Origin of the sequence: Streptacidiphilus sp. MAP5-3, from assembly GCF_041262505.1 — a bacterium.
Taxonomy (GTDB): Bacteria; Actinomycetota; Actinomycetes; order Streptomycetales; family Streptomycetaceae; genus Streptacidiphilus.
The window spans coordinates 401,319-453,201 of record NZ_JBGCCL010000003.1 but is presented as its reverse complement, the minus strand read 5'-3'; the positions used below and the strand labels follow the sequence as shown (position 1 = coordinate 453,201).

General features: G+C 69.3%; 78 protein-coding genes, 2 tRNA genes and 2 pseudogenes (1 of these 82 running past the window's edge). 68 read left to right on the top strand and 14 right to left on the bottom strand.

The features are described from left to right. Window positions 1-392 precede the first annotated feature (392 nt). From ABH928_RS08520 to ABH928_RS08500, 5 genes are all read right to left on the bottom strand, one after another. On the bottom strand, window positions 393-1,715 hold the full coding sequence (locus tag ABH928_RS08520) for an acyltransferase family protein (RefSeq protein ID WP_370063770.1): 1,323 nt from the start codon (window positions 1,713-1,715) through the stop codon (window positions 393-395). A 72-nt stretch (window positions 1,716-1,787) separates the two neighbouring features. Next, window positions 1,788-2,183, bottom strand: a complete 396-nt coding sequence (locus ABH928_RS08515; RefSeq protein ID WP_370063768.1) for a hypothetical protein — start codon at window positions 2,181-2,183, stop codon at window positions 1,788-1,790. A 798-nt stretch (window positions 2,184-2,981) separates the two neighbouring features. Further along, window positions 2,982-3,061: transfer RNA gene (locus ABH928_RS08510), tRNA-Val, on the bottom strand. A gap of 33 nt (window positions 3,062-3,094) precedes the next feature. Beyond that, entirely contained in the window at window positions 3,095-4,345 is a 1,251-nt protein-coding gene (locus tag ABH928_RS08505) for a hypothetical protein (protein WP_370063766.1), read from the bottom strand. Between the two features lie 20 nt (window positions 4,346-4,365). After that, window positions 4,366-4,878: a helix-turn-helix domain-containing protein gene (locus ABH928_RS08500; RefSeq protein WP_370063764.1), complete on the bottom strand. Its 513-nt coding sequence runs from the start codon at window positions 4,876-4,878 to the stop codon at window positions 4,366-4,368. Between the two features lie 212 nt (window positions 4,879-5,090). Here ABH928_RS08500 and ABH928_RS08495 point away from each other — a divergent pair, with 212 nt between their 5' ends. The 22 genes and pseudogenes from ABH928_RS08495 (at window position 5,091) to ABH928_RS08390 (ending at window position 14,538) form a co-directional block, all read left to right on the top strand. Beyond that, window positions 5,091-5,297, top strand: a complete 207-nt coding sequence (locus tag ABH928_RS08495) for a helix-turn-helix domain-containing protein (RefSeq protein WP_370063762.1) — start codon at window positions 5,091-5,093, stop codon at window positions 5,295-5,297. Next, entirely contained in the window at window positions 5,294-5,566 is a 273-nt protein-coding gene (locus ABH928_RS08490) for a hypothetical protein (protein WP_370063760.1), read from the top strand. Before ABH928_RS08495 ends, ABH928_RS08490 begins: the two co-directional genes overlap by 4 nt. Before the next feature lie 89 nt (window positions 5,567-5,655). Next, window positions 5,656-6,021: a hypothetical protein gene (locus ABH928_RS08485; RefSeq protein WP_370063758.1), complete on the top strand. Its 366-nt coding sequence runs from the start codon at window positions 5,656-5,658 to the stop codon at window positions 6,019-6,021. Further along, entirely contained in the window at window positions 6,018-6,260 is a 243-nt protein-coding gene (locus ABH928_RS08480) for a hypothetical protein (protein ID WP_370063756.1), read from the top strand. Before ABH928_RS08485 ends, ABH928_RS08480 begins: the two co-directional genes overlap by 4 nt. After that, complete coding sequence (gene bet, locus ABH928_RS08475) at window positions 6,257-7,303, top strand: phage recombination protein Bet (RefSeq protein WP_370063754.1); 1,047 nt, start codon at window positions 6,257-6,259, stop codon at window positions 7,301-7,303. The genes ABH928_RS08480 and bet overlap by 4 nt, the downstream gene beginning before the upstream one ends. Continuing rightward, entirely contained in the window at window positions 7,300-7,842 is a 543-nt protein-coding gene (locus ABH928_RS08470) for a hypothetical protein (RefSeq protein WP_370063752.1), read from the top strand. The genes bet and ABH928_RS08470 overlap by 4 nt, the downstream gene beginning before the upstream one ends. A gap of 66 nt (window positions 7,843-7,908) precedes the next feature. Next, window positions 7,909-8,256 (top strand): hypothetical protein, encoded by a 348-nt coding sequence (locus tag ABH928_RS08465; RefSeq protein ID WP_370063750.1) that lies wholly within the window; start codon window positions 7,909-7,911, stop codon window positions 8,254-8,256. Next, window positions 8,253-8,639, top strand: coding sequence for a hypothetical protein (locus ABH928_RS08460; RefSeq protein WP_370063748.1), 387 nt, complete (start codon window positions 8,253-8,255; stop codon window positions 8,637-8,639). The genes ABH928_RS08465 and ABH928_RS08460 overlap by 4 nt, the downstream gene beginning before the upstream one ends. Further along, entirely contained in the window at window positions 8,639-9,571 is a 933-nt protein-coding gene (locus ABH928_RS08455) for a hypothetical protein (RefSeq protein WP_370063746.1), read from the top strand. Before ABH928_RS08460 ends, ABH928_RS08455 begins: the two co-directional genes overlap by 1 nt. Before the next feature lie 261 nt (window positions 9,572-9,832). Further along, a complete protein-coding gene (locus ABH928_RS08450) occupies window positions 9,833-10,807 on the top strand; it encodes a hypothetical protein (protein ID WP_370063744.1) in 975 nt (324 codons plus the stop codon). A gap of 14 nt (window positions 10,808-10,821) precedes the next feature. Further along, a complete protein-coding gene (locus tag ABH928_RS08445) occupies window positions 10,822-11,022 on the top strand; it encodes a hypothetical protein (protein WP_370063742.1) in 201 nt (66 codons plus the stop codon). Beyond that, window positions 11,019-11,336 (top strand): hypothetical protein, encoded by a 318-nt coding sequence (locus ABH928_RS08440; protein WP_370063740.1) that lies wholly within the window; start codon window positions 11,019-11,021, stop codon window positions 11,334-11,336. The genes ABH928_RS08445 and ABH928_RS08440 overlap by 4 nt, the downstream gene beginning before the upstream one ends. Beyond that, on the top strand, window positions 11,333-11,647 hold the full coding sequence (locus ABH928_RS08435; RefSeq protein ID WP_370063738.1) for a hypothetical protein: 315 nt from the start codon (window positions 11,333-11,335) through the stop codon (window positions 11,645-11,647). Before ABH928_RS08440 ends, ABH928_RS08435 begins: the two co-directional genes overlap by 4 nt. Continuing rightward, entirely contained in the window at window positions 11,644-11,769 is a 126-nt protein-coding gene (locus tag ABH928_RS08430; protein ID WP_370063736.1) for a hypothetical protein, read from the top strand. Before ABH928_RS08435 ends, ABH928_RS08430 begins: the two co-directional genes overlap by 4 nt. Before the next feature lie 129 nt (window positions 11,770-11,898). Further along, window positions 11,899-12,081, top strand: a pseudogene (locus tag ABH928_RS08425) (LuxR C-terminal-related transcriptional regulator); the annotation flags it as partial. 60 nt (window positions 12,082-12,141) lie between these two features. Beyond that, window positions 12,142-12,360 (top strand): annotated as a pseudogene (locus ABH928_RS08420) (helix-turn-helix transcriptional regulator); the annotation flags it as partial. Then, the gene (locus ABH928_RS08415; protein WP_370063734.1) at window positions 12,357-12,569 is read left to right on the top strand and encodes a hypothetical protein; all 213 of its coding nucleotides are present in this window, start codon (window positions 12,357-12,359) and stop codon (window positions 12,567-12,569) included. The pseudogene ABH928_RS08420 and the gene ABH928_RS08415, both read left to right, overlap by 4 nt. After that, window positions 12,566-12,796 carry a LuxR C-terminal-related transcriptional regulator gene (locus ABH928_RS08410; RefSeq protein ID WP_370063732.1) on the top strand — a complete coding sequence of 77 codons (231 nt, stop codon included), beginning with the start codon at window positions 12,566-12,568 and terminating at the stop codon, window positions 12,794-12,796. Before ABH928_RS08415 ends, ABH928_RS08410 begins: the two co-directional genes overlap by 4 nt. Further along, complete coding sequence (locus ABH928_RS08405; RefSeq protein ID WP_370063730.1) at window positions 12,793-12,975, top strand: hypothetical protein; 183 nt, start codon at window positions 12,793-12,795, stop codon at window positions 12,973-12,975. Before ABH928_RS08410 ends, ABH928_RS08405 begins: the two co-directional genes overlap by 4 nt. Beyond that, window positions 12,972-13,502, top strand: coding sequence for a hypothetical protein (locus tag ABH928_RS08400; protein WP_370063728.1), 531 nt, complete (start codon window positions 12,972-12,974; stop codon window positions 13,500-13,502). The genes ABH928_RS08405 and ABH928_RS08400 overlap by 4 nt, the downstream gene beginning before the upstream one ends. Continuing rightward, window positions 13,499-13,672, top strand: coding sequence for a hypothetical protein (locus tag ABH928_RS08395; protein WP_370063726.1), 174 nt, complete (start codon window positions 13,499-13,501; stop codon window positions 13,670-13,672). The genes ABH928_RS08400 and ABH928_RS08395 overlap by 4 nt, the downstream gene beginning before the upstream one ends. A 92-nt stretch (window positions 13,673-13,764) precedes the next feature. After that, a complete protein-coding gene (locus ABH928_RS08390) occupies window positions 13,765-14,538 on the top strand; it encodes a hypothetical protein (RefSeq protein WP_370063724.1) in 774 nt (257 codons plus the stop codon). A gap of 11 nt (window positions 14,539-14,549) precedes the next feature. Here the strand turns inward: ABH928_RS08390 and ABH928_RS08385 are convergent, their stop codons facing one another. The 3 genes from ABH928_RS08385 to ABH928_RS08375 are packed head-to-tail and all read right to left on the bottom strand — an operon-like array spanning window position 14,550 to window position 15,314. Further along, window positions 14,550-14,765: a hypothetical protein gene (locus ABH928_RS08385; RefSeq protein ID WP_370063722.1), complete on the bottom strand. Its 216-nt coding sequence runs from the start codon at window positions 14,763-14,765 to the stop codon at window positions 14,550-14,552. A gap of 3 nt (window positions 14,766-14,768) precedes the next feature. Then, window positions 14,769-15,029, bottom strand: a complete 261-nt coding sequence (locus tag ABH928_RS08380; protein ID WP_370063720.1) for a hypothetical protein — start codon at window positions 15,027-15,029, stop codon at window positions 14,769-14,771. Window positions 15,030-15,032: 3 nt separating this feature from the next. Beyond that, entirely contained in the window at window positions 15,033-15,314 is a 282-nt protein-coding gene (locus ABH928_RS08375; RefSeq protein ID WP_370063718.1) for a hypothetical protein, read from the bottom strand. Window positions 15,315-15,472: 158 nt separating this feature from the next. Here ABH928_RS08375 and ABH928_RS08370 point away from each other — a divergent pair, with 158 nt between their 5' ends. The 7 genes from ABH928_RS08370 to ABH928_RS08340 all read left to right on the top strand — a co-directional run bounded on the left by ABH928_RS08370 (window position 15,473) and on the right by ABH928_RS08340 (window position 17,536). Then, on the top strand, window positions 15,473-15,943 hold the full coding sequence (locus tag ABH928_RS08370; RefSeq protein ID WP_370063716.1) for a hypothetical protein: 471 nt from the start codon (window positions 15,473-15,475) through the stop codon (window positions 15,941-15,943). A 67-nt stretch (window positions 15,944-16,010) separates the two neighbouring features. After that, the gene (locus tag ABH928_RS08365) at window positions 16,011-16,181 is read left to right on the top strand and encodes a hypothetical protein (protein ID WP_370063714.1); all 171 of its coding nucleotides are present in this window, start codon (window positions 16,011-16,013) and stop codon (window positions 16,179-16,181) included. 17 nt (window positions 16,182-16,198) lie between these two features. Beyond that, window positions 16,199-16,561, top strand: coding sequence for a hypothetical protein (locus tag ABH928_RS08360; protein WP_370063712.1), 363 nt, complete (start codon window positions 16,199-16,201; stop codon window positions 16,559-16,561). A 7-nt stretch (window positions 16,562-16,568) separates the two neighbouring features. Further along, entirely contained in the window at window positions 16,569-16,829 is a 261-nt protein-coding gene (locus tag ABH928_RS08355; protein WP_370063710.1) for a hypothetical protein, read from the top strand. A gap of 59 nt (window positions 16,830-16,888) precedes the next feature. Then, window positions 16,889-17,149 (top strand): hypothetical protein, encoded by a 261-nt coding sequence (locus tag ABH928_RS08350; RefSeq protein ID WP_370063708.1) that lies wholly within the window; start codon window positions 16,889-16,891, stop codon window positions 17,147-17,149. Continuing rightward, window positions 17,146-17,364 carry a hypothetical protein gene (locus tag ABH928_RS08345; protein WP_370063706.1) on the top strand — a complete coding sequence of 73 codons (219 nt, stop codon included), beginning with the start codon at window positions 17,146-17,148 and terminating at the stop codon, window positions 17,362-17,364. Before ABH928_RS08350 ends, ABH928_RS08345 begins: the two co-directional genes overlap by 4 nt. Then, entirely contained in the window at window positions 17,357-17,536 is a 180-nt protein-coding gene (locus ABH928_RS08340; protein WP_370063704.1) for a hypothetical protein, read from the top strand. Before ABH928_RS08345 ends, ABH928_RS08340 begins: the two co-directional genes overlap by 8 nt. A gap of 60 nt (window positions 17,537-17,596) precedes the next feature. On the opposite strand, the gene ABH928_RS08335 is transcribed toward ABH928_RS08340, so the two are convergent. Continuing rightward, a complete protein-coding gene (locus ABH928_RS08335) occupies window positions 17,597-18,352 on the bottom strand; it encodes a GntR family transcriptional regulator (protein ID WP_370063702.1) in 756 nt (251 codons plus the stop codon). 122 nt (window positions 18,353-18,474) lie between these two features. Between ABH928_RS08335 and ABH928_RS08330 the strand changes: the two genes are divergently transcribed. From ABH928_RS08330 to ABH928_RS08320, 3 genes are all read left to right on the top strand, one after another. Then, window positions 18,475-18,978: a hypothetical protein gene (locus ABH928_RS08330; RefSeq protein ID WP_370063700.1), complete on the top strand. Its 504-nt coding sequence runs from the start codon at window positions 18,475-18,477 to the stop codon at window positions 18,976-18,978. Between the two features lie 70 nt (window positions 18,979-19,048). After that, window positions 19,049-19,684: a class I SAM-dependent methyltransferase gene (locus ABH928_RS08325; RefSeq protein WP_370063698.1), complete on the top strand. Its 636-nt coding sequence runs from the start codon at window positions 19,049-19,051 to the stop codon at window positions 19,682-19,684. A gap of 10 nt (window positions 19,685-19,694) precedes the next feature. Continuing rightward, window positions 19,695-19,838, top strand: a complete 144-nt coding sequence (locus ABH928_RS08320) for a hypothetical protein (protein WP_370063696.1) — start codon at window positions 19,695-19,697, stop codon at window positions 19,836-19,838. Window positions 19,839-19,898: 60 nt separating this feature from the next. On the opposite strand, the gene ABH928_RS08315 is transcribed toward ABH928_RS08320, so the two are convergent. From ABH928_RS08315 to ABH928_RS08300, 4 genes are all read right to left on the bottom strand, one after another. Next, complete coding sequence (locus tag ABH928_RS08315; protein ID WP_370063694.1) at window positions 19,899-20,285, bottom strand: hypothetical protein; 387 nt, start codon at window positions 20,283-20,285, stop codon at window positions 19,899-19,901. 60 nt (window positions 20,286-20,345) lie between these two features. Then, window positions 20,346-20,705, bottom strand: coding sequence for a hypothetical protein (locus tag ABH928_RS08310; RefSeq protein ID WP_370063692.1), 360 nt, complete (start codon window positions 20,703-20,705; stop codon window positions 20,346-20,348). Between the two features lie 186 nt (window positions 20,706-20,891). Then, the gene (locus ABH928_RS08305) at window positions 20,892-22,025 is read right to left on the bottom strand and encodes a hypothetical protein (protein ID WP_370063690.1); all 1,134 of its coding nucleotides are present in this window, start codon (window positions 22,023-22,025) and stop codon (window positions 20,892-20,894) included. Window positions 22,026-22,545: 520 nt separating this feature from the next. Then, entirely contained in the window at window positions 22,546-22,830 is a 285-nt protein-coding gene (locus ABH928_RS08300; protein WP_370063688.1) for a hypothetical protein, read from the bottom strand. A 168-nt stretch (window positions 22,831-22,998) separates the two neighbouring features. On the opposite strand from ABH928_RS08300, the gene ABH928_RS08295 reads away from it, so the two are divergent. The 10 genes from ABH928_RS08295 to ABH928_RS08250 all read left to right on the top strand — a co-directional run bounded on the left by ABH928_RS08295 (window position 22,999) and on the right by ABH928_RS08250 (window position 28,111). Then, entirely contained in the window at window positions 22,999-23,190 is a 192-nt protein-coding gene (locus tag ABH928_RS08295; protein ID WP_370063686.1) for a hypothetical protein, read from the top strand. Then, window positions 23,190-23,429: a hypothetical protein gene (locus ABH928_RS08290; protein WP_370063684.1), complete on the top strand. Its 240-nt coding sequence runs from the start codon at window positions 23,190-23,192 to the stop codon at window positions 23,427-23,429. The genes ABH928_RS08295 and ABH928_RS08290 overlap by 1 nt, the downstream gene beginning before the upstream one ends. Further along, complete coding sequence (locus ABH928_RS08285) at window positions 23,429-24,190, top strand: hypothetical protein (RefSeq protein ID WP_370063682.1); 762 nt, start codon at window positions 23,429-23,431, stop codon at window positions 24,188-24,190. The genes ABH928_RS08290 and ABH928_RS08285 overlap by 1 nt, the downstream gene beginning before the upstream one ends. Beyond that, the gene (locus ABH928_RS08280) at window positions 24,187-24,465 is read left to right on the top strand and encodes a hypothetical protein (protein ID WP_370063680.1); all 279 of its coding nucleotides are present in this window, start codon (window positions 24,187-24,189) and stop codon (window positions 24,463-24,465) included. The genes ABH928_RS08285 and ABH928_RS08280 overlap by 4 nt, the downstream gene beginning before the upstream one ends. Beyond that, window positions 24,462-25,004 carry a hypothetical protein gene (locus ABH928_RS08275; protein ID WP_370063678.1) on the top strand — a complete coding sequence of 181 codons (543 nt, stop codon included), beginning with the start codon at window positions 24,462-24,464 and terminating at the stop codon, window positions 25,002-25,004. Before ABH928_RS08280 ends, ABH928_RS08275 begins: the two co-directional genes overlap by 4 nt. Next, the gene (locus ABH928_RS08270) at window positions 25,004-25,555 is read left to right on the top strand and encodes a hypothetical protein (RefSeq protein ID WP_370063676.1); all 552 of its coding nucleotides are present in this window, start codon (window positions 25,004-25,006) and stop codon (window positions 25,553-25,555) included. Before ABH928_RS08275 ends, ABH928_RS08270 begins: the two co-directional genes overlap by 1 nt. 206 nt (window positions 25,556-25,761) lie before the next feature. Then, window positions 25,762-26,496, top strand: a complete 735-nt coding sequence (locus ABH928_RS08265; RefSeq protein WP_370063674.1) for a site-specific DNA-methyltransferase — start codon at window positions 25,762-25,764, stop codon at window positions 26,494-26,496. A 186-nt stretch (window positions 26,497-26,682) separates the two neighbouring features. Next, window positions 26,683-27,570: a hypothetical protein gene (locus ABH928_RS08260; RefSeq protein WP_370063672.1), complete on the top strand. Its 888-nt coding sequence runs from the start codon at window positions 26,683-26,685 to the stop codon at window positions 27,568-27,570. Window positions 27,571-27,674: 104 nt separating this feature from the next. Continuing rightward, a tRNA-Met gene (locus ABH928_RS08255) sits at window positions 27,675-27,749 on the top strand. A gap of 125 nt (window positions 27,750-27,874) precedes the next feature. Next, entirely contained in the window at window positions 27,875-28,111 is a 237-nt protein-coding gene (locus tag ABH928_RS08250; protein ID WP_370063670.1) for a hypothetical protein, read from the top strand. 324 nt (window positions 28,112-28,435) lie between these two features. Here ABH928_RS08250 and ABH928_RS08245 read toward each other — a convergent pair whose 3' ends face one another. Beyond that, a complete protein-coding gene (locus ABH928_RS08245) occupies window positions 28,436-28,969 on the bottom strand; it encodes a ricin-type beta-trefoil lectin domain protein (RefSeq protein ID WP_370063668.1) in 534 nt (177 codons plus the stop codon). Between the two features lie 260 nt (window positions 28,970-29,229). On the opposite strand from ABH928_RS08245, the gene ABH928_RS08240 reads away from it, so the two are divergent. From ABH928_RS08240 to ABH928_RS08115, 26 genes are all read left to right on the top strand, one after another. After that, complete coding sequence (locus ABH928_RS08240; RefSeq protein ID WP_370063666.1) at window positions 29,230-29,682, top strand: hypothetical protein; 453 nt, start codon at window positions 29,230-29,232, stop codon at window positions 29,680-29,682. Beyond that, complete coding sequence (locus ABH928_RS08235) at window positions 29,594-31,150, top strand: hypothetical protein (protein ID WP_370063664.1); 1,557 nt, start codon at window positions 29,594-29,596, stop codon at window positions 31,148-31,150. The genes ABH928_RS08240 and ABH928_RS08235 overlap by 89 nt, the downstream gene beginning before the upstream one ends. A 129-nt stretch (window positions 31,151-31,279) precedes the next feature. After that, a complete protein-coding gene (locus ABH928_RS08230; protein WP_370063662.1) occupies window positions 31,280-32,818 on the top strand; it encodes a phage portal protein in 1,539 nt (512 codons plus the stop codon). After that, window positions 32,811-33,533, top strand: coding sequence for a hypothetical protein (locus ABH928_RS08225; RefSeq protein WP_370063660.1), 723 nt, complete (start codon window positions 32,811-32,813; stop codon window positions 33,531-33,533). The genes ABH928_RS08230 and ABH928_RS08225 overlap by 8 nt, the downstream gene beginning before the upstream one ends. A gap of 12 nt (window positions 33,534-33,545) precedes the next feature. After that, entirely contained in the window at window positions 33,546-35,093 is a 1,548-nt protein-coding gene (locus ABH928_RS08220; RefSeq protein ID WP_370063658.1) for a DUF6582 domain-containing protein, read from the top strand. Window positions 35,094-35,231: 138 nt separating this feature from the next. Next, the gene (locus ABH928_RS08215; protein ID WP_370063656.1) at window positions 35,232-36,596 is read left to right on the top strand and encodes a hypothetical protein; all 1,365 of its coding nucleotides are present in this window, start codon (window positions 35,232-35,234) and stop codon (window positions 36,594-36,596) included. Between the two features lie 77 nt (window positions 36,597-36,673). Further along, window positions 36,674-36,961: a hypothetical protein gene (locus ABH928_RS08210; protein WP_370063654.1), complete on the top strand. Its 288-nt coding sequence runs from the start codon at window positions 36,674-36,676 to the stop codon at window positions 36,959-36,961. 3 nt (window positions 36,962-36,964) lie between these two features. Then, window positions 36,965-37,636: a hypothetical protein gene (locus tag ABH928_RS08205; RefSeq protein ID WP_370063652.1), complete on the top strand. Its 672-nt coding sequence runs from the start codon at window positions 36,965-36,967 to the stop codon at window positions 37,634-37,636. 13 nt (window positions 37,637-37,649) lie between these two features. Further along, a complete protein-coding gene (locus ABH928_RS08200; protein WP_370063650.1) occupies window positions 37,650-38,309 on the top strand; it encodes a hypothetical protein in 660 nt (219 codons plus the stop codon). Further along, window positions 38,306-38,803 carry a hypothetical protein gene (locus tag ABH928_RS08195; protein WP_370063648.1) on the top strand — a complete coding sequence of 166 codons (498 nt, stop codon included), beginning with the start codon at window positions 38,306-38,308 and terminating at the stop codon, window positions 38,801-38,803. Before ABH928_RS08200 ends, ABH928_RS08195 begins: the two co-directional genes overlap by 4 nt. Before the next feature lie 12 nt (window positions 38,804-38,815). Further along, a complete protein-coding gene (locus ABH928_RS08190) occupies window positions 38,816-39,016 on the top strand; it encodes a hypothetical protein (RefSeq protein ID WP_370063646.1) in 201 nt (66 codons plus the stop codon). Next, a complete protein-coding gene (locus ABH928_RS08185; RefSeq protein ID WP_370063644.1) occupies window positions 39,013-40,188 on the top strand; it encodes a hypothetical protein in 1,176 nt (391 codons plus the stop codon). The genes ABH928_RS08190 and ABH928_RS08185 overlap by 4 nt, the downstream gene beginning before the upstream one ends. Before the next feature lie 120 nt (window positions 40,189-40,308). Beyond that, window positions 40,309-40,659: a hypothetical protein gene (locus ABH928_RS08180; protein WP_370063642.1), complete on the top strand. Its 351-nt coding sequence runs from the start codon at window positions 40,309-40,311 to the stop codon at window positions 40,657-40,659. 38 nt (window positions 40,660-40,697) lie between these two features. Continuing rightward, the gene (locus ABH928_RS08175) at window positions 40,698-40,907 is read left to right on the top strand and encodes a hypothetical protein (protein WP_370063640.1); all 210 of its coding nucleotides are present in this window, start codon (window positions 40,698-40,700) and stop codon (window positions 40,905-40,907) included. Between the two features lie 14 nt (window positions 40,908-40,921). Continuing rightward, window positions 40,922-41,368 carry a hypothetical protein gene (locus ABH928_RS08170; RefSeq protein WP_370063638.1) on the top strand — a complete coding sequence of 149 codons (447 nt, stop codon included), beginning with the start codon at window positions 40,922-40,924 and terminating at the stop codon, window positions 41,366-41,368. A 50-nt stretch (window positions 41,369-41,418) separates the two neighbouring features. After that, window positions 41,419-41,931 carry an SHOCT domain-containing protein gene (locus tag ABH928_RS08165; protein ID WP_370063636.1) on the top strand — a complete coding sequence of 171 codons (513 nt, stop codon included), beginning with the start codon at window positions 41,419-41,421 and terminating at the stop codon, window positions 41,929-41,931. Window positions 41,932-41,990: 59 nt separating this feature from the next. Next, on the top strand, window positions 41,991-44,828 hold the full coding sequence (locus tag ABH928_RS08160; RefSeq protein ID WP_370063634.1) for a phage tail tape measure protein: 2,838 nt from the start codon (window positions 41,991-41,993) through the stop codon (window positions 44,826-44,828). Window positions 44,829-44,849: 21 nt separating this feature from the next. Further along, a complete protein-coding gene (locus ABH928_RS08155) occupies window positions 44,850-48,317 on the top strand; it encodes a hypothetical protein (protein ID WP_370063632.1) in 3,468 nt (1,155 codons plus the stop codon). A 64-nt stretch (window positions 48,318-48,381) separates the two neighbouring features. Then, complete coding sequence (locus tag ABH928_RS08150) at window positions 48,382-48,939, top strand: hypothetical protein (RefSeq protein ID WP_370063630.1); 558 nt, start codon at window positions 48,382-48,384, stop codon at window positions 48,937-48,939. Between the two features lie 15 nt (window positions 48,940-48,954). Then, window positions 48,955-49,212: a hypothetical protein gene (locus ABH928_RS08145; RefSeq protein ID WP_370063628.1), complete on the top strand. Its 258-nt coding sequence runs from the start codon at window positions 48,955-48,957 to the stop codon at window positions 49,210-49,212. Window positions 49,213-49,274: 62 nt separating this feature from the next. Further along, window positions 49,275-49,742 (top strand): hypothetical protein, encoded by a 468-nt coding sequence (locus ABH928_RS08140; protein ID WP_370063626.1) that lies wholly within the window; start codon window positions 49,275-49,277, stop codon window positions 49,740-49,742. Window positions 49,743-49,747: 5 nt separating this feature from the next. Further along, entirely contained in the window at window positions 49,748-50,113 is a 366-nt protein-coding gene (locus tag ABH928_RS08135; protein ID WP_370063624.1) for a hypothetical protein, read from the top strand. Continuing rightward, complete coding sequence (locus ABH928_RS08130; protein WP_370063622.1) at window positions 50,110-50,292, top strand: hypothetical protein; 183 nt, start codon at window positions 50,110-50,112, stop codon at window positions 50,290-50,292. The genes ABH928_RS08135 and ABH928_RS08130 overlap by 4 nt, the downstream gene beginning before the upstream one ends. Then, a complete protein-coding gene (locus ABH928_RS08125) occupies window positions 50,292-51,185 on the top strand; it encodes a hypothetical protein (protein WP_370063620.1) in 894 nt (297 codons plus the stop codon). The genes ABH928_RS08130 and ABH928_RS08125 overlap by 1 nt, the downstream gene beginning before the upstream one ends. Next, window positions 51,182-51,754, top strand: a complete 573-nt coding sequence (locus ABH928_RS08120; protein WP_370063618.1) for a hypothetical protein — start codon at window positions 51,182-51,184, stop codon at window positions 51,752-51,754. Before ABH928_RS08125 ends, ABH928_RS08120 begins: the two co-directional genes overlap by 4 nt. Before the next feature lie 66 nt (window positions 51,755-51,820). Continuing rightward, a protein-coding gene (locus ABH928_RS08115; RefSeq protein WP_370063616.1) for a hypothetical protein crosses the window boundary here: on the top strand, window positions 51,821-51,883 show its beginning. The gene runs 264 nt beyond the window's last position; the window shows 63 of its 327 coding nt (coding positions 1-63); its start codon is at window positions 51,821-51,823; its stop codon lies off the right edge, out of view.

The window sequence follows — 51,883 nt, the reverse complement described above, 5'->3', positions numbered from 1 at the left end:
GTGACGGTCATTTTCCCCACGCAAGCCCCTGACCTGCAACGATGCAACATGTGGGGCATCTGAGCTGCAAAAATCACTCTCAGTAGATCTCGTTGCTACTCGACATTTCTCAGCCTCATACGTGCTGATTCCGTGCCGCTTCGCCCGCGCCGCCCCCTCGTGGTGACGGCGGGGGCCGCGAGACCTCGCGACGCTTCTCGTTGCCCTCATCGCCATATGTGCGCATCTGTACTGCCATCAGGTGGCACAGGCCACAGCTTCAAGGGCTTGTTCAGAACTGATCCGCCTGCGACAGAAAGTCACGTGGACAAGACCGCGGAGCAGCAGCCGAAGGGAGCTGATGCCGACACAACGGTGTGGCAGCGGCGCCCCTCGGCCGCTCAGCCGTCCGCTCAAGAACCCGTCGGCTGCGCCTGTGCGAGGTCCGCAGTCCGGGCTTTGCCACGTTGGCTCGCCCAGGTGGTGAGGCGGCGGCCCAGGCGCTGGGTGGGGAGCTCGATCAGGCGGTGTCCGGCGTAGGCGGTGGCGAGCACGATCGCCAGGAAGACGGCTCCCCACACGGCTTGCTGGAGATGGGTTCGGGGGTAGAGGTGGTGCTGGTGCAGTTCCTTGGACAGGCAGAGGTAGACAGGCCAGTGCACCAGGTAGACGGCGTAGCTGACGGTGCCGAGCCAGCTCAGGAAGCGGGGGATGCGCTGGTTGCGCAGCAACAGGCCGAGGCCGAAGAGCAGCCAGGCAGCGGCGATCGCGCCGCAGTAGGAGGCCGGCCCGGTCCAGGTGGCGCCGTAGGTGTCGTAGAGGCCGCCGGACACCAGGCTCGTGGTGATCACTGCGACGCACGCCAGGACCCCCCACCAGCGGCGGATCTGGCCGTGCTCGGCGCGATAGATCACGGTGCCGGAGAACATGGTGGCCAGGATCGTCATGGAGTCGAAGCTGGCCAGTCCGCTGTTCATGGTCACCAGGACCAGGCCGAGGACCCCGACTGCCAAGGCGCCGATCCGGCCCAGGAGGGTGGCGCCGGTCATGATGCAGACCATCGCGCCGAAGACGACGACGAGGGTCACCACCAGCACGGTCTCCATGTGCCCGTGGGCGCTGAGGATACGGACCGGCATCGTGGTGGCGAACGCGAGCGCGAGGGCTCCGAAGACCAGCGCGATGGGGGCGCTGCGTCGGTGCAGCCGCAGCGTGAAAAGCGCGGAGACGAGGAAGTAGAAGACCATCTCGTAGGAGAGGGTCCAGGAGACCTTCAACCCGTTGGCGGTCCCGAGGAGTTCGGTGAGCAGCACGCTGTTGCCGCCCAGGGTCTGCCACGGGTTGGTCCGCCAGCTGCCAGCCACCGCCTGCAGCGACTCCGGCAACAGCAGTCCGCCGACGACCACGGCTATGAAAAGCGGGTATATCCGGAAGAACCGGCCTATCCAGAAGGTGCGCAGGTCACCGCGGCGTTCGAGTGAGGCGGGGACGATGTATCCGCTGACGAGGAAGAACAGGGTGACGCCGAACGTGCCAGCGTCGACATACCGGTCGGTGAACGCGTAGAGCTGAGGTACCCAGGTAGGGCCGGTGTGCCGATACACCACCGCCAGAGCCGCCAGCCCGCGCAGTGCATCCAGCCAACCCAGTCGGGCCGACGCCTTGGGCTTCGCGCCGTCGGCGGGTGCGTGGTCAGCCCGCGGGGGGCTTTGGAGTGTGCTGGATGCCTGTGTCACCGGGCGAGACTATGCGCGGTGTCAGGCGCGGCCAAAATCGCTCACCCGGGTAAATGCCCTGCTTGGTGGGGGTTAGCGGAAAATATCGCGCCTCTGCTCGGCCAGCGGCATCGTCGCCGTGTTGTAGCCCTGCGAGCCGGACTGCGCGAGCCCGTAGCCGAGCGCTCCGCAAAGGACGGGTTGCGCAGTCGACGCCGGTGAACTCGTCTCAACCCGACCGGCGGCCCGGTCAACGACCTCGGCAGTGACCGTCAGCGCGTCGTTCGCGTTCTGCTCATGCAGATTGATCTGCCGGGTGGAGGAGTCCCCGGCAGTGACCAGTTCGCAGGAGGTCCACAACTTGAAGGACACCGCCACGCCCTGAGTATCCGTAACGGTTGACTCTGTATCGAGCGGCAGCTGGTCCGTACACACTCGCAACGTCGGGTCACTGGATTGGAACACCAGCACCCCATCGGAAGCGGTCACCGGGGCCGCACCAAGCGTCGCCTTCACCTGATACGGCGTTCCCGTGTACAGGGCAGGCGCCTGCAGCGAGACCCCCGGGCAGAGCAGCGGCCACGGCATCGACCCCGGACGCGAGGCAGAGCAGGCACGCCATCGGCGTCGCGAACAGGCGTGGAACAGAAGAGAACAGACGCATCGGACGAGACCTTCCAGCGGCGATAGCCCCCAACGGTGAGGCGCCCCATCCGCATTCGAACGACTGACAGCGCCGTGATCATTAGAGCCGAGGACCATCAAGCGCACAGGGTCAGCGGGTCGCGCAGGCGCGGTCTGTCGCGTCGCGTGCCAGCGGTGCGGACACGGCGCCGCAACGCCGCCCTACTCGGGCGCGGGGCCGCCGGGCCGACCACTGGGGCCGGGCACACATCTGCCGCGCGTGATCACGCCGGCCATACCGCCGATGCACACTCACGGCTACCGACCCGACTCGGCACCATGCGTTCGAAATCCGTGCCGCATGCGCCACCACTCCCCGAGAACCGCCCTGAGCTGGACCTTCGGCGCTACGCCAAGTGGATGAGTCACGCTCAACGAAGCAGATGTCACACGGGGCGCCATTAGCGACGCTGACCTGCAGCTTTACCGAACGGCAGACAACCACCCCGTCGAATGCCGCTTTTGAGGAGCTGATGTCATGCCGCGCTGAAGTGTGCCCTGAACTGCGGAAATGAGAACCAACGAACATGACGGGGAATCAGAGGGAGAGCGGGATGCCAGACAGCCATGTCCGATTCATTCTAAAATTTTGTCCGTTTTAAGTGGGCACAGACGGATTCGAACCGCCGACATCTGCTTTGTAAGAGCAGCGCTCTTAAAGCCTCTACCTGCTGCGGAACCCCGAAAAGTAGATCATCCGGGGGAGATTCGGGAGATCAACTCTCCCACACCGTCTTCCACCCCAGAGCGACCATCGCCTTCTGGAAGATGCCCTCCAGGCCGTCCAGCCGAACCTGCCGCATCTCCGGCGTCGGATGCTGGTAACGACCCTTCATCCCAGGGTACGCGTGCCCGGCCTGCTCATGCTCCAGAATCGGCGCCACACCGATCTGGGCCTGGAACGTGTCGTGCGTGTGCCGCAACGCCCGCATCGTCGCACCCGGCATGATCGGATCCCAACCCTCGCGCGGCGCATGCCCCCTGGAGGCCGGAAGCGGCTCTCGGCCGTCGAAGACCGGATCCATCACCTGCCGCCCAAAGTTGCCGCGGCGCCAGTGCTTGCCGCCTTTCGTGCAGAACACGTAGCCGAACTTCACAGACTCCAAGTGCTCGCGCAGCAGCTCGGCGAGGAACGGCGGCACGTCGATGTCCCGGTTCGACTCCCGCGTCTTCACCGGCTCCAGGACCACACGGATCGGCCCCTTCTTGCCGTCCGGGTTCCGCTCCTGGTACTCCGCCACCTCCTCGCGGATCTGGAGGATCGGGCACACGAACTCCCCGCCGTCCCACGCCTCGCGGCGCTCTCCCAGGACGCGGTCGCGGTGCAGGCCGAGGCTCTCGCCCCAACGCATCCCGGTGAACGCCGTCGTCAGGATGTGCATCCCGTCGCGCCGACCTGCGCGGCGCGCGCCACGCAGCACCTGCTCCGGCGGCACCCAGAGTTTCGTCTGGTCCTTCGCCTGGATCTCGACCTTGGCCGCGGCCGTGCGCCGGCGACGGCGGCCGAACAGCGGGTTCACCAGAAGGTGCTTCGCGTCCACGGCTCCCGTGAGGATGCTCGACATCAGCGACAGCGCGTGCGTCGCCGACACATCGTCACACTCAAGGCCGTTGGCCCAGTTCTCCGCCTCGAACCAGTTGATCTGATCCAGCGGCACTGCGTCCCACCGAGGGAGGATGTCAGCGTCAAGGCGGGCCCATCGCCTGGTCGTCGTGTTGCCGCGCGGAGCCTGCTCGGCCATCCACTCCCGCGCCCACTCACCGAACGGCTTCTTCGACAGCTTCGGGTCGATCCAGCGGCCGGCGCGGACCGCAGCCTCCTGCTCTTCGGCGAAGGCCTCGGCCGTGCGCTTGGTAGGGAAGCCCTCGACGGAGTCCCACTTGCCATCAGGGCGCTTGTAACGGGCGCGCCAGGTGACCTTCTTGCTGCCCTTGGCCTCGCTCTGTCGCTTCTCGGCGTACGCCATGGCTCCCCTCCTGGCGGGGCTCAGCGCTCCTCGGTGGGGTCCTCCCCATAGAGATCGCGAGCGATCCGGGTGAGGCGCACCCAACGGTGCATGATCAGGTCCATCTTGTCTTCTGGGAGTTCCCGGTCACCCTGCTTGATCATCATCACGAGCCCGCTGTCTGAGTCGTCGTCGATCGGGATGAGCTCGGTGTCGATCACCTCGCCGCCCGTGAGGGCTCGGCGGATCCGCTGCGGCGTGCCGCTGGGCATGCTCGCGCTCTGCGTTGCGCTCGGCGAGGGCGCCTCGTCGGCTCGGAGTGTGGGCTCGCCGCCCTCGAGGACCTGCTCGATGCTGCCGCGCGTCCAGCCGAGCTGATAGGCGACCTCGCGGTGGATGGGCTGGATCTTCGTGTAGGTGGTGCGCGGATTCTCCAGCTTCTGCACGGTGCTGCGGCCGACGTTCATTGCCTCCGCGAGCTCGTCTTGGGTCAGCGGGATGGCCTCGCGGCGAGCCGCGATGGCTGTGGCGAGAGCAGGCCAGGCGTGATCCATGGGCCCATGATGCCTCAGATCCGTGCGACACGGTGAGTAGCTATCAAGCCGCCTGACCTGCGTAACAACCTTCTTCGCACTTCACTCCTGTCGCATCGCTCACATGTCATGCGAATGGCGCTTTTACCTCGTGCCATCTCAGCATACATTCCGGGCCCAGAACGTAGGCAAGAAGCTTGCAATCCGAGCCAGCGGCGTGCTTACATCAGCTGGTGACACCGAACGGCACCGCAATCTACGAGTTCCGCAAGGCTCGGAATCTGAGCCTGCGCACGACGGCGCAGCGCGCAGAGATCCACCACAGCTACCTGCGCCGCATCGAGCGCGGCGAGTCCGCCGGAAGCCCCCAGGTCATCCGCCGGATCGCCGAGGCACTGGCGGTGCCGCCAGCAGCGATCAATCGAGAGGAAGCCCCGTGACGACGCGCAGCAAGGCGCCGCGAGACCCGCTCCCCGAGACCGCCACCAACCTGACTGCCGAGGAGCGTCTGCGCTGCTACACGCCGGACGAGGTCGTGGAGTTGAAGCTCCTCCGCGTCTCGGCGCGGTGGCTCAAAGACATGGCGTACAAGCGTGCGATCCCGCACACGAAGGTCGCCGGGCGCATCGCGTTCCGCCTCGACCACATCGCGGCCATCTCCGCCGCCGGTGACGAGCCCGTCATCGCCTTCGGCCGCCGCGCCGCCTGAGAAGTAAGGCGGGCCACCCGCCGGCCTGGACCGCCAGCGAATGGCCCTGACCAAACCCGCATCAACTCTGAGACACCAGAGGAGCAGGCATGATCACCGATCAGCCTACCGAGACCGCCTCCGCCGAGCGCAACGCGCGAACCGCCTTCGCGTCGCTGACCGCATTCCTCGACGAGTACCCGCAGTTCGACACTGAGCCGCTCTCATGGATGGTCCGCAGCGGCGCGGTGTACGTCGACACCCACTACCTGCACCCCGACGGCGAGCGCATCGTCGCCGACCTGGCGACCGCTCTGCACGCCACGGTCCGCAAGGGCCGCGTCGAGAAGCAGGATGCCCCCGACGTGCGCAGCTTCGCCTGCGACGCCGTGTTCGACGGCACCCGCTGGTCCGTCGCCGGGTTCGTGCGCTTCGCCCCCGAGGACGGCGAGACCGGATCGGCCGAAGCCGCATGAGCAGCATCGACGCCCACACGCCGCTGTCCCGCCTGGCCAAGCGCATGCACGTCGACTTCGTCGACCTGGACCGCGAGATGGCCCGTCTCTGCCGCGCCTGGGGAATCCAGCGCGTCATCGCGCAGGGCGGAGCCCGCGGTCCCGAAATCACGCAGGCCGCCGTCACCGCCCTTCACCAGGCGCTCGGTATCCGCCCCAGCACCGCCCGCCGCACCACCCCCAAGGAGTCCCGCGCATGACCGCCGAGATCGTGAAGTCGGGCGGCGCGCTCGCCATCCGGCCCGAGCAGACCGAGTGGACCCCAGAGCAGGCCGCCGTCCTGCGCCAGTCCGGCATCAGCGACGAGGTGACCGCTGCCGAGCTGTCCGGGTTCCTGCACCTGTGCCAGCGCACGCAGTTGGACCCGTTCTCCCGGCAGATCTACCTGATCGGCCGCTACGACAAGCGTGAGCAGCGGAAGGTATTCACGCCGCAGACCGGCATCGACGGATACCGGGTGATTGCGCACCGCGTCGTCGCCGAACGCCGGGAGAACTTCGGCTACGAGGACACGCAGTGGTGCGACCAGTCGGGTCGCTGGCGAGACGTGTGGCTCGACCAGGAGCCGCCCGCCGCCGCCCGCGTGACTGTAGTCCGTAACGGGCACCGCTTCCCCGCGATCGCGCTGTATCGCGAGTACGTCCAGACGGGCAACTACGGCCCGCAGGGGCTATGGGGCAAAATGCCCGCCGGACAGCTCGCGAAGTGCGCCGAGGCTCTCGCGCTGCGGAAGGCGTTCCCGCACGACCTCGCCGGGGTGTACACCGCGGAGGAGATGGCCCAGGCCGACAACCCGGCCCCGGCTGAGCAGCAGCGCCCTCCGCAGCCCGCCGCCAACGCTCCGCGCTCCGGGCCGGAGCAGAAGATGGCCGAAGACGCGGCGCACACCCTCGATCCAAACGTGGTCCGCGAGCTGTACCGGGTGGGCGCGGCCGAGCAACTGCTCACCGCACAGGTGATGACGCCTCTCGGGACGATGGCGCTGGGCGACTACCTGATCGACCGGGGTCAGCAGCTGAGCGCGGCCGCCTCGCAGCAGCCCGCGGCCTCCGCCGAGGACGACATCCCGGACGCCGAGCGCGCCGCCGCGCTCGACGAGCTGCGCGCGGCCGCGTCAGTGGTCGGACTCCGGCCGGAGGACCTGGAGGACGGCTTCGCGACGCAGTACCGCCACAGCACCGCTGAGGGCACGGTCGAGGAGCTCCGCGCGCTGACTCAGGTGCTCACCCGAGGTGCCGCATGAGCCTCAAGGACGACGTACTTCTCCAGGCCACCCTCGCCGCACTCCACGACACCATCGGCGAAGAGCTGGCCACGGTGAAGGCCCGCGTGGACACCGGGCTCGCCGAGGCCAAGAAGACCACGGGCACGCAGAAGCTCGGTGCGGAACTCCCGGACGGCACCGACGTGGCAACCGTCACCTGGGTCTCACCCGCGGCCGCCGCCACGGTGACCGACGAGAACGCCTTCCGCGAATGGGTCCGCCAGCATCACCCGGACCAGATCCACGCACGCGTCGTCGTCGAGGTCCGCGAGGCGTTCGCTAAGGGGCTGCTCAAGGAGATGACGGCAGCCGGCGTCGCGCAGTGGTGCGACACGGAGACAGGCGAGGTTCACACCGTGCCGGGCGTCACGTTGGTCGGCCGCCGTGCGTACCAGCGCCTGCTGTTCAAGAAGACCAACGGTCGTGAGGTCGGCAAGGAAGCGATCGTCTCGGCCTGGCGTGAGGCGCGGGCCGCAGTTCCGGGCCTGGCCCCGCAGGCGCTTCCCGCAGCCGAGTGACCCGGGCGGCCGCCACCACGCGGCCGCCCCACCCCCCAACTCACCTTCCACCACGAAGGAGCCGAGATGTTCGGCAAGAAGCACCGGCACCGCGCCGACGACCTGGCAGACCGCCTCGACACCGCACACCAGACCATCGAGCAGCTGAAGGCCGATGTCGCCACGGCCGAGTTCAACCAGCGGACCGCGATCGACGCGCGCGTGCTGGCCGAGAGCATCACCGCGCAGCAGCGCGGTGAACTCGTGCGCCGCGCGGGAACGATCCTGCGCCTCCGCGAGACCAACACGGCCCTGGAGAAGCGGGTCGCCGAGCTCCAGGCCGCCAACGAGACCGCATACACCGACCTCGCCTCCCGCTCCGGCGCCAACGGTGAGGCCGGCATCCCGCGCCAGCGCGAGGACGGTGCCGCATGAACCTGTTGGACCGTCTACTCCCGGGCACGGGCGCGCGCGGCCGCACCTACTCCGTGTGGCTCGCGATGCAGGAGCGCGTCGCCGACATGGACGACCAGGATCGGCTGATCGCGGATCTGGTCCGGCAGCGCGACGACGCCCTCGCCATGGCCAGCGCGGCGGCCGCGCAGGTCGAGGAGTTCCGCCAGCGGGTCAACGAGGCCGAGGCCAACGCCGAGCGTGCCCGGCGCGACGCCGAGGACGCCCAGGCCGAAGCCACGCGGCTCCGCGCGGAGTTGGCCAACGCCACGGCCGTCAGCGTGTCCATGTACACCTCGGACGCCCCGACCGAGGAATTCGAACTCCCGCCGGTGGTCAGCCTGATGGCGCGAGGAGCCGCGTGATGGCCGCCGGACTGCTGGAAGTGCACCCCACGGGGCAGGCCACCAGCAAGCAGATCCCGCACGGCACCGTCTCCGGAGCCAAGTACCACAAGTGCCACTGCCTGCCCTGCATGGACGCCGCCGCCGAGTACCAGCGACGTCGCAACCGCCGCCAGGGCTACGGCACCTGGCAGCCCCTGATCGACGCCGCACCCGTCCGCGCCCACATCGAGCAGCTGCACGCCGAAGGCATGGCCTACGAGCACATCGCCACTGCGGCAGGCCTAAAGCTGCCCAACCTGAACCGCATCCGCGGCGCGATCCCCAGCAGGCCCGCAACACAGCGCGTCCGCCACGAGATCGCCCAGCGCATCCTCTCGGTCCGATACACCGTCGACGCACTGCCGGACACCGCGTGGGTACCAGCAAGGGGCACCCAGCGCCGCATCCAGGCGCTGCGGGCACTGGGCTGGCCGCTCCACGAGCTGGCAGCCCGGTGCGGCCTGAACCGTCATTCTCTGGTCGCCGTCGCCAACCAGCGCGTCGTCTACGCGGCAACCCATCTCGCGGTCCGGTTGCTCTTCGAGGACCTGCACGACCAGGACCCGATCCGGCACGGCGTCCCGAAGTGGGTGGCCATGCGGATCCGCCGTGAGTCCCGTGCCGCCAAGTTCCCGCCGCCGCTCGCCTGGGACGACATCGAGGAGGACGGCGCGCCTGGGCCCGGGCCGTGGAAGTTCGGGTTCGCGACGCCGGAGGTGGGTGAGGTGAGCGCCGCCCTGCTGGAAGACGTGCGCGAGCTCGCGGACCTCGGCATCCCGCGCGACCAGATCGCGGCCCGCCTCGGGCGGTCTTGGAACTCGATCACGACCGCGTTCAACCGTGCCGGGTTCTCCGTCCCCACGCCCGCGGGCAGCGACGACGAGCCGCATGCCAGCGAAGAGGCGGCGTGAGGCTGTCGTGAACTGGCGCGATGGATCGCACTGGGCGCAGGCCGAGGCTCCGTGCCGGTTCTGCCACGAGCCCACGCACCTGCGCGACGACTATCGCCGCCCCGCCCACAAGGTCTGCGCCGAGGACCACCCAGCGCAGACCGCCGAGCCGCCGAGAAGGAGCAGAGCCCGTTGACCTTAAGCCGCCCGCCGCCGCGCCGCTCTCAGCAGCCCCGCGCCCTCGAAGGCCGCTGATCCCACCACCACCCAGGAGCACCACCGATGCCATGGTTCGCCGTAGACGACAGCGCGCACAGCCATCCGAAGCTGCTGCGCGCTGGCAACGCGGCCGTCGGGCTGTGGCTGCGCTGCGGGTCCTATGCCTCCCAGCACCTCACAGACGGCATCGTGCCCGGCGCGGTCGCAGCGATGTACGGCACCGCCCCGCAGATCCTCAAGCTCGTCCGGGTCGGGCTGTGGCACGCCGCCGACCACGACTGCACGCGGTGCGTCCGGCCGGCCGCAGGCGACTACGTGATGCACGACTACTCGCCGCCGAACCCGACCCGGCAGGAGGTCCTTCAGCGTCGGGCGAAGGCTGCGGCGAAGAAGCGGCAGCAGCGCGGAATCGCTCCCGATTCGGCCCCGATTCGCGATGGAAACGAGCTCGATTCACAGGGCAAAACGGATCCGATTCACAGCCCTGTTTTTGACGAACCGGCAGGTCACCGCGATACGTCCCGGGGGGACTCCCTTGAGACCTCACGCGCGCGCGTCCCCTCCCCTCCCCTCCCTAGTAATGGTTCTGAGAGAGAGAAGGGTGAACGTAGTGGCGGCCTCGCGCCCGAAGCTCTCTCTCTGATTTCCAGCGACTGGCAGCCAGCACCGGACGACGTCCGGGCCGCCCAGGCGGCCCGCGTCGCCAACGGCCGCCCCGTCCTCACCGGCGCCCAGCTCGCCGAGGTCACCCGCAAGTTCGTCCGCCGCATGACCGCCGACCGGCGCGAGGCCACGAACTGGGGCCCCCGCTGGCAGGACTGGGCCGAACGCGAACGCCCCACCGACTCCACCGCCCAGCCCTCCCTGCTGCTCGGCCTCGACGACGGCAACGCGCCCCTCTGGCCGCACGAACAGCCGCAGCCAGCGCCCGCACCCGAGCCGCTACGGAACTGCCCCGGCTGCGACCGCGCCCACCGCTCCGCCAAGCCCGGCCTGTGCCGCGACTGCGACGCCAGCACCGACACCCAGACCGCCTGACCAGGACGTGGCCCATGCCCGGAACGCCCATGCCGCCCGAAGCCCGCCAAACCATCGCCCAAGCCCTCCCCGCCTACCACCGCGACCGCCAGCCCGAACGCGCCATCGGCTGCCCCCGCTGCCACGCCCGGCCCGGCGAGACCTGCCACAGCGGACGCGGCCGCCGCCGCACCACCAGCCACATCGACCGCACCACCGCCTGGAGGAACCAATGAGCCTGCCGAAGACCGGCCTGGGCCTGTGCGGTCCATGCGGCGAGATCGTGCGCTGGTCCGTCACCGCGAAGGGCAAGCGCCAGGCCCTCAACGCGGAGCCCGACCCGGACGGCAATGTCGCCGCGCTCTGCGACGGCCTCGGCGTCTGGCGCTCCCGTGTCCCCACCGTGGAGCTCCCGCAGGCCGCCCACGAGCGCCTGTTCATGCCCCACGCCGCCACCTGCACCGCCGCCAAGCGCGACCGGACGCCCCGTCAGCTCCCCGCAGGTGTGATCTCGCTCGCCGCCCGCCGCCGCACCCGGAGGACCCGATGAACCTCGACCCCATCCTCGCCGCCGCGGCCATCTGCGTGCTGGGTGTCCTCGCCCTGGTCTGGATCGACCAAGGCGACCGGCGTATCGCCCGCGAAGAGCAGGCCAACGAGCAACCGCCGAAGCCGTCACAGCCGCCGCTCCGGTTCGAGTTCACCATCCCGCTCGACCCGGCGACGCTGCCCAACGCCGAGCAGCTCGAGCTGAGCCAGGACGAGCGCGACACGGAGATCGAGGCGCTTTACGAGCTGCTGCCGGACCTGGACGTGCGAACCGATCTACGCGCCGACCAGAGCACCGAGGAGCGCCCGTGAGCGACAACCTGACCGCCGTCATCATCATCGCGATTCTCACCGTGGCAGGGCTCGCTGCGTGGCTCGTCCCCGAGGCCCTCGACGTGATCGACACCTGGATCCGGCACCGGAACCGCGAGTAGCACGCGCCGCCCAGAAGCCGCCTGACGGCCGCACAGCCGCGCGGGCGACGCGATCCCCGCTCTGCACCCACCCCGGCGCTCCAGCGCCCACACAGCCTCGCTCCCGACACCAGTACACCAGGAGCCACCGTGGCCACACTGCCCTACCTCGGCAGCCCCACCAGCGCACGCGTTCGCGGCATCGTCGCCGCAGTCGCCCGCGGCCGAACCAACGAAGAGATCGCCGAAGACCTCGGCCTCTCCCGATTCACCATCAAGTCCCACCTCTCCCGCATCGGCGCCCGATACGGCGTCACCCACCGCGCCGGCATCGTCCACGCCGCCTACAAGCGCGGCGACCTCGCAGGCCTGGCCCCGGAGCCTCGCACGCTCCCGCCGCTGGCCGACCGCGAACGGCAGGTGCTCGACGGGATGAGCCGCGGCCTGGACAACGCCGCGATCGGCCGGGAGCTGTTCATCTCGGAGGACACGGTCAAGACCCACGCCCGCAGGCTGTTCCGGAAGCTGCGGGCGCGGGATCGGGCGCACGCCGTGGCGCTGGGCCACCAGCACGCCCTCCTGATCGCTCCGGCCGAGCTGGTGGCGCTGTGAACGCCGCCGAGTTCAACCGCCTCGTCCCGGTCGGCGCGCCCGTGATCGCGTACCCGTGCTACCGGCAATGCCCGGACCACGCCCCGCTGACGACCCGTACCCGCTCCGTGGCTTGGGACCTCTGCGGAGAGCCGGTCGTCAAGGTCGTCGGCCGCGCGGGCGGCATCGCCCTGACGCACGTCGACGTGGCCGCTGGTGGTGCCGCGTGATCGGGTCGCTGACGCGCCGCGAGATCGAGGTACTCACGGCAGCCGCGCACGGCCGGTCGCAGCGTGAGACCGCCACCGAGCTCAGCATCAGCCGCGGCGTCGTGCGCTCGTACCTCGGCACCTGCCTGGCCAAGCTCGGCGCGGCCAGCACCCCGCACGCCGTGGCGCTGGCGATCCGTGAGCGGCTCATCGACCCCGCCCAGGTCCCCGACGGGATCACGACGTGATCGCGCTGCACCTGCCTGGCCCGGCCAGCGCCGCGCTCCTGGTCACCGCGCTGCTCGCCTGCGCCGACCACACCGCCGACCAGGCCGAAGCCGCCCGTTGCCGCAACCTCGCGGATCAGATCGGCGATGGTCTCGACCAACTCCCCACCCCTCACCAGCTCACCGGAGACCCGACATGACCGACGCCCTCACCGCCGACGCGGACCCGAAGCAGATCCAGCAGCACCTGGCCCAGCTCTTCGCCGAACCCAAGCTCTCCAGCTATGTCGTCGCCGCCGGCCTCCGCATGGTCTCCCAGGAACTCGCCCGCCTTCACGACGCGCTGGCCAGCTCGGAGACCAACACCGAGCAGATCGTCGAGACCATCGCGCACCTCGCCGACGAAGTTCGCCGCGGCCAGCGAAAGCACCTCGGTGCCGTCGCCCAGGCCCAGAAGGAGCGCGCCGCTGCTGAGCTCCTGTGGCAGGTGCTGCTCGGGGTGACGATCCACCAGCCGCAGCTCGTCGCCGAGCGCCTGACCTCCGCGGTCGAGCGCGACCCCTATCTGGTGCAGCTGGCACACACCGCGGACGAGGCGCGGCAGACGGTACTGGTGCGGTCGAGCAATGCGTATCAGGCCATGGCGCAGCAGGTGCGCGCCGAGCTCGGCGACTGCCTACTCGCCGCCAGCGAGGCCGCAGGCGCGACAGCACGCGCGCAGCCATGACTGGCCGCCGCCTCGCCTGGACCACCGCCGCGCTCAGCGCCTTCGCGCTCCCCTTCGAATACCTGAGCGCAGGCGGAGACCACGCCTTATGGCCCCTGCCGCTCCTCGGCACCTACACGACCGTCGCGCTCCTGCTGCGGGCCATCCGGCTCTCCGCTCGACGCGGCTGAACGCCCGTCCGGGGCGCGCCCACCGCCTGCCCGCACCAGGCGCGCCCCCAGGCAGTGATCACCGTACGCCCACCACGAGGGAGAACCAGACGATGACCACCGCCGACACGACCCGCCGCACCCTCAAGCTCCTCCGCGAACACCTCGGAGACCTCATGGCCGCCCAGTACACCGACCCGGCACCCGTCTGGCCTCCGCAGCGCCTCACCACCGAGATGTGGGCCGTCCGCGACGCCGAAGCCCGCGCCGAGCGCGCCGAGCGCAACGAGTATGCCCTCGGCGACTCACCGGCCCCGGTGATGAACCTGACGGCGATGGAGACGCTCCAGCACGTCGAGGCCGAACTCCTCGCCCTGGCCGACATCGTCGCCGACGCCTGCCAGGAAGTCGTGCGCTCCGTCGGCCGCGGCTCAACCCAGGCCGACTTCGACGCGGCGATCGCCTTCAACTCCAGCCCGCTGCGCTGGAACTACAACGCCAGCTGGAAGCAGGGCCCGCACTGGGCCGCCGTCTACGTCGACGGCCGCCTGGCCGACGACGACCTGACCACCGGCCACTTCCGCCGCATGCCGGACCGCGTCCGCCGCGAAGCCGCCGACGTCATCCGCGACTGCTGGCACCGGACTGCCGCGGTCCTCGGCGTCGGCGAGCGGCACGTCGAGATCCCCGACCGGCCCTGCCCCTGGTGCGGCGGCGTCCTGATGCTCCACCAGGTCCCGGACGAGTCGCCGATGGTGACGTGCCAGACCGGCCGCGACTGCACCGCGCCCGTCGCCCGCGACCCGCGCGGGCGCGCTCTGTGGGACTGGCGGCACCTCGGACGCCTGGCCGGCGCCCTCTCCGCAGCAGAGCGAGGCGCAGCGTGACCGACACGGCGTCAGGCGTGCAGGTCTTGCCCAGTGAGGAGTGGTGGGTCAAATTCCAAGGCTCGTTGGATCACAGCACGGCCGTCCTCGACTGGGTCGACGCCCTCGCCCTCGGCGTGAAGGAGCAAGCGCAGGATGGCCCGCTGTTCCTCGTCGGCGGCGGCGAAAGCACCCGTGGCCACCCACATGACCTTGTCGGCCGGGATCGCGAGTATGCGCTCGTCCATGGGTCAGCTCCCGTTCCGGGCCGCGCTCGCGCAGACGATGTCGCGGGCGACCGCGAGCGGGGTGTCGTCCCAGCCGAGCAGGCCGCGAGTCACCGCGATGGCGGGGACGATCGCGACGCCTGTGTCGGCAAGGTGCTGCTGGACGGCGTCCATGCCGCATCTATCCAGGATCGGCCGGCACTCCTCGACAACAGGCAGCAGGAAGTCAAGGCCGTTGCCGCCGAGCTGCTTGGCGCGTGGGAACACGGGGCGGGTCGGGTCCACGGGTCAGTCCGTTTGGTGTCGGTTCGGGTTGGCGGTGGCTGGCGCGTCGATGCTGTCGCCGTCGCCGGAGCTGGCGCGCTCGGCGTCGACCCGGTCTGCGATCTTCCGGGCCCACTCGCGGCTGTACGGCGTGTGCTGCTCGATCGTCGTGAGCGGGACGCCGGCCGCGCGGGCGTCGGCGATCAGCTCGTCCAGCGCGGTTCGGGTCGCAGCGTGCTTCACGGTGGCGGCGTCGAGGCGGCGCAGCCAGGCAGCGAGCTCGTTGGCGGGTGGCTTCGGCGTCATGGGCTGCATCGTCTCACGGCATGCCGCCAAGTGACTAGGCAGCAAGCTGCCAACAAAGTTCGCGCAATACTGCCAACTTTGTTGCACTTGATAGCCATGCTGGACATACTGAAAGTGCCAAGAAAGTTGGCAGTCTGAATCGAGTCGAGGAGCGCACCATGAGCGGCATCGCCAGCGACGACAAGACCCACGTCCGGATCATCAACGGCGTCGCTGAGCTCATCACCTGGCAGGAGGCCTCCGACGAGGTCAACGCCGCGCAGATGGGGCCGAAGCGTCGGCAGCTGGTCCGGACGATGTCGTCCGACGACAACGGCCGCACCCACCACATCGACTACTACGACGGCCGCAAGGTCACCGTCCGCGACGCCACCGACGCCGACCAGCCGGCCGCCTCGGTGCCGATCGAGCAGCCGCAGGAGCGCCACGTCACCCCGTTCGCGGGCGGCAAGGTGCACCTGGACACCCCCGGCCTTCGCTACGACTTCCCGCTGTGCCGCACCGGTGCCATGACCAACTCCGGCACCAAGTACCGACAGACGGACGCCCCAGTCGACTGCGTCCACTGCACGGAGCAGCTGCGCCGCCAGGCCGCCCGCCTGGAGCGCGAGGCGGCCAAGAACTCCTGACCCACGCCTGCCCGGCCCTTCGGGGCCGGGCCCCCGAAGGGACTACCGACCACATGGCCGGCACCGCATGCAAGGACAAGAGCCACCGCCCGAACTGGTCATCACCCGGAACGCCAACTACAGCGCCTTCAACGGCGGCCGACGCACCCCGTCCGACTACTCCCAGCTGACCTGCCTGGCGTGCGGCCGGGCGTGGCGCAGCAAGGCCACCTACGTCCGCGAACTGCCCGACCTCTGACCCTCAGGAGTCTCGTCATGCGCCGTCAGATCACCGCCCGCACCCGCTGGATCAAGGCCTGCGGCGCCATCGACTTCCTCCAGCTCAACGACCCAAGCCTCACCACCGTCGGCAGCTTCCTCGCCACCCTTGGCGCCGACCCCGAGCTCATCCGCCGGTACGCCGGCCAGGTCGGCATCCGCATGGCCAAGGCGATGCGCGCCACCGGCCAGCGCCCCGGAAAGCTGCTCGTCCTCGTCGACCACCGCTGCCGCCGCAGCTTCCGCACCACCCAGAACGCATACGGCCCCAAGCTGCTCCCGCTCCTCGCCACCGTCGTCCGCGACTACGCCCGGACCACCCAGCTCGCCGACCCCACCCGCTACGCCCTCACCGCATAGGAGACCCGTGACCGACTACAAGGTCGGCGACCGCGTCCGCACGCTGGTCGTGATGACGACCGACACCGCGATCTGCGGGTGCAACCCCGACGTCTGCCGCGACCTGCCCGTCGGCTCGCTCGGCACCGTCGACTACGTCAGCCCACCGCCGCACCCGAGCCGCCCGGCGCGCGCGTTCGACGGCTGCGGCGTGCTCTTCGACGGCGACCACCACCAGCTGTCGTGCTGGATGAAGCCCGACGAGATCGCCCCCGTCGACGCGACCTGATCGACCTCGCCCGGCTGCGACTACCCGGGCGCAGCCCCAACCCCCGGAACGGAGACACCGTGGCCACAGGCCCCGAGCACTACCGCACCGCCGAGACCCTCGCCGAGCGAGCCCGCCACTTCACCTACGGCGACGGCGCCGACCCCGTCGTCGGCGCCGCGCTGGCCGCTGAAGCTCAGGTGCACGCCACCCTCGCGCTCGCCGCCGCCACCGCCATGTCCGCCACCATCGACCAGGACCCCGACACCGGCCTCCCGCCGGCCGACGCGAACGCCTGGTACGACGCGTGCGGCGTGAAGACCGGAAAGGCCCGCCGGTGACCCAGCTGCCCCGCACCACGGCCACCGGCCGGGGCTACCTCCGCCGCTTCGCCGACACCGAGGTGTACGTCTACCTGCGCCCCGACAAGCCCGGGAACGGCGTCTCCCGCACGGCGCTGGACCGGCTGCTCGCCGACGGCCTGGTCGAGCTCGGCGACCGCATCCCGCGCCTCGGCCGCGCCGTCCTCAACGCCGGGAAGGACGACCATGCCTGAGCGCGTCTACATGAACCGCCGACCCGGCGAGGAATGCATCCACATCGAGATCACCCCCGCCGAGATCCCCGCGCTGCTCTTCGGCAACGAGCCCGAGACCGGCGCGTTCATGTCCCTGCTCGTTGAGGCCGGAGCGCAGTTCGAGAAGGACAGGAAGGCCCGAGGTGACTGACGACCTGCGCGAGCGCATCGCCGCCCTGGCCGCAGCTTCCAAGGGGCACTGACACATCGGTTATCGCTGCGCCGTCTCGTGCCGGGTGAGTTCGTAGCCGATCGCGAACAGGTCGCTACGCCACACCGTGTCGTTGATCTCGACGACTTCACCGCGAGGTGAAAGGCACAGCCGGATCACGCGCTGAAGCGGCACACCCGGCGGCGCAGCGAGCAGTTCACGCTCAGCCTCGGACGGCATGCGGCAGGTCACGATCTCCTGCCACTCCAACAGGCCGTAGCCCATCTCCTCCAGCCGGTCGTAGATGCCGCCGTGGCCGGTGTCCGTCTGCTCCAGGACGGTGCCGCGCGCAATGGAGGCGGGTAGCCAGGACGCCGCCAGCTGCTTCGCGTTGCCGGTGTCGGGGTCGCCGATGACACGGTCGCGGACCAGCTGCGGCTCGCTGGCCGGGGCGCCGAGGAGTGCGGCCAGGTCGCGGGGCGGAGTCTCGTAGGCGATCCGTGTTGGAGCAAGGGCGCGCCAGCCCTGCGCGGTCGGGTCGAAGTAGTAGCCGATCTCATCGCGGCGGACTTGGCGCTCCCTCATGACCGGTTTGGGGATGGCGCGGTCGAGGACGACGGTGCCGCGGCGGCGCACCGCCTGGACCAGGCCCTCGCGTTCGAGGACCGCGATCGCTTCGGCGACGGTCGTCTTGGAGACCTGGTGCTCGGCCATGAGCTCGGTGAGCTTCGGCAGGGTCGCCCCGGGTGGGTACTCGCCTGAGCTGATGGCGGTACGGAGGGTGTCTGCGAGGCGGCGGTAGGCGGGTGTGTTCACTGGGGCTCCTTTCTCTCCACAACTTAGTCTCAGGACTATTGACGAGTCGACAGGTCCGCAGGATGCTCCTAATAGTCCCGGGACTAATGGACTGTCAGGTCATACCGACTGGAGGCAACCCAGTGACGACTCTCGAAACCCGGCGCACCGGCCGCGAGCTGGTCAAGCCGATCCTGTTCGACAAGCTCGCCGCCCGGATCGTCAAGGACCACCCGGAGCACGCCGACATCGCGGAGCGGATCACCGAGCAGGCCCTCGCGTTCCTCGGCACGGCAGCGACCGCCACCCAGCCCATCGGCCCGTCCGCGCTGGTCGACATCGGCTGGCACACGTTCATCCTGCACACCCGCGACTACGCCCGGTTCTGCGACCGAATCGCGGGCCGGTTCATCCACCACGAGCCCAACGAGCCCCGCGAGGTCGGGGCGCCGCTGTCGGCGACCGTCGACGTGATGCGCGCCAGCGGCTACCTGATCGACGCCGACCTGTGGGGCGTCGGCGGCAAGGAGTGCACCAGCAACTGCTGCCAGCAGGACCGCTGCCAGGCTCCCGACGCCCGCATGGCCGACTGCCAGTCCCGCTGCACCCAGTGCCACCAGGGATGCACCGACAGCCCCAGCCACTGAGCACGTAACCTGCGCCCGGCCACTACCGTTGAGTGGCCGGGCGCTGACCGTTCCCCGAGAGGAGACCGCCGTGTCTACCGCCATCGCCGACGCGTGGGAGCGCTACGCCACCAGCGGGCGCACGCCGCGCCGCGAGAAGAACGCCGCCGGACAGTCCACCTGGTTCAACTGGACCAGCCACGCCGACCACGGACCGGACGAGACGGCTCTGGGGCCAGTGGGCGGACGGCGAGTGCTGGAGCTCGGCTGCGGGACCGGCTGCAACCTCGCCCACCTGGCGACACTCGGCGCGCACGGCACCGGCGTTGACGTATCGCCAACGCAGGTCGACAAAGCCCGCGCGCGATGGGGGCACCTCGGCATCGAGTTCACGACTGGCGAGGCTGTCGACTACCTCGCCGATGGTCGCGAGCAGTTCGACGTGATCTACAGCGTGTTCGGCGCCCACTGGTTCACCGACCCGGCCAAACTGCTCCCCCCCGCGCGGAAGCGGCTCAGGCCTGGCGGGGTGTACGCGTTCTCCCACACCGCGCCCGCGGACGTGGCACCGCCCGCCCCGAAGGCCCTGATCCCCCGCTACGACCTCGACCCGGCGACGTGGGGCGCGCTGCTCCTCGACCACGGCTTCCAGGACGCACACGTTCAGCTCGTGCCACCCCCGACCGAAGGCGGCCACCGCACTCTCTTTGCCACAGCCCGAGCGTGAGGAGCGCCTGATGGACGAGTACATCGCCGAGCAACATCGCGAGTTGGTCGCGGCATACCGCGCGGCCGAGGCCGAGACGGACGAGTCCGTCTGGTCGGATCGCCCGGACGCGATCAACCGGGCCGTCGTCTTCGACTCCCGACCGCGCGACTGAGGCACCGAAGGGCCCCGTATCGCCGCACGCAGGCGATGTGGGGCCCTTCCGTGCGCCCAGCTAGCCGCGGGGCACCCACCTGACGCCGGACAACGCGTCCTCGACCAGCTGCACCTGCCGGACGAGGTTGTTGAGTCGCTGGCCTTCCTCCTTGTAGGCGGCCAGCTTCTCCTCTATCTGCTGCGGCTCGAACTGGTCGGCCAGCTCGACCCGGGCCCGCGCGTAGGCCTCCCGCATCGCTTTGAGCTCGCCCTCGGCGAGGTAGCGGCAGTCCCGGGCGAGCATGAGCGGGTGGTCCCGCAGGATCCGGTACGAGCGCCACTCTCCAGGGACCTGCTCGTACAGCCACCGGGCCGCGGATCGCTCCCAGCCGGAACTGGGCGCGCCGGGGCGGTCGACCTGCTGGGGCCAGCCCCGGGGAACCGGCGACCTGTATGTTTCGCTCACATGTTCGATTTAAGCACTACGGAAAAACCCGTACCAGGACGCCCCAGGGACACAACCGCCTCAGGCCGCGCCTCCGTTCACTGAGAGCCACGCCTCGAATTTCAGCGCCCAGCGAAAGAGCGCACGGCCAGCCCCGCCTTTTCGGGAAACGACCGCTACTTCCCCCGTCCGAGTGTCAATGAACATCAAGCAAAGGTGGTGCGTCTGCTTCTTCGCGCCGATCGCGAAGAAGCCCATCGTGGCCATTCGGGTGAGCGTCATGCGCTCCCCGCCCTCCTCGGCGGTCACGCGCAGGGCCTGGAGGTCGAACGTCTTGCGGCGGAATCCACTCGGCACCGTGATGGTCTGCGCCTCACCGTCGAGCTTGATTCCGAAGCCGAAGGGCGGCTTCGGCGGCGGCGCCAACCGATCTTGACTCACGAGTGCACCTCCCGACTCTTGCCTACGAGCAATCGGGCTTCTGACCGTCAGGCTGCATCGAGCGCGCGGAACGAGCACCCCGGCCCCGCTCCGACAAGTCGACTACCGCCGACCTGACATCTTGACTCGAAGCTACAACCCGCCGCTGACATCCGTACCGCCCACAACCCGCCGATCCGGCGGCTCTCACGATTTGCGACCCTTCTTTCCGCCGCCCGGGAGTCGCAGGACATCTTTGCCCTTCTTATCCACGAACCGGGTGAGAGCCTGCTGCGAGGCACCGAACAGTGCTGCCCAGGTGAGGATCTGGTTGGGCGTCTCCAGCTTGTCAAGGCCGGGAATCAGACCGGCGTTGATCAACGTCACGCCGAGAACCGCCGAGACCGCTCCAGCCGGAAGCTTGAGGATGGCCAGGGACAGTGGAACCCAGTACGGCGGTCGCTTGCGGGGCATCTTCCGCAGTGCCACCGCAGCGGTGAGAGCGGCGGCCATCAGGCCGAAGATCTCGACGATGAGAACATCGAAGAATTCCTGATCGGGCATGTCGGGTTCCGAGTCTACGGGGTCCTGCGAAACGCTCTGCGTGTTCGGTCTGGCTACGGCTGTGGCGGTGGCCCTGGCCGTGGTCGCGGTGGTGGCAGTCCCGGGGTCCGGATCAGAGCTCGCGGTGGCTTTGGAGGTGGCGGCGGCCGTAGCCGTGGCTTTGGCCGTAATCGTGCCAGCGGCCACTGGTGGCACCGGAAGGTATCCGGTAGGGCAGGCCTGGGGAGTTGATGCAGGAAAGCAGAGCCTGATCATCGGCTGGTCGCCGTACGACGTGAAGACGAGACCGGCGGCTAGCAGGGTGAGTACTGCGGCGCCACCAAGAACGATGCTACGAAAGCTGGCGGCCCGTCTCTTTTCGACGGAGTCGGCGTAGTAAGCGGCTTCGAAGGCATTGACCAGGAGCTCACGGCTAACCTGCGGAGAGTCCGTGCCCTTGGCCGGAGGATCCGTGCCCTTGGCGGCTTTGATGGCCTCTTCCAATGCCTTCCGCACCTTGTTGCCCGTGGGGAGGTAGGTGCAGACAGCTTGGTGAACAGTGGGCACCCAGGCGGGGAGATCGCGGTCTGGCACTACTCTCAGCAGGCCGGTCTCAGCCGAGCAGATATTGGTGTAGACGCACTCCTCCGCGGACCGGAATCCGTGGTGGGCCGCAGTCCGGGCCTCTTTCAGGTTTTGGTCAACGCCTTTCAGCACTGCTGTTTGGGCGGCACACGGGTTACTTGCCTCCAGGGACCTGACCAACGCGAAGAGCTCGGTGATGTACGAGGCTTGCACCCGTCGCCACCCAGCCCCCGCCCAGGGGCTGAAGGCGTTGGGGGGCTGCTCCCATCGCCACCTGGCCCTCGCCCAGGGGTGCCACGGCTTTGGTTTCTTTGGCGGTTCCGGTGTACCCACCCCGCTCGGCGCGTTCGACGGTGCTGCTGCACCCGCCCCACTCGGCTTCGACGACAATGTCGCCCCGGCCGCCGGGTTCCGCCGTCTCGCCCATCGCCCTGCGACCCAAGCCCAAGGGCGCTTGAACAATGGCTTCTTATTCGGCGCCATACCCGCCACGCTCCCATGCTGCCGCTCGCGTCGCAGGACGGAACGGGCCGGATGGGTTCACGCGTGGCCCTGCTCCGGCCACGGTCGCCCCCGCCAGCCGAGCACCCGGCCACGGCCCCATTTGCACCGCAGTCCACCTGCTGGAGCCGCGGGGCGAGCGGGTCGAAACTCTCCCCGGACTGGAGTTGGAGGCGTAGGCTCCGAGCACCTCCCTAGGGAGCGCCCCGGCCCGTCCTCCACCAGGCTGGGGCTACTCCGTGTCCGCCCGCTTCTGGCTGCGCGGGTTCGTGACGCCGTCGATGATCTGCTTGACGCGCCCGAAGCTGATCCCCAGCAGCTCGCCGATCTTCCGGTAGGACAGGCCGGAGGCGTGCATCTCCGCCACCGCCCGCTGACGCATCTCGCGGACCTCGGCGTGTTTGTCCGGCCACTCGTCCAGCAGTTGCGTCAGGCGGCGCGCCCTGTCGGTGGCGTCCCCTTGCTTGCCCAGTGCGTTGATCGCGTCGAGCACGCGCCGCACCTCCTCGTCCTCCACGCCACTCCCTTTCGTGTGGGAGCGGGCCTGCCAACCCATCGTTGTGTAGGGTACTCTGCACAACAGTTGGTAGCCACGCTGCCACTACTCGCAGAACGGCCCCGGCCGATGTTTCTCACGCAGCCGGCCGGGGCCTGCCAACCATCCCGACGCATCCGGGAGGCCAACATGGCTGATCGTACGGGCGACACCCGCCCGACCCCCACCCCACTGCACATCCGCATCATCGGCACGCCCGGCGAGGTCGACCTCGCCATCCACCGCCTCCGCGACGCCTTCAGTGACGTCCAGGCCGGACAGCCCCGCCCGCTCCAGAGCGCCCCGGGCAAGATCCGCCTCTACGTCAAGGCGGTGCTGTGATGGCGTTCTTCGGACTGATCGGCAACGACCGGGCCATGGCCAGCTCGACGTACGCGGGCCGCGAGTCCGCCAGCGACCGGCGCGCCCGCAAGCAGGCGCAGCGCGACGCCGACCGACGCGACGCCGACATCCGGCGGCACCGCAAGGCCGCCACGTGCATCGACCGCCAGGTCGCCGCCGCCGAGGACGCCAACCGCCGCGCTGACAGCGCCCCTTCGCGTGGCCGGAGGTGGTGGTGATGACGACCCGCATCGCCCGCATCGCAGGCTGGACCGTCGTCCTCGGCGCCGCGTTCGCCTACACCGCCTGGTCCCTCTACGTCGTCGCCCACGACCGCTACGGCGTCCCCGCGGTCCTGGCCGCCTTCGCCGGGGCCGTCTTCGACGGGGCCGCGCTCCTGGCGCTCGATGCCTGGGCATCCGCCGCCGAGGACCCGCGCCAGTCGACGCTCCGCCCGCGCGTCGTCGCGGTCTGCCTGCTCGCCACGAGCATCTACCTGAACGTCACACATGCCACCTGGCAGCACCTCGGCACTCCGGCCGCCGTGCTCTTTGCCGCGCCGGGCATCGTGCTGTGGGCGATGGCCGAGCTACGCCTCGGCGCCCGCCACACCACAGCGCGGCACGCCCACGGGCTCGGTTTCGCCCCGCGTCCGGCGTACGGCGTGGAGGCCTGGGTCGTGCGGCGCGGCCGTGCGTGGCGCGCCTACACGCAGCACCTGGACGAGCGCCTCGACAACGCGCTCCCGACCGTCGAGCCGGTCGGGGAAGTAGTGGCCCGCAACACGGCGTTGCTCCCTGTTGCGCCGCAGGTCAACGGCACTCTGCCCGGAACGCTCACCGCCGCGATCATGGCCGCCGCAACAGCCCTCGGCCCGACGGCGCAACCGTCCGAAATCGCGGACCTGATCGCCCGCCATCACGCCCTCGACATCGACCACGCACAGATCCGCGCGGTCCTGTCCCGGGAGACGAAGCGGCAGAACGGGCTGTACCCGTGACCGACACCGCAGCACGCCCGCAACATGGGCTGCTCTTCCACGCCTCTGCCGCCGCGGCTGCGCTCCTCGCGCTGCCGTGGTGGCACCGCGCCCTCCACATCGGCGCAGACCAGTACGGCGGAGCCTGGGCACTCACCCTCGCCGCCGCGGTGCTCTACCGCCGCCGCCCCGGCTGGTTCCGGTACGCGCTACTCCTCGCCTCCATCGCCGGGGCGGTCACCGACATGCCCGTCCTGCACGACTCCGTTTCCTGGCTGACGGGAGCTGCGTGGTGAGCCCGCTTGAGATCACTGGCGGCGGCCTGCTCGTTGCCGCCTGCCTCCTGGTCGCCGTCGGTTTCTCGTGGTGGCGGAAGGGCAGCGGGGGCGGCCGGAAGGGCACGGCCTCGCAGGACGAGGGCGGTGGCGGCCGGTCCTGGCGCACACTGGTCGCGCCGATCCTGTGCCTGTCGCTGGGCATCGTATGCGCCACGGATGTCGGGGGCGGGATCGGCAAGGGCGGCAGGCTCGCCACCAAGGGCAGCAACCAACTCGGCAACGACGCCCTTCACACTCTCGCCGGAGCAACCACCCAGACCGCTACGCACGCGGCGCCCGCACCGCTGCCCGAAGGAGCCGCGATCATTGTCGTCTTGGGGCTGCTCCTGTTCGGGCTGGCGATGCGCAGGGCCGCGAAGCAGCGCCGCCGGGACCTCGGCTTCTCCTTGCTCGCTGGGCTCGCGCTCGGCCCGGCCGCGTTCGCCCTCCAGTTCGCGCACTCCGTAGTCGTCCCCGCGTTGACCACTGGCGGGAATCTGATCATGGGGAACATGTGATGGGCTGGCTGCGCCGCCACCTGATCCGCGTCGGTGACGGGTCGCCAGAGCTGTTCTGGCGGCTCGCCCGCCGCACGGTGGCCGGCACCGCTCGGGACCGACTGACGCGCACGGCCGCGATCCTGGTCGGGCTGTGGATCTGGTGGCGGCTGATCAACGTGTGGCCGTGGCTGACCGGCGTGCTCCTCGCGGCGTGGATCGCCCGGGCCTGGCTCGCGGCGGACGCGGAGGAGCAGCAGGAGGAGCGCCAGGCAGAGGCCGCCGAAGAACTGGAGCGGACGCTGGACGAGGTCTATCTGCGGCTCATCCTCCGTCACATCGGCGAAGAGCCCGGGATCCACCTGGAGACGCTGCTCCCGCTGATGCAGTCCGAGGCCCAGCTGCCGGGGCTGACGCGGGACGATCTGCGAGACCTCCTCGGGGCTCTCCGCGTTCCGGTGCGTCGGTCGCTCCGCGTGGGCACGCGCACGGGCGTCGCCGGGGTGCACCACGACGACGCCGTCCAGGCGCTGAAGGAGTACCTGGCTCGGCTCCCCTCCCCCGAGGTGTAGCCGGGTGTGTAGGACGGGGCGTAGTCGCAGGTCGTAGGCGGTGCGCCCCGGTGTGTAGGACCGCTGTAGGCGTTGGTGTAGGGCCCGTGTAGGCCGTCTCTTCGGAGGCGGCCACATGCATTCTTCGTGCACTATTGATCAAATCTGATCGACGAGAGACCCTTGGAAGCTCCGCGCCCTCGCGCAGACACTGCCCGAGGAGACGCATGCCTACCTGGACGCTTCACGCGACCGACGCGCTGCTGCACCTGCCCACCCTGGCCGCCGACAGCATCGACGCCGTCATCACCGACCCGCCCTACAACAGCGGCGGACGAACCCCCAACGACCGCACCGGCCAAGGCGCACGCGACAAGTACGTCAGCGGCGACGCCAAGCACCAACTGCCCGACTTCGCCGGAGACACCCGCGACCAGCGCTCCTACACCACCTGGCTCGCCATGATCCTGGCCCAGTGCCTCCGCGTCGCCGTCACCGGCGCGCCCCTGCTGGTCTTCACCGACTACCGCCAGCTCGGCGCCACCTCCGACGCGCTCCAGGCCGCCGGGTGGATGTGGCGCGGCGTCGTCCCCTGGCACAAGCCCATCGCCCGGCCGGCCATCGGTGGGTTCCGGCGCTCCTGCGAGTACGCCCTGTGGGCCACCAACGGTCCGGTGGACGCGGCCCGGAACCCGGTCTACCTCGACGGCATGTTCTCCGCCTCCCAGCCTCGCGGCAGCAAGCGGCACCACATCACGCAAAAACCGGACGGGCTCATGGATGAGCTGGTGAAGATCTGCGCACCCGGCGGCACGATCCTGGACCCGTTCGCTGGGTCGGCCTCGACGGGGACGGCGGCTCTGCGATCGGGGCGGTCGTTCGTGGGTTACGAGATGACGCCGCGGTATGCGGAGGTGGCGGCCGAGCGACTGGGCTCGCTCGCACCAGGAACCCGTAGCTGAGCCGCGATCTTCCCCGGGACGCCCCCTGCTGACCAACTGGCTGGCAGGGGGCGTTCCGGCCGCCCATGTGGCACCCTCACCGAGTGCTGCGCCCAGCTGTCAAATCGCAGGCAGAGCCCGGCTTAGCGGCTCCACAATGAGCGAAGAGACACCGAGATCCGCTCGGCGCTACCAAGTGAGTCGCTCATGCCCAAAGACCAGAAGCCGCTCCGCCGCTGCATTTTCTGTGGCAAGGCCCGAGGGATGTCCCGCGAGCACCTGTGGCCTGACTACCTCTCTGACTACACATCGACGGATGACGACACCAGAACCTCGGTCAGCGTCGGGTTCACCCACGACGATTCAGGAGTCGCCCACATCTTCCCCAAGGAGACCCGCGAGCAAGCTGGCAGCGCACTTCAGTTCTCGATGCGCGAGGTCTGCGAGCCCTGCAACAACGGATGGATGAGCCGCCTCGAAGAGCGCTTGAAGCCGCGGCTTCTGGGCCTTATGCGCGCTGAGCGAATGACCCTCGACGCTGACGAGATTGCCCTGCTCGCGACCTGGGCGACGAAGACCACCATGGTCCACGAATTCCTGAGCAGTCCCGGGGACGACCCCACACCCCGACCAACCGCCACCGCCGACATGCGGCGCTTCCTCATGAACCAGCAGCTTCCGCCACCTCACACGAAGGTCTGGGTCGCCCGACACTTCGGCGGCTTGCATGCCGATGTCCGGCGCGGACAATTCAGCATCGTTGAGCAGCCGGACCCGACATGGATTGGTGGCTACGAGGTACTCGTCACGACCCTCACGCTCGAGCAGTTGACCGTATTGGTCTGGGCCACGGATTCACCCCGCGCTGTAGCCGCTGCACTCGATCCTGCTGTGTGGTGTCAGGTCTGGCCCGGAGCACAGGGGCTCACATGGCCGACACCGCGGTCGGCCTCTGATACAGACGTGATGAACGTGATCTACCAGGTCGGGGCCCGATACCCGAAAGTCAACACAGTGCTGGTCCAACGGGACGATATCGCCGCCGACATCCGACGCGCGACTACCCCCAGCAAGCCGCCCGTTATCTCTTCGTGACATTCGGCGGCTGATCCTCTACAGTCATCTCTCGACGCGGCGTGCCCAGAAACGGGTGCTTGCCACGAAAGCCCCGCCCACCGTGGCGGGGCTTTTGCGTTCCCACCGCCGTAGAGCAGCTCGGTCAGCTCGCTGCGCTCATAACGCAGAGGTCCCCGGTTCAAATCCGGGCGGCGGCACGGCTGTTGCCGGGCACAGCCCCCACGAGTCCCGGACGACGTGACCGCCTGATCGAGCGGTCGCGCACCAGGCCGGGCAGCACTGCTGCCCGGCCTTCCCCATTACGCACCCTGGAGGCACCCTCATGCCTGCTGACCTTGACGCGCTCCTGGAGGAGTACCTGCGCGAGCCCCGCGCTATCCGGCGTGCGGTCTCGCGCGACCTCGCCCGCGCGAACCCCGTCCCGCCGAAGCCACCGCAGTACGGCGCCGTCGGCCGGCGGATCCGCGGTCACCTCGCCCGCCGCCGAAGCCCGCGGGCCTGCTCCGAGTGGGAGATGTACCGCGACCGGGCCCGACGTTCCGCCGAGCGCCAGAAGTAGCCGTCCACCCAACGCTTCGGATCGGAGGCATCGCAGTGGACCTGACCGGACGTCATCCCGCGACTGTCATCGTTGCCAAGCACGTCGCGCACGAGCACCTGCCGCCGCGCCTCGCCGCGGTCAGCAAGCCGTGCCACGACCTCGCCGAGCAGCTGCTCGCCAACTGCCCGATGGGCCCGAGCTCACCGTCGGCCTGCGGAAGTTGCTGGAGGCGAAGGACTGCTTCGTCCGCGCCCCCTTGGAGTAGTGGCTAGCCAGCCAGCCGCCGAGCGTTGGAATGAGTTGATGCCCGCCCGCGAGGCGGACGGGCATCAACTCGGTGATTCAGTGCCAGTACTGGTAGTTCCCACCGTTGCAGGGCAAGGCGTAGACGTTGCCGTCGCCATTGCCGTCAGCATCGCCGCTACTGTCGAGGCAAAGCCCGGTTTCGCGGTTCACGAGCCTCCATTGGCCGTTGCTGTTGTACTGCTCGTACCACTGCTCGTACCAGTTGGCTGGGCTGGAACAAGGCTCAAGGTAGACGGGCGCCGGGGAGGATGAATTGGGCTGCCAGTAGCTCGTGAGGCAGTATGACGAAGCATTTTGCGGGTGCTCCGCCCAAGCACCATTGGGCGAGTCCAGATTGTTCTGAGAATCAATCCAGTGGTCTTTGTTCATGATGCCACTGCACGTATAGCCGTCGTTGAGATCCGGGACCTGCGTATACACGTTGTATCCGCCGCTGCTGTTCGCTTCGTATGACAGACAGCCGTTGGTTGAATTGTCCGTCCAGGTCACCGTGCCATCGGCGAATGCCGAGCCCGTAGTAGTGAGCAGGAGCATCGGAATGGCGGCTGCGACGCCGACAACCTTGGCCATACGTGCCTTTTGCATCTATGTGCCTCACCGCATGGGACGATGTCGAAAACACCGACCAAAGAGTGCCTTTTCCGAGCACGGCAAAGCAGGACCCCTGCTGAGTTTCCCCCCCGTGGCCAGAAGTCGGCCGAACGACTCACAGTCTTCTCATAAATGACCACCACCGCAAGGCCAAGATCGTTTCCCTGAGGATCATTTGAGGTTGGGTGAGGCGAGCCTCAATCTGATTGATCGTCAAATTACGATCAGGGAGGTGCGCCGTGCCCGCGAACCGTGCGCAGCAGACCGCCACCGCTGAGCGGCGCCGCCAGGCCGTCCAGCTCCGCATCTCCGGGCACTCCTGGCAGGAGATCGCCGACCTGCTCGGCTACAGCTCCAAAGGCGCGGCGTGCACCGACGTCCGCCGGGCGCTGGAGAAGGCCGTTGAGAAGCTGTCGATCCCGCTGGAGGCACACCGGCAGCTGGAGATGGACCGGCTCGACGCCATGCAGAACGCCCTGTGGGACAAGGTGCTTGAGGGCGACACGAAGGCCATCGACACCAGCCTCAAGCTGATGGACCGGCGCGCGAAGCTCCTCGGCCTGGACGCCCCGCAGCGGCACGAGCTGACGCTGGAGGCGATCGATGCCGCCCTCGCCGACGTGGAACAGCAACTCGCCGCTGCTCGAAGCGAAGCGGCAGAAGCTGAAGGAGCTCCGGAAGAAGAGGGCTGAGCTCCAGCGCGTGGCCGCGGAGCAGCTGCGCAACCGCGACGTGTTCGCCGAGCTCGGCTACGTTCCGACCGCACGGCAGCAGGAGTTCCACGACTCCACGGAGTTCGCAATCCTCTACGGTGGCGCGCTCGGCGGTGGGAAGTCCAAAGCCCTGACGATGGAGGCGATCCGGGCCTGCGTGCGCTACCCGGGGCTTCGGGTGGGCGCGTACCGGCGCACCTACGGGGAGCTCAAGGAATCGCTGCTCGCCGAGCTTGCGCAGGTCGGTTACGCCAGCGTCCTCGGCGCGTCGTGGAACGGCACGGAGTACGAACTCCGGTTCCCGAACGGCTCGCTGATCATGTTCCGGTACGCCGAGACCGTGAAGGACGCCACCCGACGCCAGGGCGGCGCCTACCAGCTCCTCATCTTCGACGAGCTCACCCTCACCTCCCCGGACGTGGTCGCGTTCCTGGAAACCCGGCTCCGGTCCGGGCGCGCGGACATCCCCGTTCTCGGCGTCCGCTCGGGCACCAACCCCGGCGGCCCGGGCCACGGCACCGTCAAGCAGCGGTACGTCGACGCCACCGACTACGGCCGCAAGACCGTGGTCGACAAGCGCGGCCGTACCGTCCGCTTCGTCCCGTCGAAACTCAGCGACAACCCGCACATCAACGCCGAGTACGCCCAGGACCTCACCAGCCTCGACGAGACCCTGCGCAAGGCGTTCCTGGACGGCGACTGGGACATCTTCTCCGGCCAGGCCTTCCCCGAGTGGTCCCACGACCGGCACGTCCTCGACCCGATCACGCTCCCCGCCTCGTGGAAGCGGTACGCGGGCGTCGACTGGGGCTTCGCCGCCCCATGGGCCGTCGTGTGGTGCGCGGTCGACGAGGACGGCCGCGTGTGGCTGTACCGGGAGCTGAAGGCCCGCAAGGTCGGCGAGGCCGACCAAGCGAAGCGCATCCTCGCGGCGGAGGCCGGCGAGAACGTCCTCGCGCGGTGGGCCGACGACGCGATGTGGGCGACCCGCGGCGACGCACGCCCGATCTCGTCCATCTACGACGAGCACGGAGCGCACCTCACCGAGGCCGGCAAGGGCGGCCGCATCGCCGGATGGCAGCGCCTGCGCTCCTACCTGTCCGACGGCCCCGCGTGCCCGCACCACCGCGAGCAGGGCTGGGAGACCTGCCCGATGCTGCACGTCTTCTCCTCCTGCTCGAACTTCGTCCGGGACCTGCCCGCGCTGCCGTTCGCGACGAAGGGCGACCCGGAGGACATCGACACCGCGGCGGACGACCACCTCGCAGACGCGCTGCGCTACCTGCTGATCAACCTCGGCGGCGGCGCGTCCCTGCTGATCCACGACGACAAGCCGCAACAGACGGACGACCTCCTCCACCCCGTCGGCTTGTACGCCGTCCCATCCGAGCTCGCCCCCGACCCGCTCGGCGGCGACGGATCCACCCAGAGGTCCCCATGGGCGTGACCGACCAGGACCCCGACGACCAGCAGCCCGCAGACGACGACCAGGACGCCGATGACGTCGGCCCGCTGACCGCCGAACGCGCCGCCGCGCTGATCCCGAAGCACATCTACTGACGAGGGGGTGAGCGCGGTGGCGTTCTTCGACCGCCTGCTCCACCCCTTCCGCGAGGCCGCCCTCGCCCCGGCGCCGGTCCAGGCCGGGAGCACCGCACCGCGGCTCGGCTTCGAGTACGGCATCGGCCGCATGGGGCTGACGGAGTGGAACCAGGGCACCGACGGCTCCGGCAACGCGCAGAACCGGGCCGCGCAGCTCGGCGAGCTGTACGACGCCTACCTGGCGTGCCCGTGGGCAGCCGCGTGCGTGGACACCATCGCCCGCACGATCACCGCGGGCGGGGTGCAGATCGACTGGGACGCGGACACCGGCGAAGGCGAAGAGATCCCGGCCAAGCCCGCCAACGTCCTCGCGCTCCAGCAGCTGCTCAACTACGTGAACCCGCGTGAGGACATCCGCCAGTTGCTCCGCGGCTGCCTGATGGACCTGCTCGTGTTCGGCGACAGCTTCATCGAGGTTGTGTGGTTCCTCGGGCTGCCGATCGCGCTCTACAGCATCGACGTGCCGTCGATGCGGATCATCGCGGACGCTCACGGCGAGGTCGAGAAGTACGTCCAGATCACCGAGCAGTCCCAGCGCGCGGAGTTCGCGCCCGAGCAGATCATCCACATCTCTCTGGACTCGCCGCGCGGTGGCGTCTACGGCGTCTCCCCGACCCGCAAGGCGCTGCTGTCCATTACGACGTGGCTGTTCTTCAAGGCCACCCAGAAGGAGCTCGGCCGCAAGGGCATCCCGCCCACGCTCCACGTCGACCAGCCCGCCGGCACCTCGGACGCGGACATGCGCCGCTGGGACTCGCAGTACCGGCAGCGGAATCTCGGCCCCAGGAACATCGGCGCGCCGATCGTCACCCGGGCCGGTGCCGTCATTGGCGAGCTCCAGCCCGCCAAGTTGGCGGATATCGAGTCGACTCTCACGCAGTGCCGCGACGAGGGCCTGACGGTCTACGGCGTCCCGCCAGCGCAGATCAGCATCATCGAGTCCGGCAACCTCGGCGGCGGCACCGGCGAGGCCCAGTTCAAGACGTTCCAGGTCAACACCTGCCAGCCGTACGCGCAGGCGCTTCTGGAGAAGCTGAACTTCGCCCTGCTGCGGGCGTTCGGCATCACGGACTGGCGGATCAACTTCGGGGCGATCGACTGGCGCGACTCGCAGATCATCGAGGGCATCTACGACACCCGCCTGCGCAACGGCGCGTGGACGCTGAACAAGTACCGCGATGCGATCGGTGAACCGCCCGTCGACGGCGGCGACGATCCGGTGCTGGTGGACCGCCAGAACCTGGTGCTGTGGTCGGACATGGCACGCATGAGCGAGGCGATGATCTCGAAGAACGCCGCCCCGGCGGCTGCCGCCGGGATCGACCTGACGGCGGCTGGCATCAACATGCAGCCCGACCAGGAGCCGGAACCGCTCCCGCCCGCGCTGGCCGCGATCGCCGGTCACCCGCCCGGCCACGACGACGGCCAGGACGACGAGGACGAGCAGGACCCGCAGGAGATGTGGGACCTGGTCTACCAACGGGTCCTGGCCGAAGCGCTGGCCCGTGTCTGAAGCCCGCGTCCAAACGCGGGCGCTGCACGGAAAGTGGCGGCGTATCCACCCGCGCCGCCAGGCGCTACACGCCACCGCGGCCGCGCTCGTCCTGGACGCGTGGTTGCAGGACCTGGACAGCTTCGACGTCGACGAGCTGGTCGCCGCCTACCAGCGACAGACGGCAGGCCAGGACGCCGATCACCGCTTCCAGGCGGCGCTTGCGCTGATCCTGGGCGCGCTGCTCGCCCGCCCCTGGACCAACACCCGGGCCGCGCTCAACCTGTCCCGGGAGCGGGCGTGGCTCGCAGGCCTGGAAGCGGCCGGGACGCATCTGCTCCAGGGCGGCGGAATGGGGACGGTGCCGCCGGGCGACGTCGGCAGTCTGCTTTCGGCGCTGCTCGCCGCCACTGCCCGCCGCCTGGCACGACTCCTTGCGGCCAGCTCCGGGACCACGCGGCAGATCGCCGCGGCCCTGCTGGGCGCGCTGGGTGCGGGCGCGGATCTGCTCCTGGCCGTCGACGTCCTCGTCTCGCGGGCGTACGGGCGGGCGCAGCGAATCGCGTTCCAGGCCGCCCAGATCGCCCTCGTCGCATGGGTCACCGTCGGCGACGGCCGCGTCTGCCCAACCTGCGAGGACAACCAGGACGAAGGCCCGTACCCGCCGGCCGCACTCCCGGACCTGCCCGCGCACCCGAACTGCCGCTGCACCTACGAACCCGCCGACTCCGGCTGACGGGAGGACACCATGGCTGGCATCGCCACCATCCGTGGCACGGCCATCCGGCCCGGCGTGAGCCGCAACGGCCGCCTCTACACCCGCGAACTACTCGCCGCGGCCGTCGCGAAGGCCCGCGAGCGCATCGCCGCCGGCGACGGACCGCCGATGACGATGCTCACCCACCACGGCGCGGAGGACGACTCCTCGCGAATCGTGGGCCGCCTGACTGACCTGACGCAGCGCGACGACGGCAGCGTGGCGTTCACCGCCGAACTCGCCGACACGCAGCACGGCCGGGACCTGGCCGCCCTGGTCACTGGAGACGAGCCCTTCCTCAAGGGCGTGTCCATCCGCGGCTGGTGGGACGGCAATGTGCGCACCGTCCAGCACCAGGGCCAGCGGGTCGAGACCGCCGACAGCCTCACCCTGGACGGCCTGGACTTCACCAAGACCCCCGGCGTCCCCGGCGCAGGGGTCGAGGGCAGCAGCGAGCTGGCGACAGAGACCGCCGACGGCCGCCGCCTGGTCTACGAGTCCGTCACCGAGGCCACCGCCAAGCCGGTCCGCAAGCCCTACGGCGACGTCCTCTACGCCGACCCGGGCTACCGCGACGGCGTGAAGCGGTACCCGATCGACACCAAGGCCCACGCCAAGGCGGCCTGGTCGTACATCAACCAGGACGACAACGCGCGTCTCTACAGCGTTGCGCAGCTCAAGCGCATCAAGGGCCGCATCAAGGCGGCACTCAGGAGGTTCGGAGTGACCGTCAGCCAGGAAACCGAGACCCGGCTCGGCGACATCACCGAGTACTTCCCCGACAGCTCCGGCGGTCAGGGCGGGTTCTGCATCGACGCCTTCAACGGCCCCACGTGCCTGACGCTGCGCGTCGCAGGTATTGATCCCGCCGAGCTGCGCGTGATCGCCGCCGCAGCGATGGACGCGGTCTGCGGCGCACTGGCCGCGCTCGACCCCGACATGGACGCCGACATCGACGTCCCCGGAGCCCCACACGCGGACACCGACGGCGACATGGAGGCCGTCTCCGGCCAGCCGGACGACGACCAGATGGAGACCGCCCCGACTGTCCCCGCCGCCCTCGCTGAGACCGCCCCGACCACACCGGTCGGGGAGACCACCACACCCCAGGAGGTGCCCGCCGTGAGCGAGCAGCCCACCAACGCGGCCGTCGCCGAGGCGGCCACCCCGCAGGCCCCGGCCGCGACCATCACCCTGACGCAGGAGCAGTTCGGCGCCCTGCTCGACCGCATCGGCGCAGCCCCCGCCGCCCCCGCTGCGGAGACCACCGAGACCGCGCCCGCACCGGTCGCCGAGACCGAAGATCAGCGCATCTCCCGCCTTGTCGCCGCCGGCGTCTCCACCGCCGTCGAGTCGCTGAAGGCCGACCTGCGCAAGGAGATGCAGGAGATGGGCCCGCGCCGGGTCGGCCTTTCGATCCAGACCAAGACCACCGAGTCCGACATCCCCACCGACCGGGCCTTCCACGAGCTCCCCTCGGCCAAGCGCGAGCAGGTCGAGAAGGACGAGCTGCTGCGCGCCTTCGGCTTCGCCAAGTAGCAGCCCAGCCAACTGAACACCCGACCGCCCCAGCCAACACGAGCTGGGGTGCCCGCCATGGCAGCGATGGTCACCCGCCCCTGAAGCCCCGAGCCACCTGGCCGGGGCTTTTCTCATGCCCCGAAAGGTGATCTCGCCATGGCGACCGAACTGAAGGAGGCACTGACCGCATCCGGCGCCAGTGCCCTTATCCCCAAGGTCATCGACCCACAGGTGCTGGACTACCAGCGCCGGTACTCCCCGCTGGTCCAGGCCACGCCCACGAAGCAGATCAACACCACCACGTACTACTTCAACCAGCTGACCAACCGCGTCGCTGGCGGGTTCGTGACCGACGGCGGCGCCCGCCCGGTCAGCAACTCGACGTACGTGCAGAACCAGTACCAGATCCGGCAGCTCCAGGCCGTCGGCGGCGTCACCGGCTACGCCCAGAAGGTCACCCAGGACGTCATCGGAGACCTGCTCGCGCAGGAAATCCAGAACACGATCCAGGGCCAGTACTGGGACATCGAGACCGCCCTGCTGTGGGGCAACTCGGGTGCCACCGCGAACGACCCATGGCCGCAGTTCGACGGCCTCGACACCCTGGTCAACATCTACTCCGGCGTCAACCAGAACGTCATCGCGGGCGCGGGCGCGAACCTCTCCCTGTCGCTCATCAACCAGATGATCGACCTCGCCGAGACCAACGCGGCCATGTCGGTCTTCAGCACCAACTGGATGATCATCGGCAGCAACACCGCGTTCTCCATGCTCGCGGAGCTGTTCACCAACCAGCAGCGCTTCATGGGCTCCACCGAGGTCGCCGCCGGCCTCAACGTCCCGACCTACCGCGACATCCCGCTGGTGAAGACGTCGTTCCTGTCCACCCACGGCGTGCAGGTCGGCACCGTCACCACCACCCCGGCCGCCACCGGCGGCACCCTGGCGACCGGAACGTACTACTACCGCGTCGCCGCGGTCATCGCCCGCTCCGGCGAGACCATCGCCTCGGCCGAGGTCTCCGCGACCACGACCGCCAACACGTCCACGGTCACCCTGGCGTTCACCACCCCGACCGGCCAGGACGGCGCGTCGCCGATCTCATACAAGGTCTACCGGGGCTCGGCAGCGGGCGGCGAGACGCTACTCGGCTACGTCGACGCGATCGTCGGCACCGGCAACGACGGCATCACCCCCGTCTACGCCACCAGCATCGTCGACACCGGGTCCGCCCTGGTGCCACAGAACGGCGCGACCGTCCCCGGCGTCCTGCCGACCGCCTACAACGGCACCAACGCCGGGGCGAAGCCGCGCAACGCCGGAATCGAGGACCTGTACCTCGTCCCGCGCGACGCGAACTTCATGGTCCGCCCGTACGTGCGCGAGATCCAGCCGATCGAGGTCGCGCCGACGGTGCTGTCCCCGGACACGCTGCCGTTCGCGATGGCGACGGACACCTGCCTTGCGGTCCGTGCGCCGCGGTACGTGACCAAGCTCGCGAACGTCGCGATCTCCCTGTAGCCCACCCGCGGTTGGTCCGGCCCCGCCTACTCCCGGGGCCGGCCCCGCCCGCTCAACTCCTGATCGGAGGGCCCGCGATGCGGGTACGCAAGCTCCACACCGGCTCCAGCGGCCACGGCCACGTCTGGAGCGAGCCCGGCCAGGTCCTCGACATCCGGCCCGAGGACGCCGCCGAGCTGGTCGCCATCGACCCGCACGAGTTCGAGGTCCTCCCGGACCTGCCCGAGGCCCTGGAGGACGACGGCGAGGACCAGGGCGACGACGCCAACGAGGCGGCCACACAGCCAGACGCCGAGCCGGAGCAGGTCACCGAGCCCGAGGCCACCAAGACGCGCGGCCGGCGCCCCCGCGTCACCGAGGCGTAGCCGATGGCCGGGGACAGCGTCGCACCACTGTGCACCTGGGCTCAGCTCACCGAAGGCCCGTTCAGTGACCTGGTGCGGTCCTGGACCAGCACTCAGGCGCAGACGGACCTGCTGGCCGAGGCGACCCGGGAATGCGAAGAGCACTGCGACCGCAGGCTCGCGCCGTTCACCGGCCTGATCGAGAGTCACCGCGCCGAGGGGATCGACCCGGACGAGTACGTCGACTCCGGCGCGATGCCGCTCGACCTGGCCGGGTCCCTGGGCCGCAACTGGGCCGCCAGCTTCGGCAGCACGGCGATGATCCGGCGAGTCCACCTGTCCGAGTACGCCCCGCGCTACCCGGAGCTGTGGGCCTACTCCGACGTCACCGTCCAGGTCGTCCGCTCCTACGGCGGCAGCGAGACCGTACTGCCGGGGAACCTGACCCTGGGTCCGCAGCCCGACACCGGGTTCCTGTGGTTCCAGCTCGGCCAGTTCATCCCGGAGGCCTCCGAGCTCGTCATCACCTACGGCGGCGGCTACCAGACCATGCCAGCCTCCCTGGTCCGCGCCGGGAAGTACATGGCCGCCTCGATCGCGGCCACCGAGCTGGATCCGCTGTTGCAGCAACACGGCCACGACCCGGACTTTCTGCGCTCGAAGGCGGAGGACATCCTGGAACGCTACGTCCGATAGGCGGTGGAGGCCGTTGTCCTGGGCACCGTCCAAGCACCGCCGCAAGGGCCACAAGCTGTCCGCCACGGCGCGGAAGAAGATCTCGGAGCGACTCAAGGGGCGTCATCTCAAGCATCGCGTGACGCACCACAGCGCCGGGCGCCGTAAGGGCCACAAGCTGTCCAAGGCGGCCCGACAGAAGATCAGCGAGAAGCTGAGGGGCCACCACAGCAAGACCAAGCGGAAGATCTCGCACCGCAAACGGCGCACGCTCTCCGCGGCCACCCGGCGCAAGATCAGCCAGCGTCTCAAGGGCCGTCACGAGAAGCACCGCAAGAGCGCCAAGCGGCGCAAGTCGACGGTGAAGCACCGCGCCCGGATCACCCACCGCAGTACCCGGCGGCACACCGGGAAGCGGGGCTCGACCGGCCACCACGGCACCCGCAGGCGCGGCGTCCGCCATGCCGGGCCGCGTAATCGCCGCCAGGGCCGCCGTCACTGGGGCACCCACGCCAGGCGACACCACGTCTTGGACCGGCAGCACAAGCACCACGTGAAGCGGGCCACCAAGCAGGGCCACCACGGCAAGCAGCCCCGCTACCACTCCCGCAAGGCCCAAGCGGGCGGCCGGATCGCGCGCCGAGCTGACGCCGCAGCGCGTCGACACCAGCAGCGGAAACGGAGGCGCAGGTGAGTCTCGCTGACGCGGTCGCCCGTGAGGCGGACTGGCTGCTGACCAGCGGCGACGGCCTGCCTGCCCTCGCTCAGGCGGACGGCGGTCCGTTCGAGGTGGTCCAGGCCTACCTGCCTCGAACCCCGGGCATGCGGCAGACGGCGCTCTACGTCATCCGCCGCCAGTTCCCCACGAAACGCTTCGGGCAGCAGCGCCGCCTGGCGACCCATCACTTCCAGCTCCGCTGCCGGTGGCCGATCGGAGCGACGACCATCGGCACGCAGCTGGCGGAGATCGAGCAGCAGGCCTTCGACAACGCCCTGCTGCTGGTCGTCCAGCGGATCGAAGGGTTCGTCGGCGACAAGAGCCACGGCGGCCGGTTCATGTCCGTGGCAGAGGCCCCGAACGGCGCCGAAATCCTCGTCCAGTACGGCGACCCCGAGCAGGACATCCCCAACGGTTGCCTGACCGCCACGCTCACGTACACGGCCGACGACCAGGACTACACCGAGTAGGAGGCGCGCGGCATGTTGCAGCGCAACGCAACTGATCACCCGCTGGACGTGCCCGCGATCCCCGCGACCGTCCAGCCCGGCGAAACCGTCGACTGGAAGGACCCGATCGTCGGGTTCGAGCCCGTCGAGGCCGCGCCGGTTCCCGAGCCCTCACCCCCCAAGACCGCACGCAAGCAGGCCGCCGTCGCGGCTGGTGAGGAGCCGACCCCATGACCCAGCTCGCACGCAAGGGCATCCTCGCCATGGGCAAGGAGGTCACTCCGGGGGCCTTCCAGGCCCCGACGGTGTCGCTGCCCTACACCGGCTCCTCCGGCTACGAGGACGTGATCGCGTCGATCCGCGACGAGTCAGTGCGCGGCGACGACTCCGTGCTCCACGGCGTCTACCAGGGGCCCGCGCACTCCGAGTGGTCCATCGACCTGCTCGCCTACCCGGACCTGGTCGGGCACATGCTGTGCGCCACCATCGGCCCAGACACCGTCACCGCCGGGGTCTCGACCACCCTGTCCGCTGCAACCCTGGTGGGCGCGACCGCCATCCAGACGCCCGTGTCCCTCGCGGCCGGCACGGTGGTGATGCTCGACACCGGGTCACTCGTGGAGTACGCGTGGACGGACGGCACGGCGACAGGGACGGGCCCCTACACGTCCAACGTGACGACGGTGCTGGGCAAGATCGGCGCGAACCGGGTGGGTCTCCAGTACGCGCACGCGTCCGGTGTGGCCGCGGTGACGCAGACCAAGCACCAGTTCCAGCAGAATCCGGCCGTGGCGCTGCCGACGTACTCGTTCCTGTACTACGACACGATCCAGTGGCTGTCGGCGTCGTACGCCCGGTTCTCCGAGCTCGGCCTCAAGATCGACCCCAAGGGCGCGATCAGCCTCAGCACGAAGGCCACGGCCTTCCCCTCGGTACCCAACTCGACGGCGTCCGCCGCATACTCCACCTACGACCCGCTGCTCGGCTGGTCGTGGAACATGAACAGCGGCGGCTCCGCCTCGACGCGAGGACTCACCTGCGACGGGACCTTCAAGCGCGCCGTTGAGGCCATCTCCAGCTCCGACGGCACCCAGGCACCGCGCGAGATCTTCGCCGGGGCTCTGGAATACGACGCCACCCTCAAGGCGATCTTCGAGAACAACAACGACATCAGCCTGTTCCTCCAGAACACGCAGCTGCCGTTCACCGTGTCCGCGCAGCAGCCGGTCGCCCGCGGCGGCCAGTCCCTGTCCGTCACCTCGTCCAAGAGTGCCTGGACGAAGGGGAAGAGGGACATGGGCCAGGCGTACGTGCAGTCCGACTACTCGATCTCGGGTGTCGCCAACACCACTGACGGCGGCGTCGTCCAGGCGACGCTCAGCAACTGGCAGACCACGGCCTACTGAGCCGGTCTGCCCCTCTGTCTCCCGGTGCGCGGGCTGTGCGCGCTATGTCGTGTGAGGGCGCGGGGAGCGCGCCCCCACGCACCGGGACACCCATCCCCAACCCTCACGAAGGAGAACCACATGGCTGGATACGCCAACCGCACGATCTTGCTGGACTTCCCGGAGCTGTCCGAGGACGGCGACAAGGTCCACGTCATCATCCGCAACCCGAAGATGATGCCCGTCCAGGACCTCAACCCGCCGGACTTTCCGCTCCAGGAAGGCGAGACCGAGACCGAGCGCGACTTCCGACAGGGCCTCGTCGTCCTGGCTCGCCTGGTGGTGGCCTGGCACGTCTACGACGCCACCGACCTCAACGAGGACCAGGCCCTGCTTCCGCTCCCCGCCACACCCGAGCTCGTCGCCAAGCTGCCGGTCGAGATCCAGACGACCATGGGCGAGGCCATCAAGGCGGTCCGCAACCCGGGGTAGAAGGGCCGGACGACCTGGACGACCCGTACCTCACCGATGTGCTCTGGCCCGCGGAGAGCATCTACGACGGCACGTGGGCGTCCGGCCCAGCACCCGCCGAGCTCATCGACTTCGAGCTCATGCGCGAGATGCATTGGTCGTGGGAGCAGTTGGAGGCCACACCGCTGTACGTGCGCCGCTACGCCTGGGACCTCATGCTGACCCGCCGCCGCATCCAGCGCGAGAAGGACAAGCAAGCCAACAGCTGACGAGGAGGCCCGCGGTGCTCACTGTTCGTGGAGTAGACGACCTGCGGGCCGCCCTCGAGGAGATGACCACCCGCGTTCAGCGGGCGACGCCGCAGGCGGTCGAAGCTGGCGCGAAAGAGATGAAGTCAGCGGTGCAGGCCAAGCTGGAGCTCAAGTCGCATGCTCGGGGGACGCCGACGCCTGCGGCGCCCGGCGAGCCTCCGGCGAAGATCGACGGCAGACTGCGGGACAGCGTCCGCTACGACCCGCCGATGCAGACCCAGCCCGGCCTGTGGATGACCGTCCTGGGCGCGACTACCGTCTACGCCGCGATCCACGAACTGTCCGGCTGGGCCGGACGCAACCACGCAAGCTTCATCCCGAAGCGCCCGTACCTGCGCCCCGCCGCCGAAGAGACCATGCGCAACCCGGCGTTCAGGGCGGCGTTCGCGAAGATCTGGGCCGTCGCGATCCAAGGCTGACCTTCACGAAACCGCCACACGGCGGCCCGAGCAGGGCTAGGTTCCGGGGCATGACACAGCCCCAGCCCCAGCTGCCCATCGTCGTGAAGGGGAACCTGGGTGAGATCCGGTTCGACGGTTGGACCGTGACCATCCACCACTCCATGCCGGGCATCCCCGACGGCTCGATTCCCATCGATCAGCTCACGGGCGTTGAGCTCAAGTCGGCGAACGTCGTGCAGAGCGGCCTGATCACGCTGCTGGTCGCGGGCACGGTAGCGCCTCGTCGGCGCATGGCCGCCCGGGCCAACCCGTTGGCGCTCCAATTCTGGCCAGGCCAGACGAAGCGGTTCGAGGAGCTGCGCAACGTGCTGCTCGCCGCGATCGCGACCAGGCGCGCACCCCAGCAGCCCGCGGCCTACGGGCAGCCGCAGCACCCGGCACCGAACGCCTTCCCGACCCCGCCCGCCGCATCGCTCACCGACGAGCTCCAGCGGCTGGGACACATGGTCCAGCAGGGCCTGCTGACACCCGAGCAGTTCGAGCAGGCGAAGCAGCAGCTGCTCGGCGGCCCGAGGTACTGATCTGACCTGAACCCGTGGCCACCGTGCCACCCCTTCGAATTCTGGAAGGCGGTGGCACGGTGGCCGACTCATTCCTGCCCCCAGTCGTCGTCGAGCTCGGCGGCGAAGACACGGGGGCCGTCGAGGCCATCAATTCGTTGATCAAGGCGCTCGGGCGAATTCCCGACGCCGCCAAGGTGGCCGCGGACGGCTTCAAGCTCGTCACGGACTCTGTCGTCCAGATGAGCGATGGCGTCCTGGAGCCGCTCGACGCCGTCAAGGCCAGCATCCGCGGCGTGGCCTCGGCGATGCGCGCCCTCGCGAAGACCGTCCAGACGACGGACGACGAGGGCCAGACCGCGATGGACCAGCTCGCGGCCAGCGCCCGCGAGATGGGCGCAGCCGTCACCGAGGGCGCAACCGCGGCTCGGACATCGCTCGCCGAGCTGGGCGCGACGATGGGTTCGCTCGGCACCGAAGCGGAAGCGTCAGCCACGGAGGTCGCGACCGCGACCACCGCGGCCGGCGACGCTGCGGTCGCGTCCGGGGAGAAGTCCGCCGCGGCGATGTCGGAGACCGCCAGCGGCCTGATGAAGTACGCCACGGGCTTGGCAGCCGCCGGATTCGGCGTCTTCGAGGCGATCAAGAGCGCCACCAACTTCCAGGCCTCCATGACGCGCTTGCAGACGCAGGCAGGCCTGACGGGCGAACAGCTCAAGCAGGCCGGGATGACGTCGAAGCAGCTCGGCGACACGGTCCTCAACATGGGAACCCAGTTTGGGTTCACCGGCAATGAGATGGCCCAGGCGCTGTACCACCCGATCTCGGCAGGGCTCGACCTGAAGTCAGCGCTCATCGTCACGGCCGATGCGGCGAAGGAGGCGCAGATCTCCGGGGCGAACCTGGAGGACACGACCTACACGCTGTCGTCGGTCATGAAGGCGTTCAACTTCTCGGCGGCGCAGGCCACCCCGACGATGGCGTCACTGAACGCGATCGTCGGCAACGGGGACACGACGTTTCAGTCCCTCAACGACTCGATCAAGTCCTGGGCCCCCACAGCGGCAACGTTCGGCGTCAGCCTGAACTCCGTCGGCGCCGCGCTGGACTACATGACCGACCGCGGCGACACGGCTGAAACAGCAGGCACAAAGCTGTCGATGATGATGGCCCTGATGGTCGGCCAGTCGAAGCAGGCCGCTTCCATCATGGTCACGCTCGGGATGAACTCGACGCAGGTCACAGCCTCGACCAACGCCATGGCCGAGGCCTTGAAGAAGGCCGGCGTCACCCAGGGACGGATGGCGACGGACCTGAAGCAGCCCGACGGGCTGTACATCGCGTTGAACGACCTGCGGAACCACATGATCGCCGCAGGAGTGTCCGGAACCGAGGCGAACAGCCTGCTGGTCAAGGCATTCGGCGGCGGCAAGAACTTCAAGGGCGTCACCGAGTTGATGGACAACCTCGGCGGCCTCAAGGACAAGTTCGACCAGCTGAGCCAGGGCGGCAGCGTCCAGCAGTGGCAGGACGACTGGACGAAGGCGTCCGGCACGCTCAAGGTGCAGTGGGACCAGCTGAAGTCCGGCCTGGAGAACCTCGGCACGAAGATCGGGACGATCCTGATCCCGCCCATGGAGAGGTTCCTCGGGTGGATCCGCACCGGGGTGGGGTGGATCGCACAGCACAAGCAAGCCGTACAAGCCCTGGCAGCGATCCTCGGCGGCGTGCTGGTCGGCGCGCTGGTCATGGTCGGGGGTGCCATCGCTGAGGCTATGGCACCGCTCCTCGGCGTCGAGGCAGTGATCGCCGCCGTTGCTGCGGCGGTGATCTACGCCTACACCCACTTCAAGGCTTTCCGCGACGTCGTCAACGCGATCGCCGGGTTCCTGAAGACGGTCCTGGTCGGGGCGTTCCACCTGGTTCAGACGGTGATCGCCGCGCTGGTCTCGTGGTGGAAGAGCCACAGCAAGGAGTTCTCCGCTGCGTGGGCGGCCGTGGTCCACGAGGTGCAGAAGTGGGCGAAGTGGTTCGACGACAACGTCGTCGCGTGGATCCGCGCCCGGGTCGCTGACCTGGTGGCCTGGTGGAAGGACCACAGTCAGGAGCTGGCGGACGTCTGGCGCGTGATCTGGACGGTGATCCAGACGGTCGTGAAGGTGTGGTGGGACGGCTACTTCAAGCCGACCCTCACGATCATCGCGGCGACCTGGAAAGTCGTCTGGGGCGTGATCCGAGACGTCTTCAAGCTGGTCTGGGGCGTCATCTCCGGCGTGCTCACCACGGTGATGCACAACATCATGAACACCATCGCGATCGTGCTCGACATCATCACCGGCAAGTGGGGCAAAGCCTGGCAGGACGTTAAGAAACTCGTCTCGCAAGGCCTGTCCGACGTCGTCCACCTAATCGGAACAGCGGCTTCCGGATTCGGGACGCTGCTCTACGACGCGGGCAAGAACGTCATCCAGGGCCTGATCAACGGCATCAAGAGCATGGTCGGTGGGATCGGGGGCGCGATGGGTTCCATCGCCTCCTCGATCCGCTCGTTCCTGCCCTTCTCCCCGGCTAAGCAGGGCCCGCTGTCGGGCTCGGGCTCGCCGGATATCGCGGGGGCCAAGATCGGCGAGATGGTCGCCAGCGGCCTGACCAGCTCGACGGCCAAGGTGACCCGTGCCGGCCATTCGCTGGCCGGGGCCGCGCAGTTGGCCATCACCGGCAACCAGGGGCTCGGCGGTCTGGCGCTGTCGGCGTCCGGCATGGCTGCTGCGGCGGCGGCCGGGGCGGGCGGCGACTATCCGCCGATCATCGTGCAGGTCGACGGACGGCAGCTCTTCAAGATCCTGCAAGTCCAGGCCCTGCGGAACAACCGTCGGAACCCGACCAACGGCCTCGGCCTGGTCTACCAGGGCACCTGACCGAGCAGCGGGAGGTACACCATGGTCAACCCGCTGCTCGGCAGCCTGATCGACTCCTTCACCGAGGGCACCTTCAACACCGCGGTGTGGAACGGCTCCAGCTCGGTCGGCTCTGGCTACGTCGGGCTCGGGTTCCCCGGCTCGGCGTTCATCCAGGCCAGTACCGTCTTCCACATCATCAAGGCCAACGGCCCGTACAACGCCTCCAGCCAGTCCTTCTCGGCCAAGGTCACCCCGCTCGCAGCCGGGACGGGCGGGACGAGCGCGACGACCTATGTGGAGATCCTGGCCGACGCCAACGACCAGGTCCGCCTCCAGGTCAACACGGCCACCGGCAGCTTCCAGGCGTCAACCACCACCGGCGGCACCGCGACCACCGTCAACCTGCCCGCTTACGACCCCACACAGCACGCCTGGTGGCGGCTGCGCGAGGTCGGCGGCTCGTGGGCGTTCGACACCTCGCCGGACGGCGCGGCCTGGACCACCCTGGCGACGATCGCCTACGGCTGGTCCCCAGCTGCGGTCGCCGTGCAGTTGTCCTGCGGCACCAGCTCCGGCACGCTGACCGGGAACGCGTACTTCGAGCACGTCAACACCCCGCTGGGCGCGTCCACCCTCCTGCCGTCGTGGCCGCAGGTGCGGTTCCAGGTCGCCTTCAACACCGGCGGCAACATGTCGACCCAGCCGTCGTATGTCGACCTGTCGTCGCGCCTGCGGCAGTCCTGGTCCGCCGAACTGGCCGGGCGGCAGTACGAGCTCGACCAGATCCAGTCCGGCCAGATGACCTGCACACTGTGGAACCTGGACGGGGCGCTGGACCCGACGAACACGGCGTCGCCGTACTACCCCAACGTCATCCCCATGCGACAGTGCCGCCTCCAAGCGGTGTGGCCGCCGACGCGGAACCTGGTCCCGCAGGCCGTCAGCAACGCCACCGCCGCCGCTTCTCAGTGGTTCCCGTTCACCGGCAGCGTGGCCCCGGTCTCCGGCCTGGCACCGGCCCCGACCGGCCACGCCACGGCCACCGCCTGGACGTTCCCGATCACGTCGAGCCTCGCGAATCAGTACCCGCTGGTGACCGGCGAGACCGGGGGCAATGCTGATCCGCTGTCGTGGCCGGTGGTCGGCGGCAAGACGTACACCTGGTCGTGTTGGGCGTCCCGAGCCTCGGGCGGCGATGCGTCTCTGGGCATCACCCAGAACGTCCTCTGGTACGACCAGACCGGCGCGCAGGTCGGCTCAGCGGGCGCCACCATCGCCAGCGTCCCCGTGCAGTCGGGCTGGGCGCAGAACACGATCTCGGCCACCGCGCCCGCCACCGCAGTCGAGGCCCGTATCGGCACGTGGCTCACGAACACCGCGACGACCGCGGTGAACACGATCTACCTGACCGCTATGCAGTTCGAGCAGGCCTCGGCGCCAACGGCGTGGACGGCCGGCGGCGTGGTCTACCCGCTGTGGACCGGCTTCGTGGAGCGCTGGCCGCAACAGTGGGACTTCTCCGGCACGTACGGCATGGTCGACTTGACCTGCATCGACGTCCTCGCGGGACTGGCCCAGTTCACGCTCCAGCCGAACTTCCAAGCCAGCCTGACCGCGCTCGGACCGCGCTTCATCTACCCGTTCAACGACCCAGCCGGGTCGACGTCGTTCGCGGATGCCACCGGCCGGAACGCCCCGCGCATCATCGGGAACTCCGCGCTCGGCGCGGGCAGCGGAACGGTCACGCCGGGCAGCAGCGTGCAGGGCAGCGGCGCGGTCGGCGTCGCGGGCCCCGTTACTACGGTCTCCAACTCGCCGTCAGGCAGCGGCACGACCAGCACGGGGAAGTTCATCGCGACGTCGGCCAACACGTTCTTGCCCACCTCGGGCGGCTGGACGAGAATCATCTGCTTCCGCACCTCGGCGGCGCTGCCCCCGACGAACCAGTTCCTGACCCTGTGGGCCTCGACCGGCCCCGCGTTCTGGTCCGGACAGTCAGGCTCCCAGGGCGTGTTCATCCTTGGTGTCAACAGCAGCGGCAACGGGTTCGGTTGGGTCACGAACGGCGCGAACACGGCCACCAGCACCGTCACTGTTCCCGAACTGGTCGTAAACGATGGAAACTGGCACATCATCATTGCCCAGCTCTCCGCCGACGGGAAAACCTTCACCGTCGCAGTGGACAACTACGGCCACTACTCCACCACAACGACCGATCTGCACCCCAGCGGCTGCGTCACCGACGGCATCGGCGCCCTCGAATACCGCTCGATCCATGCATTCCAGGACGCGTTCGCCGGAGACCTGGCGTACGCCACCGAGTTCGACTACGCCATCGGCAACACCGCGGCGTACGACCTGGGCAGCGGCTTCGCGACCGGCTGGGCCGGGGAGTTCTCCTCCGCCCGGATCCAGCGCATCCTGAACATGGTCCAGTACCCGGGCGCGTTCGGCTGGGAGGGCTCGACCGTCAAGATGGGCGGCGCGAACCTGGCGGGTACCGACCCGGTGTCGGCGATGACGCTCGTCGGAGACACCGAGGCCGGGCAGGTCTACCCGGACAGCAACGGCGTGCTGTGGCTGAACGGTCGTCTGTGGCGGTACCTCCAGCCCAACCCCACCATCGTGTTCGGCGAGAACCAGGCCGCAGGCGAGGTCCCGTACCTGGGCGACCTGGCGATGGACTTCGACACCACGCACATCTACAACGTCGCCCAGGTGAGCCAGATCGTGGCACCGGGCGGCACACAGCCACCGGACCTATACGTCACCAACGCCGCCTCAGAGCAGACGTATCTGCCCCGCACGGTGCAGCGGTCCATCAACACCTACGACCCGACGCTCCAGCAGGCAGCGGGGCAGTACCTGGTGTCGCAGTACGGGCAGCCGCTGCCGCGGTTGTCGGCGCTGAACGTGGACGTCGCGGCAAACCCTGCGCTGCTCCAGCAGATGCTGCCGGTCGGGTTCGGGACGCGGGCGCAGGTGAACCGCCGTCCACCGTCCGGCCCAGGTGCGGCGGCCATCTCGGTGCAGCAGTTCGTCGAGCACGTCACGTGGAACGGCGATGACCAGGGCAACCTCAAGGCGACGCTCCAGCTCACCCCGGCCGGGCCGTACCTGAACTGGTGGGTTGCGGCGTCGCTGCACACCACGGTGGCGACCGCCTCGACGGCGGGCACTGCGACTGTGACGCTGTCGGCGCTGACCGGGTCGGCGACGAACCCGGCCGCCGCGGTGCTGGTGCCGGGGACGCAGCTGACCCTGTCCTACGGCACCGCGAATGCGGAGACGCTGACCGTGAAGTCCGTGGCCTCCACGGTGGCGGGTTACACCAGCGTGGCGGTCACCTTCACCGCGAACACCGCGTTCAACCACGCCGTCAACGACGTCGTCTGCCAGCCCCTGCCTGCCAACTATGCGATGCCGCCCGCGACCCTGGCCAGCTACCCGAGCTCGCTGGACGCCCTGGCGACGCTCTCGGCGTCCGGGCCGCGCGCCGCCTACTGACCCCCTCTCACCCGGACCGGCTCCCGTTCGCGTGGGTCGGTCCTCGGCATGCCTGGAGGTGCCCATGACGGGGCTCGCCCCACCTGTCCCGTATCAGTGGAACGTCGGCGACGTCGCGACGGCCGCGCTCCTCGACGCGCAGCTCTACACCGGGCTGACGTTCCTGCTCAACCCACCGATGTTCGAGGCCGTCCAGACCGCGACGGGAACGCTCATCACGAGCAGCGCCAGCAGCTGGACCCCGATCAACTTCGCGGACGCTGCCGGCATCATCGCCGACACCTACGGTGGCTGGTCATCGAGCACTCCGTCGCGCTACACCGCCCAGACACCGGGCTGGTACTGGGTGTCCGGGACCATCTGCTTCCCGAACAACGCGACCGGCAACCGCGGCATCCGGATCGCGAAGAACGGCAACGCGGTCCAGGGCACCGGCACGCTCGTCGGCGGCGCGGCCTCCGGCCAAGACACCGCGATCGCCACACCCCTGCGGAAGATCTACCTCAACGGGACCGGCGACTACATCGAGGTCCACGGAACCCAGACCTCCGGCAGCTCCCTCACCACGGCCATCGCCGGGGACGTCGACACCGCCTTCTCCGTCTCCTTCGCGCACCTCTGACCAAGGGAGCAGCACATGAGCACGGTCCAGAGCGTCACCCAGTACAGCGTCCAGTTCAACATCACCCGGACCTCCGACGGCTTCCAGGACAACGGCTCCATTGTCCTCGGAGACCCGTCCTGGACCGACGCGGAGGTCGGGGCGTTCGTCCAGGCCATGGAAGCGCTGCCGCTGCCAACCGGCTGCACCATCCAGGTGATCGTCGGCAAGAGCTCGCAGGCCGTCACCAGCTACACCACCGACACCGCGACCAACCCGATCACGTTCACCTGACCCAGCCCCGCCCCTGACGCCCCGCCAGTGTGCGGGGCTTTCGCATGCCCGGAGGCACCCTCATGTCCCACGTCCACGACGGTCCGGTCGCTGCCCACGATCAGGCCGGGTCTGCGCACTGGATCGCTCACGTTCCCGCGCACGAGCCGCGCGAACACGATCCGCACTACCACCTGTTCCACGCCGCGAAGGAGCGAATGCGGCGACTCGGCCTGCTTAAGTGCGCCATCCCCGGCTGCACCTTCCCGGGGCCGATCGAGCTCCACCACACTCACATCGAGTTCTCCCTGGCGGGCGGCATCGACCTGGACCTCGCCTCGCAGGCGTACGGGCACCACTTCGACGACGACAACGCGTTCGCCGAATGGTGCGAGTCGCCCGGGAACCTGGAGCCGCTGTGCGCGGTCCACCACCGCACGCACCTCGGCGTCCACGTCCTGCCCGGGCCGCTGTGGGAGCCGCTGCGCGTGTGGCGCGCGGAGATGGCCCCGCCCGCCGAAGTCATCCCCGCGCGCGAGGCCGCCGAGTGAGCCGCGTGACGGACTTCAACGAGCGGCTCGGCGTCCGGGCCACACGCATCTTCGGCAGCATGTGGACGACCTACGGGTTCTTCGCCTACGGGTTCCTGCCGGTCATCTTCCCCGCCTGGATGGCCACGCTCCTGTACTGGTCCAACAGCGTGCAGCTCTGGAGTCTGCCGCTGCTGATGGTTGGCCAGATGGTCATGGGTCGCGCCGGGGAGCGGCAGGCGCGCGAGACGCACGACGCGGTGATGGAGGAGCGGCAGCTGCTCCTGGAGGACCGCGAGCTACTGCGCCAGGAGCTCGCCGAAGAGCAGGCGCAGCGCAAGCAGCTGGCCGAGCTGGTCGCCAGTCTCGTCCCAGCGGCGGCCCCCGAATGACGTTCTGGACGTGCCTCGGCGGGGCGAGCGCAGCCACGGCCCTGATCGGCGCGATCACCAAGGTCGTTCAGTGGGTCCTGGCCGTGAACGCCGACCGGGCCCGCTTCGCCCGAGCCCTGAGCCGCATCGGCAGCGTACTCGCCGACGACGACAACGACGAAGAGCAGGAGGCCCGTTGATGGCCAGGACCATGTACGACGCCGTGACCGTGGCGAACCTCCCCGCCGGCGCGCCGCTGTACGCCGGATACGTCGACGGCAACTACGCCAACGTCACCGAGATGCGGGCGAAGTACCCGCACGCGACCATCGTCGAGATCGCCGTCTTCGCCAGCACCAACGCCGGCCACGTCCTCGACGTCGAGACCGGCGACGCCACCCCGACCGAGGCGCCCGGCTGGGTGCTGCGCCGCCGTGCTGCGGGCGTCGACCCTTCGGTCTACTGCAACACCTCGACGTGGCCCGCCGTCCGCGCCGCCTTCCAGGCCGTGCGAGTGCCCGAGCCGCACTACTGGGTCGCCCAGTACGACGGCGACCTCACCATCCCTACGGGCGCGGTCGCGAAGCAGTTCGCCGACCCGGGCCCGTACGACATCAGCTCCGTGGCCGACTACTGGCCCGGCATCGACCCCCAGGAGACCGACATGCCCCTCACCGCTGCCGACGCCGCCCTCGTCGCCGAGACGCTGCTCCAGACAAAGCTCGCCTCCCCGTTCCGGAAGGGCCCGGACGGCAAGCCCGCTCAGATCTCGGTGGCGGCCTACCTGGAGTGGCAGGACGAGCACTACGACCAGACGCAGCACGCGATTGCCGAGGTCGACGCGCAGTCGAAGACCAACGGCTCCGGGCTGTCGGCGCTCAAGCAGCAGGTCGACGCGCTTGCGAAGACGGTCGCCGCCGTGTCCGCGCCGACGCTGACGGACGCCCAGGTCGCCGCGCTCGCCGCACAGGTCGCGCCGGTCCTGGTGCCGCAGCTGGTCGACGCCCTTGGCGCGGCACTCGAAGCCGCCAAGGCCGCGCCCGCCGCGTCGGTGTCTGCTCCGGTGGCCGTCACCCCTCTGGCCACCGCATGACCGCCGCCGCGCTGCTTCAGCCGGGAGACTTCGGCCTCGTCCACTCCACCTCGCAGACCGGCCAGCTGATCGGCGCGGCGGAGTGGCTGGACGAGCTGACGCAGGGCCACTGGTCCAGCGCCGATCGGGCGTCGCTCTACCGGCACGCCTTCCTCGTCGAGGCCGTCGACGGGAACACCGTCCACGCCATCGAGGCCCGGCCGTCCGGCGCCGGCCGCGCAACGTACCGGCTGGATAACCCGGCGATCCTTTGGTCCGCCGGACGCCTCCGCGACTCGACCGGGCAGCCGGTCATGCTGACCACCGAGCAGCGGCAGCAGATCGTCGCCTGGGCTGTCGCCCACATCGGCGCCGGATACTCCTGGGTCGCCTACCTGCGGCAGGCCGCCGTACGCCTGCACGTCCCGGGTGCCGGAGCGTGGCTGGCCCACCAGGTGCAGGCCAGCGGGCAGTTCATCTGCTCGCAGTACACCGACGCGGCCTACCAGGCAGCCGGAGTGCACCTGTTCCGCGACGGCCGCGCGCCGTACGACGTCGCCCCGTCCGATCTGGCCGACCTGCTCGGCTGACCCGCACCACCAACCCGTCCGGCCCGCCAGCGTGCGGGCCTTCGCCATGTAGAGAAGGGGGCGGCCGTGACGTCGCTCATGGAGCAGCTCAGAACCGAGCTGGAGAGCAAGAACGCCCGGACCCAGGCG

Excerpts from the sequence above, each read along its gene's own strand:
- ABH928_RS08505 (WP_370063766.1), bottom strand. The coding sequence starts at position 4,345 with ATGGCGTACGCCGAGAAGCGACAGAGCGAGGCCAAGGGCAGCAAGAAG.
- ABH928_RS08500 (WP_370063764.1), bottom strand. The coding sequence starts at position 4,878 with ATGGATCACGCCTGGCCTGCTCTCGCCACAGCCATCGCGGCTCGCCGC.
- ABH928_RS08485 (WP_370063758.1), top strand. The coding sequence starts at position 5,656 with ATGATCACCGATCAGCCTACCGAGACCGCCTCCGCCGAGCGCAACGCG.
- ABH928_RS08480 (WP_370063756.1), top strand. The coding sequence starts at position 6,018 with ATGAGCAGCATCGACGCCCACACGCCGCTGTCCCGCCTGGCCAAGCGC.
- bet (WP_370063754.1), top strand. The coding sequence starts at position 6,257 with ATGACCGCCGAGATCGTGAAGTCGGGCGGCGCGCTCGCCATCCGGCCC.
- ABH928_RS08470 (WP_370063752.1), top strand. The coding sequence starts at position 7,300 with ATGAGCCTCAAGGACGACGTACTTCTCCAGGCCACCCTCGCCGCACTC.
- ABH928_RS08465 (WP_370063750.1), top strand. The coding sequence starts at position 7,909 with ATGTTCGGCAAGAAGCACCGGCACCGCGCCGACGACCTGGCAGACCGC.
- ABH928_RS08460 (WP_370063748.1), top strand. The coding sequence starts at position 8,253 with ATGAACCTGTTGGACCGTCTACTCCCGGGCACGGGCGCGCGCGGCCGC.
- ABH928_RS08455 (WP_370063746.1), top strand. The coding sequence starts at position 8,639 with ATGGCCGCCGGACTGCTGGAAGTGCACCCCACGGGGCAGGCCACCAGC.
- ABH928_RS08450 (WP_370063744.1), top strand. The coding sequence starts at position 9,833 with ATGCCATGGTTCGCCGTAGACGACAGCGCGCACAGCCATCCGAAGCTG.
- ABH928_RS08445 (WP_370063742.1), top strand. The coding sequence starts at position 10,822 with ATGCCCGGAACGCCCATGCCGCCCGAAGCCCGCCAAACCATCGCCCAA.
- ABH928_RS08440 (WP_370063740.1), top strand. The coding sequence starts at position 11,019 with ATGAGCCTGCCGAAGACCGGCCTGGGCCTGTGCGGTCCATGCGGCGAG.
- ABH928_RS08435 (WP_370063738.1), top strand. The coding sequence starts at position 11,333 with ATGAACCTCGACCCCATCCTCGCCGCCGCGGCCATCTGCGTGCTGGGT.
- ABH928_RS08400 (WP_370063728.1), top strand. The coding sequence starts at position 12,972 with ATGACCGACGCCCTCACCGCCGACGCGGACCCGAAGCAGATCCAGCAG.
- ABH928_RS08395 (WP_370063726.1), top strand. The coding sequence starts at position 13,499 with ATGACTGGCCGCCGCCTCGCCTGGACCACCGCCGCGCTCAGCGCCTTC.
- ABH928_RS08390 (WP_370063724.1), top strand. The coding sequence starts at position 13,765 with ATGACCACCGCCGACACGACCCGCCGCACCCTCAAGCTCCTCCGCGAA.
- ABH928_RS08385 (WP_370063722.1), bottom strand. The coding sequence starts at position 14,765 with ATGGACGAGCGCATACTCGCGATCCCGGCCGACAAGGTCATGTGGGTG.
- ABH928_RS08375 (WP_370063718.1), bottom strand. The coding sequence starts at position 15,314 with ATGACGCCGAAGCCACCCGCCAACGAGCTCGCTGCCTGGCTGCGCCGC.
- ABH928_RS08370 (WP_370063716.1), top strand. The coding sequence starts at position 15,473 with ATGAGCGGCATCGCCAGCGACGACAAGACCCACGTCCGGATCATCAAC.
- ABH928_RS08365 (WP_370063714.1), top strand. The coding sequence starts at position 16,011 with ATGCAAGGACAAGAGCCACCGCCCGAACTGGTCATCACCCGGAACGCC.
- ABH928_RS08360 (WP_370063712.1), top strand. The coding sequence starts at position 16,199 with ATGCGCCGTCAGATCACCGCCCGCACCCGCTGGATCAAGGCCTGCGGC.
- ABH928_RS08340 (WP_370063704.1), top strand. The coding sequence starts at position 17,357 with ATGCCTGAGCGCGTCTACATGAACCGCCGACCCGGCGAGGAATGCATC.
- ABH928_RS08320 (WP_370063696.1), top strand. The coding sequence starts at position 19,695 with ATGGACGAGTACATCGCCGAGCAACATCGCGAGTTGGTCGCGGCATAC.
- ABH928_RS08295 (WP_370063686.1), top strand. The coding sequence starts at position 22,999 with ATGGCTGATCGTACGGGCGACACCCGCCCGACCCCCACCCCACTGCAC.
- ABH928_RS08290 (WP_370063684.1), top strand. The coding sequence starts at position 23,190 with ATGGCGTTCTTCGGACTGATCGGCAACGACCGGGCCATGGCCAGCTCG.
- ABH928_RS08285 (WP_370063682.1), top strand. The coding sequence starts at position 23,429 with ATGACGACCCGCATCGCCCGCATCGCAGGCTGGACCGTCGTCCTCGGC.
- ABH928_RS08270 (WP_370063676.1), top strand. The coding sequence starts at position 25,004 with ATGGGCTGGCTGCGCCGCCACCTGATCCGCGTCGGTGACGGGTCGCCA.
- ABH928_RS08265 (WP_370063674.1), top strand. The coding sequence starts at position 25,762 with ATGCCTACCTGGACGCTTCACGCGACCGACGCGCTGCTGCACCTGCCC.
- ABH928_RS08260 (WP_370063672.1), top strand. The coding sequence starts at position 26,683 with ATGCCCAAAGACCAGAAGCCGCTCCGCCGCTGCATTTTCTGTGGCAAG.
- ABH928_RS08250 (WP_370063670.1), top strand. The coding sequence starts at position 27,875 with ATGCCTGCTGACCTTGACGCGCTCCTGGAGGAGTACCTGCGCGAGCCC.
- ABH928_RS08245 (WP_370063668.1), bottom strand. The coding sequence starts at position 28,969 with ATGGCCAAGGTTGTCGGCGTCGCAGCCGCCATTCCGATGCTCCTGCTC.
- ABH928_RS08235 (WP_370063664.1), top strand. The coding sequence starts at position 29,594 with ATGCCGCCCTCGCCGACGTGGAACAGCAACTCGCCGCTGCTCGAAGCG.
- ABH928_RS08220 (WP_370063658.1), top strand. The coding sequence starts at position 33,546 with ATGGCTGGCATCGCCACCATCCGTGGCACGGCCATCCGGCCCGGCGTG.
- ABH928_RS08215 (WP_370063656.1), top strand. The coding sequence starts at position 35,232 with ATGGCGACCGAACTGAAGGAGGCACTGACCGCATCCGGCGCCAGTGCC.
- ABH928_RS08210 (WP_370063654.1), top strand. The coding sequence starts at position 36,674 with ATGCGGGTACGCAAGCTCCACACCGGCTCCAGCGGCCACGGCCACGTC.
- ABH928_RS08205 (WP_370063652.1), top strand. The coding sequence starts at position 36,965 with ATGGCCGGGGACAGCGTCGCACCACTGTGCACCTGGGCTCAGCTCACC.
- ABH928_RS08190 (WP_370063646.1), top strand. The coding sequence starts at position 38,816 with ATGTTGCAGCGCAACGCAACTGATCACCCGCTGGACGTGCCCGCGATC.
- ABH928_RS08185 (WP_370063644.1), top strand. The coding sequence starts at position 39,013 with ATGACCCAGCTCGCACGCAAGGGCATCCTCGCCATGGGCAAGGAGGTC.
- ABH928_RS08180 (WP_370063642.1), top strand. The coding sequence starts at position 40,309 with ATGGCTGGATACGCCAACCGCACGATCTTGCTGGACTTCCCGGAGCTG.
- ABH928_RS08165 (WP_370063636.1), top strand. The coding sequence starts at position 41,419 with ATGACACAGCCCCAGCCCCAGCTGCCCATCGTCGTGAAGGGGAACCTG.
- ABH928_RS08155 (WP_370063632.1), top strand. The coding sequence starts at position 44,850 with ATGGTCAACCCGCTGCTCGGCAGCCTGATCGACTCCTTCACCGAGGGC.
- ABH928_RS08150 (WP_370063630.1), top strand. The coding sequence starts at position 48,382 with ATGACGGGGCTCGCCCCACCTGTCCCGTATCAGTGGAACGTCGGCGAC.
- ABH928_RS08145 (WP_370063628.1), top strand. The coding sequence starts at position 48,955 with ATGAGCACGGTCCAGAGCGTCACCCAGTACAGCGTCCAGTTCAACATC.
- ABH928_RS08140 (WP_370063626.1), top strand. The coding sequence starts at position 49,275 with ATGTCCCACGTCCACGACGGTCCGGTCGCTGCCCACGATCAGGCCGGG.
- ABH928_RS08130 (WP_370063622.1), top strand. The coding sequence starts at position 50,110 with ATGACGTTCTGGACGTGCCTCGGCGGGGCGAGCGCAGCCACGGCCCTG.
- ABH928_RS08125 (WP_370063620.1), top strand. The coding sequence starts at position 50,292 with ATGGCCAGGACCATGTACGACGCCGTGACCGTGGCGAACCTCCCCGCC.
- ABH928_RS08120 (WP_370063618.1), top strand. The coding sequence starts at position 51,182 with ATGACCGCCGCCGCGCTGCTTCAGCCGGGAGACTTCGGCCTCGTCCAC.